The 56,956-nt window shown below is 70.7% G+C and carries 48 protein-coding genes (2 of these 48 only partly in view); 23 read left to right on the top strand and 25 right to left on the bottom strand.

The features are described 5' to 3' along the window. The 7 genes from OIC96_RS34650 to OIC96_RS34620 all read left to right on the top strand — a co-directional run. On the top strand, positions 1-321 hold the 3' portion of the coding sequence (locus OIC96_RS34650) for a S26 family signal peptidase (protein WP_330304066.1). The gene continues 138 nt to the left of window position 1, outside the view; only the last 321 of its 459 coding nucleotides appear in the window; the start codon falls outside the window, past its left edge; its stop codon occupies positions 319-321. A gap of 167 nt (positions 322-488) precedes the next feature. Next, positions 489-1,778, top strand: coding sequence for an extracellular solute-binding protein (locus OIC96_RS34645; protein WP_330304067.1), 1,290 nt, complete (start codon positions 489-491; stop codon positions 1,776-1,778). 176 nt (positions 1,779-1,954) lie between these two features. After that, positions 1,955-2,953 carry a carbohydrate ABC transporter permease gene (locus OIC96_RS34640; protein ID WP_330304068.1) on the top strand — a complete coding sequence of 333 codons (999 nt, stop codon included), beginning with the start codon at positions 1,955-1,957 and terminating at the stop codon, positions 2,951-2,953. A 12-nt stretch (positions 2,954-2,965) separates the two neighbouring features. Next, positions 2,966-3,886: a sugar ABC transporter permease gene (locus tag OIC96_RS34635; RefSeq protein WP_330304069.1), complete on the top strand. Its 921-nt coding sequence runs from the start codon at positions 2,966-2,968 to the stop codon at positions 3,884-3,886. A 78-nt stretch (positions 3,887-3,964) separates the two neighbouring features. Continuing rightward, the gene (locus OIC96_RS34630; RefSeq protein WP_330304070.1) at positions 3,965-5,614 is read left to right on the top strand and encodes a glycoside hydrolase family 13 protein; all 1,650 of its coding nucleotides are present in this window, start codon (positions 3,965-3,967) and stop codon (positions 5,612-5,614) included. A gap of 25 nt (positions 5,615-5,639) precedes the next feature. After that, positions 5,640-6,674 carry a LacI family DNA-binding transcriptional regulator gene (locus OIC96_RS34625; protein WP_330304071.1) on the top strand — a complete coding sequence of 345 codons (1,035 nt, stop codon included), beginning with the start codon at positions 5,640-5,642 and terminating at the stop codon, positions 6,672-6,674. 110 nt (positions 6,675-6,784) lie between these two features. Further along, a complete protein-coding gene (locus OIC96_RS34620) occupies positions 6,785-7,645 on the top strand; it encodes a phosphatase PAP2 family protein (protein ID WP_330304072.1) in 861 nt (286 codons plus the stop codon). 102 nt (positions 7,646-7,747) lie between these two features. Here OIC96_RS34620 and OIC96_RS34615 read toward each other — a convergent pair whose 3' ends face one another. Together OIC96_RS34615 and OIC96_RS34610 are read right to left on the bottom strand one after the other, a co-directional pair. After that, a complete protein-coding gene (locus OIC96_RS34615; RefSeq protein WP_330304073.1) occupies positions 7,748-9,328 on the bottom strand; it encodes an amidohydrolase in 1,581 nt (526 codons plus the stop codon). Positions 9,329-9,345: 17 nt separating this feature from the next. Continuing rightward, complete coding sequence (locus OIC96_RS34610; RefSeq protein ID WP_330304074.1) at positions 9,346-10,806, bottom strand: APC family permease; 1,461 nt, start codon at positions 10,804-10,806, stop codon at positions 9,346-9,348. 168 nt (positions 10,807-10,974) lie between these two features. On the opposite strand from OIC96_RS34610, the gene OIC96_RS34605 reads away from it, so the two are divergent. Beyond that, positions 10,975-11,580, top strand: coding sequence for a TetR/AcrR family transcriptional regulator C-terminal domain-containing protein (locus OIC96_RS34605; protein WP_330304075.1), 606 nt, complete (start codon positions 10,975-10,977; stop codon positions 11,578-11,580). Positions 11,581-11,998: 418 nt separating this feature from the next. On the opposite strand, the gene OIC96_RS34600 is transcribed toward OIC96_RS34605, so the two are convergent. Next, entirely contained in the window at positions 11,999-14,995 is a 2,997-nt protein-coding gene (locus OIC96_RS34600; protein ID WP_330304076.1) for a bifunctional [glutamine synthetase] adenylyltransferase/[glutamine synthetase]-adenylyl-L-tyrosine phosphorylase, read from the bottom strand. Positions 14,996-15,172: 177 nt separating this feature from the next. On the opposite strand from OIC96_RS34600, the gene OIC96_RS34595 reads away from it, so the two are divergent. From OIC96_RS34595 to OIC96_RS34580, 4 genes are all read left to right on the top strand, one after another. Next, entirely contained in the window at positions 15,173-15,613 is a 441-nt protein-coding gene (locus OIC96_RS34595; protein ID WP_330304077.1) for a VOC family protein, read from the top strand. Positions 15,614-15,721: 108 nt separating this feature from the next. Continuing rightward, the gene (locus OIC96_RS34590) at positions 15,722-16,609 is read left to right on the top strand and encodes an alkaline phosphatase family protein (RefSeq protein WP_330304078.1); all 888 of its coding nucleotides are present in this window, start codon (positions 15,722-15,724) and stop codon (positions 16,607-16,609) included. 1 nt (position 16,610) lies between these two features. Further along, positions 16,611-17,957, top strand: coding sequence for an MFS transporter (locus OIC96_RS34585; protein ID WP_330304079.1), 1,347 nt, complete (start codon positions 16,611-16,613; stop codon positions 17,955-17,957). After that, positions 17,954-18,976 (top strand): TolB family protein, encoded by a 1,023-nt coding sequence (locus OIC96_RS34580; protein WP_330304080.1) that lies wholly within the window; start codon positions 17,954-17,956, stop codon positions 18,974-18,976. The genes OIC96_RS34585 and OIC96_RS34580 overlap by 4 nt, the downstream gene beginning before the upstream one ends. 11 nt (positions 18,977-18,987) lie before the next feature. Here OIC96_RS34580 and OIC96_RS34575 read toward each other — a convergent pair whose 3' ends face one another. Continuing rightward, entirely contained in the window at positions 18,988-20,010 is a 1,023-nt protein-coding gene (locus OIC96_RS34575; protein ID WP_330304081.1) for an Lrp/AsnC family transcriptional regulator, read from the bottom strand. Positions 20,011-20,163: 153 nt separating this feature from the next. Here OIC96_RS34575 and OIC96_RS34570 point away from each other — a divergent pair, with 153 nt between their 5' ends. Both OIC96_RS34570 and OIC96_RS34565 read left to right on the top strand, forming a co-directional pair. Further along, on the top strand, positions 20,164-21,381 hold the full coding sequence (locus tag OIC96_RS34570) for a M20 metallopeptidase family protein (RefSeq protein WP_330304082.1): 1,218 nt from the start codon (positions 20,164-20,166) through the stop codon (positions 21,379-21,381). Continuing rightward, positions 21,378-22,805 carry an MFS transporter gene (locus tag OIC96_RS34565; RefSeq protein ID WP_330304083.1) on the top strand — a complete coding sequence of 476 codons (1,428 nt, stop codon included), beginning with the start codon at positions 21,378-21,380 and terminating at the stop codon, positions 22,803-22,805. Before OIC96_RS34570 ends, OIC96_RS34565 begins: the two co-directional genes overlap by 4 nt. Positions 22,806-22,954: 149 nt before the next feature. On the opposite strand, the gene glnA is transcribed toward OIC96_RS34565, so the two are convergent. Further along, positions 22,955-24,316, bottom strand: coding sequence for a type I glutamate--ammonia ligase (gene glnA, locus OIC96_RS34560; protein ID WP_327428204.1), 1,362 nt, complete (start codon positions 24,314-24,316; stop codon positions 22,955-22,957). 329 nt (positions 24,317-24,645) lie between these two features. Between glnA and OIC96_RS34555 the strand changes: the two genes are divergently transcribed. Next, a complete protein-coding gene (locus tag OIC96_RS34555) occupies positions 24,646-25,851 on the top strand; it encodes a globin domain-containing protein (protein ID WP_330304084.1) in 1,206 nt (401 codons plus the stop codon). Between the two features lie 24 nt (positions 25,852-25,875). Here the strand turns inward: OIC96_RS34555 and OIC96_RS34550 are convergent, their stop codons facing one another. Next, positions 25,876-26,310: an RrF2 family transcriptional regulator gene (locus OIC96_RS34550; RefSeq protein ID WP_330304085.1), complete on the bottom strand. Its 435-nt coding sequence runs from the start codon at positions 26,308-26,310 to the stop codon at positions 25,876-25,878. Between the two features lie 224 nt (positions 26,311-26,534). On the opposite strand from OIC96_RS34550, the gene OIC96_RS34545 reads away from it, so the two are divergent. Both OIC96_RS34545 and OIC96_RS34540 read left to right on the top strand, forming a co-directional pair. After that, positions 26,535-27,200: a DUF3105 domain-containing protein gene (locus tag OIC96_RS34545; protein WP_330304086.1), complete on the top strand. Its 666-nt coding sequence runs from the start codon at positions 26,535-26,537 to the stop codon at positions 27,198-27,200. After that, entirely contained in the window at positions 27,197-27,823 is a 627-nt protein-coding gene (locus tag OIC96_RS34540; protein ID WP_330304087.1) for a DUF305 domain-containing protein, read from the top strand. Before OIC96_RS34545 ends, OIC96_RS34540 begins: the two co-directional genes overlap by 4 nt. A 160-nt stretch (positions 27,824-27,983) precedes the next feature. Here OIC96_RS34540 and OIC96_RS34535 read toward each other — a convergent pair whose 3' ends face one another. Beyond that, positions 27,984-28,619: a hypothetical protein gene (locus tag OIC96_RS34535; RefSeq protein WP_330304088.1), complete on the bottom strand. Its 636-nt coding sequence runs from the start codon at positions 28,617-28,619 to the stop codon at positions 27,984-27,986. Continuing rightward, a complete protein-coding gene (locus OIC96_RS34530) occupies positions 28,616-29,134 on the bottom strand; it encodes a SigE family RNA polymerase sigma factor (protein WP_330304089.1) in 519 nt (172 codons plus the stop codon). The genes OIC96_RS34535 and OIC96_RS34530 overlap by 4 nt, the downstream gene beginning before the upstream one ends. A 326-nt stretch (positions 29,135-29,460) precedes the next feature. On the opposite strand from OIC96_RS34530, the gene OIC96_RS34525 reads away from it, so the two are divergent. Continuing rightward, on the top strand, positions 29,461-31,362 hold the full coding sequence (locus OIC96_RS34525) for a S53 family peptidase (RefSeq protein ID WP_330304090.1): 1,902 nt from the start codon (positions 29,461-29,463) through the stop codon (positions 31,360-31,362). Between the two features lie 301 nt (positions 31,363-31,663). Here the strand turns inward: OIC96_RS34525 and OIC96_RS34520 are convergent, their stop codons facing one another. The 7 genes from OIC96_RS34520 to OIC96_RS34490 form a co-directional block, all read right to left on the bottom strand. Next, complete coding sequence (locus OIC96_RS34520; RefSeq protein ID WP_330304091.1) at positions 31,664-33,418, bottom strand: NAD+ synthase; 1,755 nt, start codon at positions 33,416-33,418, stop codon at positions 31,664-31,666. 97 nt (positions 33,419-33,515) lie between these two features. Continuing rightward, positions 33,516-35,138, bottom strand: coding sequence for a multicopper oxidase family protein (locus OIC96_RS34515; RefSeq protein WP_330310066.1), 1,623 nt, complete (start codon positions 35,136-35,138; stop codon positions 33,516-33,518). A gap of 145 nt (positions 35,139-35,283) precedes the next feature. Further along, a complete protein-coding gene (locus OIC96_RS34510; RefSeq protein ID WP_330304092.1) occupies positions 35,284-35,682 on the bottom strand; it encodes a DUF6153 family protein in 399 nt (132 codons plus the stop codon). A gap of 350 nt (positions 35,683-36,032) precedes the next feature. Next, a complete protein-coding gene (locus tag OIC96_RS34505) occupies positions 36,033-37,256 on the bottom strand; it encodes an MFS transporter (protein WP_330304093.1) in 1,224 nt (407 codons plus the stop codon). 149 nt (positions 37,257-37,405) lie between these two features. Continuing rightward, positions 37,406-38,443 carry an endonuclease/exonuclease/phosphatase family protein gene (locus OIC96_RS34500; protein WP_330304094.1) on the bottom strand — a complete coding sequence of 346 codons (1,038 nt, stop codon included), beginning with the start codon at positions 38,441-38,443 and terminating at the stop codon, positions 37,406-37,408. A 261-nt stretch (positions 38,444-38,704) separates the two neighbouring features. After that, positions 38,705-39,346, bottom strand: a complete 642-nt coding sequence (locus tag OIC96_RS34495; protein WP_330304095.1) for a TetR/AcrR family transcriptional regulator — start codon at positions 39,344-39,346, stop codon at positions 38,705-38,707. A 127-nt stretch (positions 39,347-39,473) separates the two neighbouring features. Continuing rightward, positions 39,474-41,069 carry an MFS transporter gene (locus tag OIC96_RS34490; RefSeq protein WP_330304096.1) on the bottom strand — a complete coding sequence of 532 codons (1,596 nt, stop codon included), beginning with the start codon at positions 41,067-41,069 and terminating at the stop codon, positions 39,474-39,476. Positions 41,070-41,319: 250 nt separating this feature from the next. On the opposite strand from OIC96_RS34490, the gene panB reads away from it, so the two are divergent. Further along, entirely contained in the window at positions 41,320-42,207 is an 888-nt protein-coding gene (panB, locus tag OIC96_RS34485; RefSeq protein ID WP_330304097.1) for a 3-methyl-2-oxobutanoate hydroxymethyltransferase, read from the top strand. A 75-nt stretch (positions 42,208-42,282) separates the two neighbouring features. Here the strand turns inward: panB and OIC96_RS34480 are convergent, their stop codons facing one another. The 5 genes from OIC96_RS34480 to OIC96_RS34460 all read right to left on the bottom strand — a co-directional run bounded on the left by OIC96_RS34480 (position 42,283) and on the right by OIC96_RS34460 (position 47,004). Continuing rightward, the gene (locus OIC96_RS34480) at positions 42,283-43,356 is read right to left on the bottom strand and encodes a phosphotransferase enzyme family protein (protein ID WP_330304098.1); all 1,074 of its coding nucleotides are present in this window, start codon (positions 43,354-43,356) and stop codon (positions 42,283-42,285) included. Next, the gene (locus tag OIC96_RS34475) at positions 43,353-44,123 is read right to left on the bottom strand and encodes an ABC transporter ATP-binding protein (RefSeq protein WP_330304099.1); all 771 of its coding nucleotides are present in this window, start codon (positions 44,121-44,123) and stop codon (positions 43,353-43,355) included. Before OIC96_RS34475 ends, OIC96_RS34480 begins: the two co-directional genes overlap by 4 nt. Continuing rightward, positions 44,120-44,893 (bottom strand): ABC transporter permease, encoded by a 774-nt coding sequence (locus OIC96_RS34470; RefSeq protein ID WP_330304100.1) that lies wholly within the window; start codon positions 44,891-44,893, stop codon positions 44,120-44,122. Before OIC96_RS34470 ends, OIC96_RS34475 begins: the two co-directional genes overlap by 4 nt. Continuing rightward, a complete protein-coding gene (locus tag OIC96_RS34465) occupies positions 44,890-45,942 on the bottom strand; it encodes an ABC transporter substrate-binding protein (protein ID WP_330304101.1) in 1,053 nt (350 codons plus the stop codon). Before OIC96_RS34465 ends, OIC96_RS34470 begins: the two co-directional genes overlap by 4 nt. A gap of 126 nt (positions 45,943-46,068) precedes the next feature. After that, entirely contained in the window at positions 46,069-47,004 is a 936-nt protein-coding gene (locus tag OIC96_RS34460; RefSeq protein ID WP_330304102.1) for an ABC transporter substrate-binding protein, read from the bottom strand. A gap of 413 nt (positions 47,005-47,417) precedes the next feature. On the opposite strand from OIC96_RS34460, the gene OIC96_RS34455 reads away from it, so the two are divergent. The 3 genes from OIC96_RS34455 (at position 47,418) to OIC96_RS34445 (ending at position 50,313) form a co-directional block, all read left to right on the top strand. Beyond that, on the top strand, positions 47,418-48,326 hold the full coding sequence (locus OIC96_RS34455) for a sulfurtransferase (protein ID WP_330304103.1): 909 nt from the start codon (positions 47,418-47,420) through the stop codon (positions 48,324-48,326). A gap of 134 nt (positions 48,327-48,460) precedes the next feature. Beyond that, positions 48,461-49,492 (top strand): ATP-binding cassette domain-containing protein, encoded by a 1,032-nt coding sequence (locus OIC96_RS34450; RefSeq protein WP_330304104.1) that lies wholly within the window; start codon positions 48,461-48,463, stop codon positions 49,490-49,492. Next, on the top strand, positions 49,489-50,313 hold the full coding sequence (locus tag OIC96_RS34445; protein WP_330304105.1) for an ABC transporter permease: 825 nt from the start codon (positions 49,489-49,491) through the stop codon (positions 50,311-50,313). The genes OIC96_RS34450 and OIC96_RS34445 overlap by 4 nt, the downstream gene beginning before the upstream one ends. Before the next feature lie 61 nt (positions 50,314-50,374). On the opposite strand, the gene OIC96_RS34440 is transcribed toward OIC96_RS34445, so the two are convergent. Both OIC96_RS34440 and OIC96_RS34435 read right to left on the bottom strand, forming a co-directional pair. Further along, positions 50,375-54,019, bottom strand: coding sequence for an AfsR/SARP family transcriptional regulator (locus OIC96_RS34440; RefSeq protein ID WP_330304106.1), 3,645 nt, complete (start codon positions 54,017-54,019; stop codon positions 50,375-50,377). A gap of 14 nt (positions 54,020-54,033) precedes the next feature. Continuing rightward, positions 54,034-54,603: a DUF6578 domain-containing protein gene (locus OIC96_RS34435; protein WP_330304107.1), complete on the bottom strand. Its 570-nt coding sequence runs from the start codon at positions 54,601-54,603 to the stop codon at positions 54,034-54,036. 114 nt (positions 54,604-54,717) lie between these two features. Between OIC96_RS34435 and OIC96_RS34430 the strand changes: the two genes are divergently transcribed. Continuing rightward, the gene (locus OIC96_RS34430) at positions 54,718-55,518 is read left to right on the top strand and encodes a site-2 protease family protein (protein ID WP_330304108.1); all 801 of its coding nucleotides are present in this window, start codon (positions 54,718-54,720) and stop codon (positions 55,516-55,518) included. On the opposite strand, the gene OIC96_RS34425 is transcribed toward OIC96_RS34430, so the two are convergent. From OIC96_RS34425 to OIC96_RS34415, 3 genes are all read right to left on the bottom strand, one after another. After that, the gene (locus tag OIC96_RS34425) at positions 55,508-55,690 is read right to left on the bottom strand and encodes a hypothetical protein (protein WP_330304109.1); all 183 of its coding nucleotides are present in this window, start codon (positions 55,688-55,690) and stop codon (positions 55,508-55,510) included. The two genes, OIC96_RS34430 and OIC96_RS34425, sit on opposite strands and share 11 nt — an antisense overlap. 69 nt (positions 55,691-55,759) lie before the next feature. Next, complete coding sequence (npdG, locus tag OIC96_RS34420) at positions 55,760-56,479, bottom strand: NADPH-dependent F420 reductase (RefSeq protein ID WP_330304110.1); 720 nt, start codon at positions 56,477-56,479, stop codon at positions 55,760-55,762. 37 nt (positions 56,480-56,516) lie between these two features. Next, positions 56,517-56,956, bottom strand: the final stretch of a protein-coding gene (locus OIC96_RS34415) for a sialidase family protein (RefSeq protein ID WP_330304111.1). Its footprint extends 634 nt past the window's final position; 440 of the gene's 1,074 nt are visible here — the last part of the coding sequence; its start codon lies off the right edge, out of view; the stop codon is at positions 56,517-56,519.

Below are 56,956 nucleotides of genomic sequence, written 5' to 3'. Positions count from 1 at the left end.
CGGGTACGGCGGCTGCGCGCCGGGCAGATCGTCGTGGTCGAGAAGCCGAACCCGGACGAGGACTGGCAGAGCTGGTCGTGGCCCGAGCGCTCCCGGCATCTGATGATCAAGCGGCTCGCGGCCCTCCCCGGCGAGCCCGTCCCCGCCGCCGCGCGAGGCCGCCTCGGCACCGGCGCCGTACCGCCCGGGGCGGTGGTCGTTCTCGGCGACAACCTGGAAGAAAGTGTGGACTCACGGGAGATCGGTTACTTCCCCCTGGAACGGGTGGTGGGCGTCGCCCTGCGCACCTACCGGCGCAGTTCAGGGGACATGCGGCGGTAACGGGAACGTCACGCTTGCAAGATCTTGCGGAAATTTCCTTGCAACGTCTTTCGCAAGGACTTGCAGCGCTGTTAGTTTCTGCCCCAGCCCGGCGGCCGTCGATGGGACAGACGGCACCCGCGGTCCTCCCAAGGGAAGATCCGGGCAACCCTCTTCTAGGAGTTCATATGCGACGTGGCATATCGATCGCCGCCGCGGTGACCGTCATCGCGCTGTCCGCGACCGCTTGTGGTGGTTCCGACGACAACTCGTCGAGCAAGCCGAAGGCCGCCAAGGACATTTCCGGGACGATCACATACTGGGACACCTCGGACGCGGCGACCGAAGCCCCGACGTACAAGGCCCTCATCAAGAAGTTCGAGGCCAAGTACCCCAAGATCAAGGTGAACTACCAGAGCGTCCCGTTCACCGATGTCGAGCAGAAGTTCAAGTCGGCCGCGAAGAGCGGCAAGGGCGCGCCGGACGTCGTCCGCACCGACGTGGGCCTGATCCCCGAGTACGCCTCGCTGGGCTACATCGCCCCGCTCGACGGCACCACCGCGCTGAAGGACACCTCGGACTTCAACACGACGCCGATGAACACCACCAAGTACAACGGCAAGACGTACGGCGTCCCGTCCGTCACCGACACCCTGGGCCTGCTCTACAACAAGGAGCTGCTCAAGAAGGCCGGCATCGACACGCCGCCCACCACGTGGGACGAGTTCATCGCCGACTCCAAGACGATCAAGAAGAAGACCGGGGCGTACGGCACGTACCTCAACCCCGACTCCTACTTCCTGCTCCCGCTGCTCTACAGCAACGGCGCGGACATGGCCGACACCTCGTCGAAGAAGATCACCATCTCCGACGCCAACGCCGTCACCGCGCTGACCACGGCGAAGAAGATCCAGGACGAGGCGTCGATGAAGGTCGACTTCGCGAACGCCTACCAGAACATGCAGACGGCCTTCAAGAACGGCAAGGTCGCCATGCTGGTCCAGGGCCCCTGGTCGGTCAGTGACGACCTGACGGGCAAGGTGTTCAAGGGCAACGAGGACAACCTCGGCTACGCGGCCGTCCCGGCCGGTGCGGGCGGCAAGGCCCAGGCGCCGACCGGCGGTCACGACCTCACGGTCTACCAGGGCTCCAAGAACCTGGACGCCAGCTACCTGTTCTCGCAGTTCATGACGTCGACCGAGAGCCAGGTCACGATCGCCACGGCCACGGGCACGCTGCCGACCCGCAAGTCGGCCTACACGTCCGAGGTGACGTCGAACGCCAAGATCGCCGGCTTCAAGCCGATCCTGGAGCAGACCGCCCGCCCGCGCGTCGCGCTCCCGCAGGTCGGCTCGCTCTTCACGCCGCTCGCGCAGAACTACGTGAAGATCCTGCAGGGCAGCGAGTCGGTCAAGGACGGCCTCGACAAGACCGCCACGGAGTTCCAGAAGCTCCTGCCCGGCTACTCCATCGGCTGACCGGGCACTCAGTAGCCAACCGGTAACCGAATGACACGCAGCCCCGGGGAACGAACACCCCGCTGCCGCCCCGAAGGGGCTCCCCGGGGCTGCGGAACCACCGGATCCACCAGATCCACCGGGCCGGTCAGGCCCCCTGGATCCACCAGACTTCCGCCGCGAAAGAGCCGATGAGGATGACGACCGCAGCGAGCACCGAGAACACCGACCAGCCGGCGCCCGGCAAGAACGCCGCGCGCCCCCCACGCGTTTCGGCGCTCAGGCGGTCCTGGGACAAGTACTGGTACGCCTGGGCCATGGTGACCCCGGTCGCCATCGTCCTGGCCGTCCTCGTCCTGTATCCGCTCGGATACGGCTTCTACCAGTCCCTGACCGACGCCAACGAGTCGAACGTCTCCGCGACCATCGGCGCCTTCCACCGCCCGGCCACGTACAAGTTCGTCGGCCTGGACAACTACTGGCACGTGCTGTCCGGCGCGGACAGCGACTTCTACCCGCGCCTGTTGTGGACGGTCATCTGGACCGTGGTCGGCGTGTCACTGATGGTCGGCCTCGGCATGGGCCTCGCGGTGCTGCTCAACCGCAAGATGCGCCTGCGCGGCCTCTACCGCGCGCTGCTGATCCTGCCCTGGGCCGTCCCGTCGTTCATCAGCGTCTTCGCCTGGCGGCTGATGCTCAACTCGCAGTACGGCGTCTTCAACGAGATCATCACGGCGTTCGGCCTGCCGGCCCAGGACTGGCTCGGCACCCCGCTCGCCCAGAAGGTCGCCGTGATCATGGTGAACGTCTGGGTCGGCATCCCCTTCAACATGGTCGCGATCCTCGGCGGACTCCAGTCCATCCCCAAGGAGCTGTACGAGGCCTCCGAGATGGACGGCGCCTCCCCCTGGCAGCGGTTCGTGAACGTCACCCTGCCCGGTCTGCGTCCGGTGACCAACACCATCATCCTGCTGGGCTGCATCTGGACGTTCAACATGTTCAACATCATCTATCTGCTGCTGGGCAACAACACGAGCGGCGACGCCGACATCCTTGTCACCTTCGCCTTCCGCAAGGCGTTCACCGGTGTCTCGGACTACGCGGGCGCGGCGACGTACGGGATCATCATCCTCGCCCTCCTGCTGGCCTTCTCGACCTTCTACCGCCGCAACACCCTGAAGTCCGAGCAGGCGTAAGGAGCCATCGCCATGACCGCAGCAACCCACGAGAACTCCTCCGCCGCCGCGGCCGCTCCGACGGCCGCCCGCCGCTCGGACACCGCCGCCCCGCGCAAGGTGCGCGGCCGCGAACACCGCAGTCTGGGCTCCTCGATCGCTCTCCACGGCACCCTGATCGTGGCCACGGTGATCGCGGCCTTCCCGGTGCTGTGGATCCTCTTCATCTCGCTCGGCCCGAAGAACGCCTGGCAGGATCCGGGCCAGGTCCTGAAGAACCTCAGCTTCCACAACTACAGTGACGTGCTGAGTCATTCGGATCTGCCGAAGTGGTTCCTGAACACGGTGATCGTGGCGGGCGGCACCACCGCACTCGGCGTATTCCTGGCGGCAACCGCCGGTTACGCGGTGTCCCGGATGAGGTTCCCGGGCAGCAGGCAGCTGATGTGGACGTTCCTGGTCACTCAGATGTTCCCCAGTATCGTGCTGATCGTGCCGCTCTATCTCCTTATGTCCGAGTTGAACCTGCTGGACAACTACCTCGGTCTGATCCTGGCGTACGCGACGACGGCGGTGCCGTTCTGCGCCTGGATGATGAAGGGGTACTTCGACACGATCCCCAAGGAGATAGACGAGGCGGGCCGGGTGGACGGCCTCACGCCGTTCGGCACGTTCTGGCGGCTGATCGTGCCGCTGGCCAGGCCCGGTCTCGCCGTGACCGCGTTCTACAGCTTCCTCACCGCCTGGGGCGAGGTCGCGTACGCCACGCAGTTCATGCAGTCCGACCACTACACGCTCGCCGTCGGCATCCGCACCTTCGCGCAGGACCAGCGCCCCGACTGGGCGTGGACCTCGGCCACGGCGATCATCATCACCATTCCGGCGGCCCTCGTCTTCCTGCTGGTGCAGCGCAGCCTGGTCGCCGGGCTGACGGCCGGCGGCACCAAGTCATGACAGCGGCCTGAAGCCCCGTCGGCATCCCCGTACTTCGCAAGCGCCTCCGTCGTTCCCCCCGCACCCCTAAGGGAATCCATGACCCAGCACGTCACCGACGCACTCCCCACCGACGCCTCCTCCGCCGCCTCCGGGCGCCGGGAGTGGTGGCGCGACGCGGTCATCTACCAGGTCTACCCGCGCAGTTTCGCGGACGGCAACGGCGACGGCATGGGCGATCTGCCCGGCGTCCGGGCCCGGCTTCCCTATCTGAAGGAACTGGGCGTCGACGCGGTGTGGCTGTCCCCGTTCTACGCCTCCCCACAGGCGGACGCGGGCTACGACGTCGCCGACTACCGTGCCGTCGACCCGATGTTCGGCAATCTCACGGACGCCGACGACCTGGTCCGCGCCGCGCACGCGCTCGGGCTGCGGGTGATCGTCGACCTGGTGCCCAACCACTGCTCGGACCACCACGAGTGGTTCAAGCAGGCGCTGCGCGAGGGCCCCGGCTCGACGATCCGGGAGCGCTTCCACTTCCGGCGCGGCAAGGGCGCGAACGGTGAACTGCCGCCCAACGACTGGGAGTCCATCTTCGGCGGCCCGGCCTGGACGCGGGTCGAGGACGGCGAGTGGTACCTCCACCTGTTCGCGCCCGAGCAGCCCGACTTCAACTGGGACCACCCGGCCGTCCACGACGAGTTCCGCTCCATCCTGCGCTTCTGGCTGGACCTGGGCATCGACGGCTTCCGCATCGATGTGGCGCACGGCCTGGTGAAGGCGGCGGGTCTGCCCGACATCGGCCACGACGAGCAGGTCAAGCTCCTTGGCACCGAGGCCGTGCCGTACTTCGACCAGGACGGCGTGCACGAGATCTACCGCAGCTGGCGGCGCATCCTCGACGAGTACGCCGGTGAGCGCATCGCCGTCGCCGAGGCGTGGACGCCGACCGTCGAGCGCAGCGCCCTGTACCTGCGCCCGGACGAGCTGCACCAGGCCTTCAACTTCACCTACCTGACCACCGGTTGGAACGCGGCGGACCTGCGCGAGGTCATCGACCGCTCGCTCAGCGCCATGAACGCCGTGCACGCGCCCGCGACTTGGGTGCTCTCCAACCATGACGTGGTACGGCATTCCACGCGTCTCGCGGAAGGGGACGAGACGCGTGGTCTGCGCCGGGCCAGGGCGGCGACCCTGCTCATGCTGGCGCTGCCCGGCTCGGCGTATCTCTACCAGGGCGAGGAGCTCGGCCTGCCCGAGGTGGTCGATCTGCCCGACGAGGTCCGCCAGGACCCGGCGTTCTTCCGCAGCGCGGGCCAGGACGGCACCCGCGACGGCTGCCGGGTGCCGCTGCCGTGGTCCGGCGAGGTCGCGCCGTTCGGCTTCGGCCCGGTCGAGGGCGGCCCGAGCTGGCTGCCGCAGCCGGCCTCCTGGAAGAACCTCACGGTCGAGGCGCAGGAGGGCGACCCCACCTCGACGCTGGAGTTCTACCGCAGCGCGCTCGCGGTGCGCCGCGACCACCCGGCGCTCGGCGCGGGCCGCCAGATCGCCTGGCTGCCGGCCCCGGAGGGTGTGCTGGCCTTCCGCCGGGACACAGAGGAAGGCTCCATCGTCTGCACGGTGAACCTCACCGCGACCCCGATCCCCCTCCCCACCCCCGGCACTCTGCTGCTCGCCAGCGCGGACGTCGAGCCGGGCGCCGAAACGACCGAACTGCCCGCGGATTCAACGGTCTGGTGGGCAGTCTGAGATGCGACCGGTACAGTCCAATCCTGTGACCACACGGCTTGCCGACATCGCAGCCCAAGCGGGGGTCAGCGAGGCGACTGTCAGCCGCGTCCTGAACGGGAAGCCGGGCGTCGCCGCGACCACCCGCCAGTCCGTGCTGGCCGCGCTCGACGTGCTGGGCTACGAGCGCCCGGTGCGGCTGCGGCAGCGCAGCGAGGGCCTGGTGGGCCTGATAACGCCGGAGCTGGAGAACCCCATATTCCCGGCGCTCGCGCAGGTCATCGGCCAGGCGCTGACCCGGCAGGGCTATACGCCGGTCCTGGCGACCCAGACGCCGGGCGGCTCCACCGAGGACGAGTTGACGGAGATGCTGGTGGACCGGGGGGTCGCCGGGATCATCTTCGTGTCCGGTCTGCACGCCGACACCTCCGCGGACATGCAGCGCTACGAGCAGTTGCGCGCCCAGGGCGTCCCCTTCGTCCTGGTGGACGGCTTCTCGCCGAAGGTGCAGGCGCCGTTCATCTCGCCGGACGACCGCGCGGCGATGGCCCTGGCGGTCACGCACCTCGTCTCGCTCGGGCACACCAACATCGGTCTCGCTCTGGGCCCCAAGCGCTTCGTTCCGGTCCAGCGCAAGATCGAGGGCTTCGTCCGCACGGTGCAGGAGCAGTTGGGCCTGGCCCCCGCCGACATAGAGGAGCGCCTGGTCCAGCACTCGCTGTACACGCTGGAGGGCGGTCAGGCCGCGGCGAGCGCGCTCATGGACCGTGGCTGCACGGCGATCGTCTGCGCCAGCGACATGATGGCCCTCGGCGCGATAAGGGCGGCGCGTCAGCGTGGCCTGGAGGTCCCGAAGGACATATCGGTCGTCGGTTTCGACGACTCGCCTCTCATCGCCTTCACCGACCCACCGCTCACGACGATCCGCAAGCCGGTGCCGGCCATGGGGCAGGCGGCGGTACGGACGTTGCTGGAGGAGATCGGTGGGACGCCCGCTCCGCACAGTGAGTTCGTGTTCATGCCGGAACTGGTGGTGCGCGGTTCGACCGCTTCTGCCCCTGGGGACCGGAATCGTCCCTAGGGAGGAGGAGGTACGGCACCCGTTGGACTCCTCTCGGTGTAGAACGTGCGACCAGGACCCGACCAAGGGATGATCGGTGGGGGAAGGCTTTTCTGGCAGACTCTGTGCCTATGGGTGAGACGACCGTGACGACACTGGAAGGCCGGGAGCAGGCCGCTCCACAGCCCGTCGCGGAGGAGAATGCGGGGAAGATCTTCCTGCGTCGTTTGCGGGCCCCGCGTCGCCCCCGCTTCTGGTTCGAGATCCTGCTCATCGCGGTGAGTTACTGGACGTACTCGCTGATCCGGAACGCCGTGCCGGAGCAGAAGCACGAGGCCCTGCGCAACACGGACTGGATCTGGCAGGCGGAACACCACCTCGGGATCGCCGTCGAGGAGTCGGTCAACCACGCCGTGAACTCGGCGACATGGCTGATCATCGGGATGAACTACTACTACGCGACGCTGCACTTCGTCGTGACGCTGGGTGTCCTGGTGTGGCTCTACCGCAGCCATCCCGGCCGTTACGCGGCCACCCGGCTCACCCTCTTCGCCACCACGGCGGTGGCCCTGGTCGGCTACTACTTCTTCCCGCTGGCGCCGCCCCGTCTGATGCGCGGCGGCGACTTCGTCGACACGGTCCTGGTCCACCACACCTGGGGCTCCATGGCCTCCGGCGACCTGAAGCACATGTCCAACCAGTACGCCGCGATGCCTTCCATGCACATCGGCTGGTCCCTGTGGTGCGGCCTGACGATCTTCGCCCTGGCGTCTGCGCCGTGGGCCAGGATCCTCGGCCTGCTCTACCCGACGGCCACCCTGCTCGTCATCGTCGCCACGGCCAACCACTTCTGGCTGGACGCGGTGGGCGGCATGCTGTGCCTGGCCTTCGGCTTCTCGGTGGCCCGCGTCTGGTACGGGTCCCTGCCGTACGCGCTGCCGCGCCGGGTACCGGGGACAGGCGGGCCGGCGCTGCTGCCGGCGAAGGCCTGAGCGAGGGCCGTTCCGTTCGCGGCGCGATGGCCGGCCGACGTACGTGAGGAGGGGCCGCACCGGGCAGGTGCGGCCCCTCTCGCGCGTTCAGCAGCCAACAGTTCAGCGATCAACCGTTCCGCGATACGCGACGTACCCGCCGGTCACGGTGAGGCGTACGGGAGCCTCCGCGACCTCGTCGGCGGGGGCAGCCACCGGGTCCAGGCCGAAGGCCGTGAGGTCGGCCCGGAACCCGGGAGCGATACGCCCGGCCACCCCGGACTCCCCCGCGGCCAGCGCCGCGTGCGTGGTGCAGCCCTCCAGTGCCTGAAGCCCCGTAAGACCGTCCCTCGCGGAGGCGGCTCCCAGCGGTGCCCGCGCCGTCGCCAGCACGCCGCGCACGTCGTAGTGGGCGATCGGCCAGTCCGAGCCGAGCGCGACCACCGCCCCGGCGTCCCGCAGATCCCGCGTACGCCAGGCGCGAGCCGCCCGCTCGGGCCCCAGCCGCCGCGACCACTCGTCGCCGTGGTCGCCCCGCGTGTACGCGGTGTGCGGCGGCTGCATGGACGCGATGACCCCGAGCTCGGCGAAACGCGACAGTGTGCCGTCCGGGGCGGTCTCCACGTGCTCGATCCGGTGAGCGAACCGACCCCCCGCCCCCAGCCCCTCCACCGTGTCGAGAACGTGCCGCACGGCCGCGTCGCCGATCGCGTGCGTGGCCGTACGGACCCCGGCCGCGTGCAGCTGCCGTACGGCGGCGGTGTACGCGGCGGGGTCGGGCCAGAACGCCTCCGTGCCCTGGCCGTGGCAGTCGGCGTGCTCCAGCCAGGCCGTGCCGCCCTCCACGGTCCCGTCCATGAAGAACTTGACCCCGCCGACCTTCCAGTGCCGCCCGCGGCGCCCCTGGAGCGCCACGAGCTCGTCCAGGGCCTCCCGGTCCGCGCCCGGCATGCACCAGGGCGCGAACCGCAGCCGCAGCGGCAGCACGGTCTCCTCGGCGACGGCACCGACCAGCTCCGGATCCCCCAGGTCCATCACATGCGCACCGGTCAGCCCGGTCGCGGCCATCGCGGAGAGCAGCTCGACGAGGCGGGTCCGCCGCTCCTCGTACGAGGGCCGGGGCATGACCTCGGCGACCAGCTCCATCGCGGCATGCTCGATGAGATGCCCGGTGGGCCGCCCGTCACCGTCGCAGGCGACTTCGGACCGCTGGACGAAGGACCGCGGCCCGGTCACCCCCGCGAGAGCGAGCGCGGCCTCACTCACCAGGGCGGAGTGACCGTCGTACAGCCGCAGAAAGGCGGGCGCGCCCCCGAGTACGTCCTCGACGAGGGCCCGGTGCACGGGCCGCCCGCCGAAGACGTTGTGGTCGAGCCCGAACCCGATGACCCACCCGTCGATACGGGAGGCGTCCCGGAGCGCACCGCGCAACCCGTCCAGATCCCGCACCCCGGACAGATCGGCCCCGGTGGCCATGTCCAGCCCCCACACGGGGTGACTGTGCGCGTCCACGAGCCCCGGGACGAGGTGCGCGCCCGCCAGGGACAGGACCTCGGTCCCCGGCCCGCGCCAGTCCCGTACGTCGGTCTCGTCACCGACCGCGGCGATCGCCCCGTCGCGTACGGCGACCGCGGTGGCGTGCGGCCGGTCGGGGTCGAGGGTGCGGACCTTGGCGCCGGTGAGGATCAGCTCGGCGGTGGGCATCGATGCGACTTCCTTTGCTACTCGGTGACTTCGGCGGGCTCGGCCGCGAAGTTCTCGTACACCTGCGGCCGTTCGCGGCGCAGCCACCAGGCGAGGGCGAGGCCGATGACGAAGACGGCGGGCGACAGGACGACCAGGACGGTGTTCACCGCCGGGGACGCGCCGGTGAACAGGTCGACGTGGGTCAGGACCAGCGCTATGGCCGTCGCGAGCAGCACGGTCGCGACGACGGGCGCGACGACCGTCCGCAGCGCACCCTCCTGGTGAGGGATCCGCCGGAAGTAGCACGGCACGGCGATCGCGGCGAGGAGCTGGAGCACGAACAGGCCGATCATTCCCGGGGTGTTGACCCACAGCAGCAGCTGCCCGTAGGGGTCGGCGCCGGCCGCCCAGAAGGCGAGGACGACGACAGCACCGAGGACGGTCTGGGCGATCCCGGCGACGTACGGAGAGCGGTGCCGCGGGTGAACACGGCCCCATGCCCGCGGCAGAACGCCCTCTTCGGCGAGCGCGAGCCCGTACCGGTTGATGGCGTTGTGGAAGGCGAGCAGCGAGGCGAGGACGCTGGTGATGATGAAGACGTGCATCAGGTCGGAGGCCCAGCCGCCGACGTACGTCGTGATGGCGGAGAAGAAGAGCCCGCCGGGGTCGGTGGCCGCGGCCTTGACGACCTCCGCGTCCCCGAAGGCCTGAATGACCACCCAGACGACGAACGCGTAGAAGAGCCCGAGGAATCCGACGGCGAGGTACGTCGCGCGCGGCACCGTCCGCTCGGGATCCCGCGCCTCCCGCCGGTAGATGACGGTGGACTCGAACCCGGTGAACGCGGCGAAGGCGAAGGCGAGCACGACCGCCGTCCCGGGGACGAACACATTGCCGGGGGCGAAGGACGCGCCCGACAGCCCGTGCGCACCGCCCTTGACCAGCACTCCGCCCGCGAGCAGCACGAGTATCCCGGTCTCGGCGACGAGCAGGACGCCCAGCAGCTTCGCACCGAAGTCGATCGACCGGTAGCCGCCGTAACCGATGACGATCAGCCCGGCCAGGGACACCGGCAGCCAGGGAATGTCGGTCCCGAAGAGGGCCCGCACGGTGTCCTTGCTGGCGCTGCCCAGCAGACCGTAGACGCCGATCTCCATGCCGTTGTAGCCGATGAGGGCGAGCAGCGCGGCACCGATACCGACGGGCCGCCCGAGGCCGCGGGTGATGTACGCGTAGAAGGCGCCCCCACTGCGGACATGCCGGCTCATGGTCGTGAACCCGACGGCGAAGACGGCGAGCGTGATCCCGGCCAGCAGATAGCCGACCGGCGCGCCGATCCCGCCGAGCAGGATCGCGAGCGGGGCGACACCCGCCATGACGGTCAGCGGAGCGGCGGCCGAGACGACGAAGAAGGCGATGTCGGCGGTGCCGAGGGAACCGGAGCGGAGGGTTGCCGCGGGGGTCGGCGTTCTCTCCTCGGAGGTGGTGACGGGCATGCGAGGGAAGCCCTTCTGGCGGGGACGGGGAGAAGTCCGGGGCGTGCGGGGCACCCCGGGATTCCGGCGCCGAGAGGGCTGCCGGGCTCGTAAACCTAAAGGCTTTCGGTTTCCGCAATGTAACCTCCCGTTTGGGCATCCGGGAAGACCTCAGGGAGAGCACAGATCATGGGACGGCCGCGCACACCACTCCTCGACCGCGAGCGCATCGCCACGACGGCACTCGAACTGATCGATGAGCGGGGCGAGTTCAGCGTGCCGCAGATCGCCAAGCGGCTCGGCGCGCAGACCGGCTCGGTGTACCACCATGTGGACGGCAGGGACGGCATCGTGGAACTTCTCCGCGAACGGGTCGCCTCGGCGATCGACACGGGAACCCTCTCCCTGACCCCCTGGGACACGGCCCTGGCCGCCTGGGCGCGCTCCTACCGCGCGGCCTTCGCGGCGCACCCCAAGGTGATCCCGCTCCTCACCACATCACCCGTACGAGCGCCCCGCGTCCTGGAGCAGTACGAGCGCGCGGTCACCCTCCTCCTGGACGCCGGCTTCGCCCTGCCCGACGTGATGCCGGTGATCATCGCCCTGGAGAACCTGGTCCTCGGCTCGGCCCTGGATCTCGCGGCCCCCGAGACGATGTGGGAACTCCCCGACGACACGACGACCCCACGGCTGGCTGCCGCCCTGGACGCGGTGGGCGCGGGGCGTGCGGACCGGGCGTTCGATCTGGCCCTGGAGGGATTCCTGGCCCACGCGCGGGCCTTGCAGTCGGCGTAGGAGCACTTTCTCGCCCCCGCCGCCCCTACCCGTCCCATCCCGTTCCGGGGGGCTGCGCCCCCAGACCCCCCTCAAAGATTGCGCCGTTCCCCGCGCCCCTGAAATGACCGGGGTTGTTCGTCGTCTGCGGGGCGGTGGGGGCTGGGCGCGCAGTTCCCCGCGCCCCTAAAAGCACGCCCCCGGAACCGTTCGACGCACGGCACCGCCCACCCCCGCCCGGTACAACGACGCACCCGCAGTCGGCAACGCACCGAAGGGGCCGTGCCGGTACGTCCAGCCCGTCGCATACGGGGTTATGGCCAAGTTCATGCTGTGGCAGCAAACAGCAATGCCCACCGGCGACGGGCTGGACGTACCGGCACGGCCCCGCCCCCAACGACGAACCGCACCGCACCGAACCGCCCCACCAGCGGAGCGCCTACGCTCCGTAGAACAGCTCCTCCACCACGGCCCGAGCCCGCCGAGTAACCCGCCGATAGTCATCGAGCATGTCCCCCACATGCCCGGGCCCGTACCCCAAGTACCGCCCCACCGCGGCAAGTTCACGCCCGTCCGACGGAAACGTATCCCCCGCCCGCCCCCGCACCAGCATCACCGCGTTCCGCACCCGCGTAGCCAGCACCCATGCCTCGTCCAGCGTCGCCGCGTCCTCCCCGGACAACAGCCCCGCGGCACACGCGGCCGCCAACCCCTCCCGCGTACGCGTCGTACGCAACCCCGGCTCCGCCCAACCATGCCGCAGTTGCAGCAGCTGCACCGTCCACTCCACGTCGGACAGCCCGCCCCGCCCCAGCTTGGTGTGCAGGGTGGGATCCGCGCCGCGAGGCATCCGCTCCGACTCCATGCGGGCCTTCAGCCGGCGAATCTCCCGTACCGCGTCCTCGCCCAGCCCCTCCGCCGGATACCGCAACGGATCGACCAGCTCGATGAACCGGTCCCCCAAGTCCACGTCCCCCGCCACGACTTCGGCCCGCAACAGCGCCTGCGACTCCCACACCAACGACCAGCGCCGGTAGTACGCCTCGTACGAGTTCAACGTCCGTACGAGCGGCCCCGACTTCCCCTCGGGCCGCAGATCCGCGTCGATCAGCAGCGGCGGATCCGCGCTGGGAATCTGCAGCAGCCGCCGCATCTCGGCGACAACGGCATGCGCGGCCCGGGACGCCTCCTGCTCCGCCACGCCCTCCCGGGGCTCATGCACGAACAGCACATCGGCGTCGGACCCGTATCCGAGCTCGTGCCCCCCGAACCGCCCCATGCCGATGACGGCGAACCGCGTGGGCAGCGTGTCCCCCCACCCGTCGCGCACCACGGCCCGCAGCGTCCCCGCCAGCGTCGCCGCCGTGAGGTCGGAGACGGCTCCCCCGACCAGATCGACGAGCGCGCCCTGGTCGGCGACGGCCGGTGTCTCCTCGGTGCCGTACGAGGCGACGATGTCCGTCGCGGCCGTACGGAACAGCTCACGCCGCCGCACCCCACGTGCGGCGGTGACGGCCTGCTCACCCCCGGTGGCGCGCCCCACGGCCGCGAGGATCTCCTGCTCCAAGTGGGCGCGGGACCGCGGTTCGAGTCCGCCCCCGTCTCCGTCGCCGAGCAGCGCGACCGCTTCCGGCGCGCGCATCAGCAGGTCGGGGGCGAGCCGCCCGGCGGACAGTACCCGCGCGAGATTCTCGGCCGCGGCACCTTCGTCCCTCAACAGCCGCAGATACCAAGGGGTCTTGCCCAGCGCGTCGGAGACCTTGCGGAAGTTCAGCAGCCCGGCGTCGGGGTCTGCGGAGTCCGCGAACCACCCCAACAGCACGGGCAGCAGCGTCCGCTGGATGGCCGCCTTGCGCGTCACCCCGGACGCCAGCGCCTCCAGATGCCGCAGCGCGGCGGCCGGATCGGCGTATCCGAGCGCGACCAGCCGCTCCCGCGCCGCGTTGGGGCTCAACCGGCTCTCGCCCGGGGCGAGTTGGGCGACGGCGTCGAGCAGTGGACGGTAGAAGAGCTTTTCGTGCAGACGCCGCACCACGGACGCGTGCCGCTTCCATTCGCGGTTCAGCTCGGCGACCGGGTCGGACCGCAGCCCGAGCGACCGCCCGATGCGCCGCTGATCGGCCTCGTCCTCCGGTACGAGATGGGTGCGCCGCAGCCGGTACAGCTGGATCCGGTGCTCCATGGACCGCAGAAAGCGGTACGCGTCGTCGAGTTGCAGGGCATCGTCACGCCCCACGTACCCGCCGGCGGCCAGCGCCTTGAGCGCGTCCAGCGTCGTACCGCTCCGCAGCGAGGTGTCGGCCCGCCCGTGCACCAACTGCAGCAGCTGCACGGCGAATTCGACATCTCTCAGTCCCCCGGGACCGAGCTTCAGCTCACGCTCGATCTGGGCGGCGGGAATGTTCTCGACGACCCTGCGCCGCATCTTCTGCACATCGGCGACGAAGTTCTCCCGCTCGGCGGCATGCCACACCAGGGGCGCCAGCGTGGCCACGTACTCCTCGCCCAGTTCGAGGTCCCCGGCCACGGGCCGCGCCTTGAGCAGCGCCTGGAACTCCCAGGTCTTGGCCCACCGCTGGTAGTAGGCGAGATGGCTGCTGAGCGTGCGCACCAGCGGCCCGTTGCGCCCTTCGGGCCGCAGATTCGCGTCAACGGGCCAGATGCTGCCCTCGACGGTCGTCTCGGAGCAGATCCGCATCATGTGCGAGGCGAGCCGGGTGGCGGCCTGCAGGGCCTTGCGCTCATCGGCCCCGTCGGCGGTCTCCCCCACGAAGATGACATCGACATCGGAGACGTAATTGAGCTCGTGCCCCCCGCACTTGCCCATCGCGATGACCGCCAGCCGGCACAACGCGGCGTCGTCGGGCGCGGTGGCGCGGGCGATGGCGAGCGCGGCGCGCAGGGTCGCGGTGGCGAGGTCGGCGAGTTCGGCGGCGGTCTGCGCGAGGTCGGTGGTGCCGCACACGTCGCGCGCGGCGATGGACAGCAGGCAGCGCCGGTAGGCGACGCGCAGCGAGACCGGGTCGGTCGCCTCGGCGAGCCCCCGCTCGAACTCCTGTACCCCTGGGTGCAGGTCCTGCGGCTCGTAGGTGACGAGCGCCTGCCAGTCGCGCGGGTGCCGGACGAGATGGTCCGCGAGCGCGGCGGAGGCGCCGAGGACGCCGAGCAGCCGGTCCCGCAGCGGCTTGGCGGCGATCAGCGTGTCGAGCAGCTCCCGCTGGGCCGTGTGACCGTCCTGCACCTCGACGAGCCGGACGAGTCCGAGCAGCGCCAGATCAGGGTCGGCGGTGGCGCCCAGTGCGTCCAGGAGCACCGGATCGGACCGTATCGGCTCCAGCTCGTCGCTCTCCAGGAGCCGCTCGGCTGCCGAGGGATCGGTGAAGCCGTGCCGCAGCAGCCGCGTGAAGGTACTGCTTCTGCGCCCCGGCGCCGTCATCCCCGGCCTCCTGTCGGATCAAGGTCGTACCACCGGTCCGATGTCGCACGAGTCGCACAACCGGTCCGATCAAGGTCGTCCGAGCCTGAGCCTAACCCCGGTCCGCGTGGTGGCGCCCCGCGCCGCTGTGGGCTTCTGTGGTGGGAGCCATGAGCCGTACGACAAAGGAGTCACGCCATGGACATGACCCTCGAAGTGATTCTGCTGCCGGTCTCCGACGTGGACCGGGCGAAGGAGTTCTACCGGGACAAGGTCGGCTTTCACGTCGATCTGGACGGTGATGTGATGGAGGGGGTACGGATCGTGCAGCTGACGCCGCCCGGGTCCGGGTGTTCCATCGCGCTCGTCGACGGGCTCCAGATCCCGACGGGGACGCCGCGGCCCGGGACGTACCACGGGATGCAGCTGTGCGTCGCGGACGCCAAGGCGGCGTACGAGGAGCTCACGGCGCGCGGCCTGGAGGTCAGCGAGCCGCAGGCGTTCTCGCCGCAGGACGGGGCCACGTTCATGTACTTCAAGGACCCGGACGGGAACGGGTGGGCGATCCAGGAGTACCGACAGCGGGCGACGAAGCCGCTGCACCGGCTGCTGACCGAGCTGGCCGCCGAGCGGCAGTAGTTCACCCGCTCTTCATCCCTCCGGTTGGGGAACGTGGGCCGAGGGAATGTTGGCGTGAGCATGCTCTGTCCGCACCGCCACCGTCACTCCCCCCACCGGAGGTCTGAAGTGTCCGGCAGAAACGTGTACCGCCGCAGTCGTGCCGTCATCGCGTCGGCCCTCGCCTTCACCGCAGCCGCGGTCGGGGTGTGGACCGGGTTCGGCGGCTCGTCCCCGGCACACGCCGCGGCCGCGGTCCCCACCCCGGACCACGTCGTCGTCGTGGTCTTCGAGAACCACGCGTACAGCCAGGTGATCGGCTCCTCCAGCGCCCCGTACATCAACTCGCTCAAGACCGGCGGGGCCAACCTCTCCCAGTCGTACGCCGAGACGCACCCGAGCCAGCCCAACTACTTCGCCCTGTTCTCCGGCGCCACGCAGGGGATCACGGACGACAGCTGCTACACGCCCGGCTTCTCCTCCGCCCCGAACCTCGCCTCCGAGCTGATAGCCGCGGGCAAGACCTGGGCGAGCTACAACGAGACGCTGCCCAGCCAGGGTTCGACGACGTGCAGCAGCGGCAACTACGCGCGTAAGCACAACCCGTGGTTCGGCTTCAGCAACGTACCGACGTCGACCGCGAAGACCTTCACCCAGTTCCCGACGGACTACTCGACGCTCCCGCAGGTCTCCTTCGTGGTCCCCAACCTGTGCAGCGACATGCACGACTGCTCGGTGTCGACGGGTGACACCTGGCTGAACAACAACCTCAGCGCCTACGCGACCTGGGCCAAGACCCACAACAGCCTGCTCGTCGTCACCTTCGACGAGGACAACCGGCTCAGCGGCAACCGCATCCCGACGGTGCTGTACGGCCAGCAGGTGACGGCCGGGTCCTCGTCCACCACCACCTACAACCACTACGACCTGCTGCGCACGCTGGAGGACATGCACGGCCTCACGCACGCGGGCAACGCCGCCTCCGGCAAGGACATCACCGGCATCTGGACGTCCTGACATGTACGTAGCGGACAGCCGCGCCAGTACTCCGGATTCTCCGGCGTCGGCGGCGTCCGCGGAAGGCGCCGTCCGGCCCCGTGCCGGGCGGCGCCGTGCCGCGGTCGCGCCCACGGTGCTGGCGCTCGGCACGGTCAGTCTGATCACCGACGTCTCCTCGGAGATGGTGACGGCGGTGCTGCCCCTGTACCTGGTGACCGGCCTCGGCCTGTCCCCGCTGGGCTTCGGGCTCCTCGACGGGATCTACAACGGCTTCTCGGCGCTGGTGCGGCTGGTCGGCGGGCATCTCGCGGACCGGGGCGGCGGCCGCCACAAGTGGGTCGCCGGCTTCGGCTACGGCCTGTCGGCGGTGTGCAAGCCGTTGCTGCTGCTGGCGCACTCCCTGACTCCCATCGGGCTGATCCTGGCGGCGGACCGCACGGGCAAGGGCCTGCGCACGGCCCCGCGCGACGCGCTGATCTCGCTGTCGAGCACGCCGGAGACCCGCGGCCGCGCCTTCGGCGTGCACCGGGCCATGGACACGGCGGGCGCGCTGTTCGGCCCCCTCGTGGCCTTCCTGATCCTCCGGGCCACGGTCGACGGCTACGACGCGGTGTTCATGGTGAGCTTCTGCGTGGCCGTGGTGGGTGTGCTGGTGCTGGTGCTGTTCGTGCCGGGCAGAACAGCGGGCGCACCCGTCACCACGAACACCACGGGCACGACGGGTATCACGGACACCACGGACACCACGGATGTTCCCCGCCCCACCCTCCGCGCCGCCCTCGCCCTCCTCCGTCGCCCCGCCCTGCGCCGGCTCACCGTCTGCGCCCTCCTCCTGGGCCTGGCCACGGTCAGCGACTCCTTCGTCTATCTCCTGCTCCAGCGGCGCCTGGGCGTACCCGACCGCTGGTTCGCGCTGCTGCCGCTCGGCACGGCGGCGGCGTTCCTCCTGCTGGCCGTTCCGCTGGGCCGGCTCGCGGACCGGATCGGGAGGTGGCGGGTGTTCCTGGCCGGCCACGGCGCCCTGCTCCTCGCGTACGTCCTCCTGCTCACGTCCTGGCACGGGAGCGCACTGCCGTACGCCGTCCTGGTCCTGCACGGCGGCTTCTACGCGGCGACGGACGGTGTGCTGATGGCCGCGGCCTCGGACAGCGTGCCCGAGGAGCTGCGCTCGTCCGGGCTCGCGCTGGTCCAGACGGGTCAGGCGCTGGCCCGTTTCGTGTGCTCGCTCGGTTTCGGCGCGGCCTGGACGGCGTGGGGCGACCGTACGGCGCTCACGGCGTCGGCCGTGGCACTCGCCGTCTGCGCGGTGTTCTCGCTGTTTTCGTTCCGCCTCCGCCCCACCCCGTCAGAAGGCCTCGCAGCATGACTCTCCGTACCCGCATCCTGGTCCTGATCTCGGCGCTCGTCGTCCTGGCGGGCGTGGCCACGGCGTCGGTGCTGCATGCCTCGGCCCGCGCGGACCGCAGGAACCAGACCCAGCCGGGCGGCCCGAAGATCACCGCGGGCACCGTCGCACTGACCGGCGACCAGAGCCGCATGGTCTTCCGCAACATGGCGTGGGGCCCGCACCGCGACGAGCTGACCACGGTCCCGGCGTCCGACCCGTCGGGCCCGCGCACGGCCTCCAAGGTCAAGTGCCTGCGTTTCTACGCGGCTTCGGGCACGGGTGTGTGCCTCCAGGCGGTGCACGGCGCGGTCCAGGACACCTACCGGGCCGTCATCCTCGACGCACACCTCCACGAGACGGCCCGCTACGACGTCCCCGGCATCCCGTCCCGCGCCCGCGTCTCGCCCAGCGGCCGGTACGCCGCGTGGACGGCCTTCGTGGGCGGTGACTCGTACGCGGGGACGAACTTCTCGACCCGCGCGGCGATCGTGGACACCCGGACGGGGAAACTGACACCGTCCCTGGAGGCGTATCGCGTCGTGAAGGACGGCAGGACCTACCACGCGGCGGACGTGAACTTCTGGGGCATCACGTTCGCGAGCGACGACCGCACCTTCTACGCGACGCTGGCGACCAAGGGCGCGACGTACCTGATCCGCGGCGACCTCCGCACCCGCACGGTCACCACCCTCCATACGAACGTCGAATGCCCGTCCCTCTCCCCCGACGGCACCCGCATCGCCTTCAAGAAGCGCGTGAAGGGCCTCCCCAAGGACGCCCCCTGGCACCTGTACGTCCTCGACCTGCACACGATGCGCGAAACCCCCCTCGCCGAACCCCGCAGCGTCGACGACCAGGCGGTCTGGCGCGACGACCACACGATCGTCTACGCCCTGCCGGGCGACTACGGGGCGGACCTCTACGAGATCCCGGCCGACGGGACGGGAAAGCCCCGGCGGATCAGCACGGCGGCGGTGTCACCCGCGTACGTCGGCTGAGCCGGACGGCGTCAGTCGCGGCCCGGCACCGCTGCTTCCTTCCACAGCGCGAGCGGTGTCGCACCGACCCGGTAGCCGTCCTCGTCCAGCAGATGGCCACTGAGTTTCATGGGCCCCAGGGCGACCGCGCGGTCGGTGACGTTCAGGTCCGGGGCCTGTTCGGCAAGACGGATCTCGAAGCGTTGCGCGTCGTCGAGGGAGCGTACCCAGGCGACGAGATGCAGGTTGTGCCGGCTGATGACGCTGGCGCACAGACGTACTTCGCGCATGCCGGTGATCCGCTGGGCGACCTCCTGCAGCCGCGCGGCCGGGACACGGCCCCAGAGGGTCACCCCGACCGGCCAGTCCGACAGGGGGCGGGCCACTTCGCAGCGGGCGTGCAGCAGGTCCGCCGCGAAGAGCCGCCGCACATGACGGCGGACGGTGTCCGGGTTCGCGTCGCACCGCTCGGCCAGCGCGCGGTAGGTGGCCCGGCCGTCCACGGAGAGGGCTGTGATCAGCCGATGGTCCAGTGCGGTGAGGGGGAAGGCGGGCGCGGCCGTACGACGTGCGGGCTCGTCCGCGGTGAGCACCGCGACCTGTTCCCGGCTCAGGGCGCGCAGGCGCCAGCGGCTGGCCTCCGCGTGGACCCGCCCGGCCAGGTGGGTGCGGACGGCCCGTACCCCCTCCAGCGCGGCGAGTTCGCCGGTCGTCCACCGGGCGAGGGAGGCCAGGTCGCGGGCCATGACGTTCAGCAGCAGGTCGCGGTCCCCACTGACCTGCGAGAGCGCCGCGACATGCGGTGCGGCGGCCAGCACGCGCGCCACGTCGGACAGGCGGCCGGGAGCGCAGTCGACCTCGACGAAGGCCAGACACCCCTGCCCGGAGTCGGCCAGCGCGGGGGCGGGGTGGCAGCTGATCCAGGCGGCGCCGGCCTCGGTCAGCCGCTGCCACCGTCGGGCCACCGTCACGGCGTCCAGGTCGAGCGCGGCACCGATCCGCGCCCAGCTCACCCGCGGGGCGACCTGGAGAGCGTGCACCAGTGCCTGGTCCACATCACCCAGAGAATGACGCGAATCCTGCGCCACTTCGCACCTCCCCGCATGTTTCCTGCGCTTTCGGCCCGCCAACCGGCCAGAGCTTCAGTCTGAACCCGGTACGCCCGGACCGTACCAGCCAGTCACGAAGCACCAGGAGGTCGATCCGGCATGTCGGTCGTGGAACGCGCCAAGGAACTGCAGCCCGAACTCGTACAGCTGCGTCGCTCGCTGCACCGGGAGCCGGAGCTGGGCCTCCATCTCCCGCGCACCCAGGAGAAGGTGCTCGCGGCCCTCGACGGACTCCCGCTGGAGGTCACCCTCGGCAGGAAACTCACCTCCGTCACCGCCGTGCTGCGCGGCGGGAAGCCCGGCGGCGCGGTCCTGTTGCGCGGCGACATGGACGCCCTGCCCGTCACCGAGGAGAGCGGCTTGGCGTACGCCTCCGGGGTTCCCGGCCGGATGCACGCCTGCGGGCACGATCTGCACACGGCCGGGCTCGTCGGTGCGGCCAGACTGCTGGCCGAGCGGCGCGAGCACCTGCACGGCGACGTGGTGTTCATGTTCCAGCCCGGCGAGGAGGGCCACGACGGGGCCGGCACGATGATCGAGGAGGGCGTGCTGGAAGCGGCAGGCCGGCCGCTCGACGCGGCGTACGCGCTGCACGTGGCGGCCAACCGGGTGCCCGGCGGTGTCGTGATCACCCGTTCCGGCACCATCACCTCCGCCTCCGACCGGCTGGCCGTGACCGTGCGGGGCAAGGGCGGCCACGGCTCGGATCCGGCCACCGCCAAGGATCCGATCCCGGTCGCCTGCGAGATGGTCACGGCGCTGCAGACCTGGGTGACGCGGACCTTCAACATCTTCGACCCGGTCGTCGTCACCGTCGGCACCTTCCACGCCGGCACCAAGTCCAACGTCATCCCGGACCATGCCGAGTTCGAGGCCACCGTGCGCAGCTACTCCGAGAGCGCACAGGAGCGGCTCGCCGAAGGACTGCCCCGGCTGATGACCTCCATCGCCGCCGCCCACGGCCTGGACGCGGAGGCCGTCTACAAGTTCGACTACCCCGTCACCGTCAACGACGCCGACGAGACCGCCTTCGCCCTCGCCGCCGCCCGCGACCTGTTCGACCCGCGCGAGGTCTGGGAGTCCCCGCAGCCCAGCAACGGCTCCGAGGACTTCGCCCTCGTCCTGAAGCGTGTCCCCGGCGCGATGCTGATGGTGGGTGCCGCACCCGAGGGCGCCGACTGGCAGGACGCGCCGATGAACCACTCTCCGCGCGCGGTCTTCGACGACCGCGTGCTGTACCGGCAGGCGGCGCTGCTGTCCGAGCTCGCCGAGCGCCGTCTGGCGGACACGGGGACGTCCGCGGGGACGGCCGCGTGACGACGTCGGCGGGGGCGGGGGAACTTCCCGTCCGCGTCCGCGCCGTCGTCGGAGTCCTGGTCGTCTTCGAGCTGTTCAGCGGGTTCGTCCAGGGCGCGGACGCACCCCTGCTGCCGGCGGTGCAGGACACGTGGCACGTCGGCGCCGCCGACGCCCAGTGGTTCATGACCATGAATTACCTCGCGGCGGCGGTCACCGTGCCCGCCCTGGGACGCCTCGGCGACCTCTACGGCCACCGGCGTGTGCTGCGCATCGCGCTGCTGTGCGTCACGGCCGGCACTCTCCTGGTCGCCCTCGCCGGCAGCTATCCGACGATGCTCGCCGGCCGCGTCCTGATGGGAGCCCTCGCCTCCCTGCTGCCCCTGGAGATCGGCCTCGTGCGCGGCAGGCTGGACGCACCGGGCGCGCGCCGTGCGATCGGCCTGCTGGTCGCGGCCCTGACTCTGGGCTCCCTGCTCGGCCATGCCCTTTCGGGTGCGCTGCTGGGGATCTTCGGCGGGGTACGCGTGGCGTTCGCGGCGCTGGCAGTGCTCTCACTGCTCTGCACGGTCCTGGCCTGGTGCGCCGTACCGGAGTCCGGCCGCCGCGCCCCGGGGCGTATGGACTGGGCGGGCGCCGTCCTGCTGGGACTCACCCTCGTCGCCCTGCTCGGTGCTCTCTCCCGCGCCACGGCCTGGGGCTGGGCTTCACTCCCCATGTCCGGGGCGCTTCTGCTGACGGCCGCGCTCGGCTGGGCCTGGCTGCGCACCCAACTCGCCCGCCCGGACGCCCTCGTCGACGTCCGCGCGATGGCCCGGCGCGTACTCGCCCCGCACTACGCGGCCGGGTTCGTGCTCGGCGCGGTCCTGCTCGCCGGGCAGTCCGTCGCCGTCACCTACCTGGCCGCCGACCCGGCCGAGGGCGGCTACGGCTTCAACCTGACCACCTTGCAGATCGGCCTGTGGAGTGTGATCCCCAGCGTCCTCGGCATGGCCGCCTCCGTTCTGGTCCCGTTCATCGGCGCCCGCACCGGATACCGCCGGATGCTGGTGCTCGCCTCGATCCTGACGGCTGTCGGCAACGCGGGTCTGATCCTCACCCGCACCGATCTGCCCCTGTTCATCGCGGCCTACTCGGTGGCGGGCTTCGGCATGGGCCTGTCCCAGGGCGGCCTGCCCACGGTGATCGCCGAAGGCAGCGCCCCCGACCGCGCCGCGAGCGGCACCGCCGTCTACAACAACCTCAAGACACTGGGCGGCAGCATCGCGGGCGCGTGCTCCTCCGTCGTCCTCGGCTCGCTGGTCGTCGGTGCGTCGGACATTCCCTCCGGCACCGCCTATCTCGTGCTCTGGGGCCTCGGATGCACCGCGTGCGCCGCCGCGGCCGCGCTTCAGGCTTTCAGCGGGCGCGCGGCCCCGGACCGGGCGCGGGCCCTTGCGACCTGATTCACGACAGCGCGCCCGGTGAATTCACTGTTGTGCTGGGGACCGTCAAGACGGGATCACCCAGGGACAGTGAGACGCCGCGGGGCCGACGGTCCACGACCGTCGGCCCCGCGGCGTCATATCAGCGAGAAATTCGCTGTGACCTGCCCTTACAGCACCGGCAGGTTCTTCCGCAGCTCGAACGCCGTGACCTCGCTGCGGTACTCCTCCCACTCCTGCTTCTTGTTGCGCAGGAAGAAGTCGAAGACGTGCTCGCCGAGGGTCTCGGCCACGAGTTCGCTGCGCTGCATCAGGACCAGGGCCTCGCCGAGGTTCTGCGGGAGGGGCTCGATGCCCATGGCGCGGCGCTCGGCGTCCGAGAGGGCCCAGACGTCGTCGTCGGCGCCGGGCGGGAGCTCGTAGCCCTCTTCGATGCCCTTGAGGCCGGCGGCCAGCAGCAGCGCGTACGCCAGGTAGGGGTTCGCGCCCGAGTCGATGGAGCGGACCTCGACGCGTGCCGAGCCCGTCTTGCCGGGCTTGTACATCGGGACGCGGACGAGGGCGGAGCGGTTGTTGTGGCCCCAGCAGATGTACGAAGGGGCCTCGCCGCCGGCGCCCGCGGTGCGCTCCGAGCCGCCCCAGATGCGCTTGTAGGAGTTGACCCACTGGTTGGTGACCGCGGAGATCTCCGCGGCGTGCTTGAGCAGGCCCGCGATGAAGGAGCGGCCGACCTTGGAGAGCTGGTACTCCGAGCCGGACTCGTAGAACGCGTTGCGGTCGCCCTCGAAGAGGGAGAGGTGCGTGTGCATTCCGCTGCCCGGGTACTCCGAGAACGGCTTCGGCATGAAGGTGGCCTGCACGCCCTGCTCCAGCGCGACCTGCTTCATGATCAGCCGGAAGGTCATGATGTTGTCGGCCGTCGAGAGCGCGTCCGCGTAGCGCAGGTCGATCTCCTGCTGGCCCGGAGCACCCTCGTGGTGGCTGAACTCGACCGAGATGCCCATCGACTCCAGCATCGTGATGGCCTGGCGCCGGAAGTCCTGGCCGACGTTCTGCGGGGTGTGGTCGAAGTAGCCGGAGTTGTCGGCGGGGGTGGGCCGCGAGCCGTCCAGCGGCTTGTTCTTCAGCAGGAAGAACTCGATCTCCGGGTGGGTGTAGAAGGTGAAGCCCAGGTCGGAGGTCTTCGCCAGGGCGCGCTTGAGGACATAGCGCGGGTCCGCGAAGGACGGGGAACCGTCCGGCATGAGGATGTCGCAGAACATCCGGGCCGTGCCGGGGGCCTCCGCACGCCAGGGCAGGACCTGGAACGTCGACGGATCCGGCTTGGCGATCATGTCGGACTCGTACACACGGGCGAATCCCTCGATCGCCGAGCCGTCGAAGCCGATGCCCTCGTCGAAGGCCTGTTCCAGTTCGGCCGGGGCCACGGCCACCGACTTGAGGAAGCCGAGCACGTCCGTGAACCACAGGCGTACGAACCGGATGTCCCGCTCCTCCAGTGTCCGGAGCACGAACTCCTGCTGCTTGTCCATCTTCCGCTTCCACCCATCCTTGCTGGTCAGGCCGCCTGCTCCCACGCCTCGGGGACGATCGGGGCACCTGAGCATCCCACCACAACACCATTTCATGCGCGTTGCGGACCATGATCGCCCGGGCGACCGCGGCCTGAACGCCTCGCGTACGGCAGGTGTCCTGCTCTGTTGCCCATACTGCCTGCTCACCCGCGTCCCTGTAATGGCCGACCCCCACTCTCTTCTCCACGAGATTCTTAATTTGCATCTTAGATGCAAGTTTTATTACCGTGCTGGGCAGACACGAGAGCCGCAACCCACCGCTCCCGCCTTGGTCTTGAGGAGTCCTGATGCTGTCCGAGCAGTCCGCCGCCACCGTGCGCGCCACCCTCCCCGCCGTCGGAGCCGCCATCGGCGATATCGCCGACCTCTTCTACGAAGGGCTGTTCGCCGCCCACCCCGAGCTGCTGCGCGACCTCTTCAACCGCGGGAACCAGGCGTCCGGCACCCAGCGCCAGGCTCTGGCCGGATCCATCGCCGCCTTCGCCACCCATCTCGTCGAGCGGCCGGACGAGCGTCCCGACGTGATGCTGAGCCGCATCGCGCACAAGCACGCCTCCCTGGGCATCGCGCCCGAGCAGTACAAGACCGTGCACGAGCACCTGTTCGCCGCCATCGTCGAGGTCCTCGGCGACGCGGTCACGCCCGAGGTCGCGGCCGCCTGGGACGAGGTCTACTGGCTGATGGCGAACGCGCTCATCGCCATGGAGCGCAGGCTGTACGCGCAGAGCGGGGGCAGCGGCTGGCGGACCTGGGAGGTCGTGGAGCGCGTCGAGGAGACCGCCGACGTCGCCGCCCTCCGGCTGCGCCCGGCCGACGGCGGACCGCTGCCGGACTTCCGGGCGGGCCAGTACGTGTCGGTCCGCGTCGAGCTGCCGGACGGCGCCCGCCAGATACGCCAGTACAGCCTCGCCGGCGCCCCCGGCTCGGCCCTGCACCGGATCGCCGTCAAGCGGGTGCACGGCGACACGGGCCCCGACGGAGAGGTCTCGAACCACCTCCACGCGCGCGTGCACGAGGGCAGCACCCTGGAGATCTCCGCCCCGTACGGCGATCTCGTCCTGGAGGACCTGCCGGAGCTGCGCGAGGCGGGGACCCCCGTACTCCTCGCCTCGGCCGGCATCGGCGTGACGCCCATGGTCGCCGTGCTGGAGCAGCTCGCGGTCACCGGACACCCCGCCCCGGTCACGGTCGTGCACGCCGACCGCTCCCCCGCCGAGCACGCGCTGCGCGCCGACCACGAGGCGTACGCCGCCAAGCTCGCGGACGCGGACGTCCACTTCTGGTACGAGCACCCGGAGCCCGGCCACCCGGCCGACCGCACCGGCCTGGTCGACCTCTCCGGAGTGGCGATCGCGTCGGGCACGCACGCGTACCTGTGCGGTCCGCTGCCCTTCATGCGCGGGGTACGGGCTCAGCTCATCGGCAAGGGCGTGGCCGCCGCCGACATCCACTACGAGGTGTTCGGGCCCGACCTCTGGCTCGCGCAGGACTGAACGGCGGCGAGGCGTCCCGCGGCGTTACGGCGTCCGGGAGATGCCGAGGAGCAGCGGACCCGTCGGCGCGGCGACGACGTCCGCCACGGTCAGCGGGTCCAGCGAGGCGTAGAAGGCCTCCTGGGCCCGCCGGAGTGCGCCCCGGAGACGGCACCCGGAGCTGAGCGGACACGGCGTGGCCCCCTCGCACTCGACGACGTCGCCGTCCCCCTCGAAGGTCCGCACGATCCCGCCGACCGAGGCCATACGCCCCGCGTCGGTGAGCGCGAGGCCGCCGCCCCTGCCACGGCGGGCGACGAGCAGTCCGAGATGCTGGAGCTCGGCGACCACCTTCGCGGCATGCGTGTAGGGGACCTCCATGTCCGCCGCGACTTCGCGGGTCGTGGGGGACGACTCACCCGCGACGGAGAGCCGCATCAGGACACGCAGGGCCAGGTCGGTGGAGCGCAGCAACCTCATACCAGCAGCGTAAATAATGCGCATCTGTGATTCAAATTACCTGCACAGGATTGTCGCGCGCTTCCCAGCGGCAGCCCAGGGGCTGCCCCTGAACCGCAGGCTCCCCCGCGCCGCACCACGCGCCTCGGACATTCCGGCGCCCACCCTGCATACCCCGCCCCCGTTCACACTACGATCAGTTCACCCGTCCGTCCCGTCCGCCCCACCCCCATAAAGGACTCGCCATGGGTTCCGCGAAGAACAAGACCAGCAACGCCTCACGCAAGGCGCGCATAGAAGAGCTGCGCCGCGCCGAGCAGGCCCGTGAGCGCCGTAACCGGATTCTCGCGATCACCGCCAGTGTGGTCGTCGTCGCCGGTCTCGTCGCCGGCGGCGTCGTCCTCGTCAAGTCGCAGTCCGACAAGAACGACACGGCGAGCGACTCGAAGGCGTCGGGGCACTTCGTCACGGGCTCGGACGGCGTGAAGACCTGGAAGGGCACGCTGTCGCGCAACCACGTCACCAAGACGGTGAAGTACCCGATGGAGCCCCCGGTCGGCGGTGACCACAACCAGGTGTGGATGAACTGCAACGGCGACGTCTACGCCAAGGCGGTCAACAACATGAACGCCGTGCACTCGCTGGAGCACGGCGCGGTCTGGGTGACGTACAACAGCAAGGCCTCGGACGCCGACGTGAAGGCGCTCGCGGCGAAGGTCAAGAAGACCCCGTACACGCTGATGAGCCCCGTCGAGGACCAGAAGGACCCGATCATGCTCAGCGCCTGGGGCAAGCAGCGCACGGTGACGAGCGCGACCGACCCGAACGTGGACAAGTTCTTCGCGTCGTACGTCCAGGGCAAGCAGACGCCCGAGCCGGGCGCCGCCTGCACCAACGGTCTGTCCCAGTGAGGCATGTCGGGTGGATCGCGGGGGCCTCGGCGGCCGTGCTCGTCGCGGCCGGGGCGATCACCTACGCGGTCGCCGAGGACGGCGGCGGTTCGGACACCACGACACCGTCCGCCGACTCCGCCGACGCGGGCTTCGCACGGGACATGGCGGTCCACCACCAGCAGGCCGTGGAGATGTCGTACCTCGTGCGCGACCGCACCAAGGACGTGGAGGTACGGCGTCTCGCGTACGACATCGCGCAGACGCAGGCCAACCAGCGCGGCATGCTGCTCGGCTGGCTCGACCTGTGGGATCTGCCGAAGGTGTCCTCGGACGCGCCGATGACCTGGATGGGCATGGGCGACATGGCCTCCGGCAAGGACGGCGCGCTGATGCCGGGTATGGCGACGAACACCGAGATGAAGAAGCTCAACACGCTGAGCGGCAAGCAGGCCGAGATCTTCTACCTCCAGCTGATGACCGACCATCACAAGGGCGGCATCCACATGGCCGAGGGCTGCGTCGAGAAGTGCGAGGTCGGCGTCGAGAAGAAGCTCGCGCAGGGCATGGTCGACGCGCAGCAGTCGGAGATCAAGCTGATGGCCGACATGCTCAAGGAGCGGGGCGCGAAGGCGCGCGACTAGGGCCTGCCGCAGCGAGACGGTGGAGCGAGGCGAGGCAGTGAGTGGGACGGGTCCGGGGCGGTGCCCCGGACCCGTCCGCCCCCTCCGCCGCCTGATGGTCAATGGCGATCCAGCCGCCCGATGGTCAACCGTGATCCGGCGCGATCCGGCCGCCTGAACGTCAACTACGCCAGTCGGTACCGCACTTCAGCGCGACATCCGTCGGCACCAGGCGCTCCACCGAACCCGGGCGGCCGTGGGTGACGGCGAGCTGGGCCTTGTCCAGGTAGCCGATGAAGAGCTGGGTGTGGGCGGGCATGGCCGCGGGGTCGTAGATGAAGACGACGGTGTCGTCGTCCCGCCGCTCCCGCTTCACGACGTCGTCGACGCCGGCTCCCGAGCCGTGTTCGTCGACCTGGGTGTGGTCGTCCGGCCCCTTGCAGAACACCCCGGTCTTCACCAGGACGGGGAACCCCGCGTCGCGCAGCGCCTTCTGCAGCCCCGCCGGGTCCTTGAAGTACTGCTCCTTGGTCCAGGTCACCGCGACCGTGCCGTCCGTCCGCTTGGCGACGGTGAACGCGGCGGGCTCCGCGCCCCCGGCCGGCGGCGCGGTCGAGGGGTGGCCGATGCCCGGTACGCCGAGCGCGAGCCCCGCGATCGCGGTGACACCCACGGCCGCCACGGCCACGCGCCTGCGCCGCCGCCGGACCGCGCGCCCCCCGGCCACGATCCGCTCGACCGGCACCGCCATGGTGACGTCGTCGAGCGATCCCTTCAGTGCGTCCAGTACGTCCATGTCGTCGTCGATTCCGTTCACGATCCTGCCTCCGGGATGTTGAGGGTGACGAGGTGGCCGCGCAGTGTCGCGACGGCCCGCGCGAGGTGGGCGGTGACGGTTCCCGGGGCGATCCCGAGCGTCTTCGCCGTGGTCGCGGTGTCGAGGTCGAGGAAGACCCGCAGGGCGATCACCTCCCGCTGCCGACGCGGCAGTCGGCGCAGTACGGCCAGCAGCGCGGGGTCGAGTCCGGACCCTCCGGACTCCGCGCACTCCGCGGGGTCCGCGGACCCGGCGTCCCGGCCGTCGTGGTCGCCGAGCGCGACCTCGTACCGACGCCGACGCCACCACGAGATACGGGTGTTGAGCGCCGTCCGTACGATCCAGGCGCGCGGGGCGGGATGGCGTCGCACCCTGGGCCAGGTCGCCCAGGCCCGGGCGAACGCCTCGGCCACGAGATCCTCCGCCAGCTGCCGGTCGCCCACCGCGGCGAGGACCGCCCGCAGGCAGACGTCCCGGCCGCACCGGTAGAACTCTTCGAACTCCAGCTGCTTCACACCCCCTATACGCCGTGGGGTCGCGATGCGCTTACAGACCAGAGGCGTCCCTTGACAGGTGGATAGGGATAACCCTCGACCCGGTCCCGGGATCCCTTCCATACCACCCCAAATGACCGTCAAACACCGGCACTTGAGGTTTCCTTGACCTTTTCCATCCCCTGGCATGAACGGTTCATCGCCAGAGTGACCCCCAGCGTGATCGATCCCCTGTGTCCTCATCCGGCACACGGACCCGCAGATCACGGTCGACCACATATGCGACGAACCACATCGCAGGGGGTTTTATGAGATCCAATCGCGCCACTGCGCGCGCCGGGGTGAGCATGGCAGCGACACTGCCGCTGCTTGCCGGCGCGCTGGCGCTCGGCATACCCGCGGCCCATGCCGCGGACGGCCCGAGCCGGGACACCCTCGCGGGAACCAAGCCCGCGTGGGCGACGGCCAAGGCTGACAAGGGAGCCACGTCCGACAGCTCCCAGGTCTCCGCCCGGGTCTACCTCGCCGGCCGGAACGCCTCCGGTCTGGCCGCGTACGCCAAGGCCGTGTCCGACCCGAACTCGGCGTCGTACGGGAAGTACTTGAGCGCCAAGAAGACGCAGCAGCGCTTCGGCGCCACGAAGGCCCAGGTCGCCGCGGTGACCTCGTGGCTGAAGTCGGCGGGCCTGAAGGTCACCGGCACCACGCAGCACTACGTCTCCGTCACCGGTGACGTCGCCGCCGCCGAGAAGGCGTTCGGCACCCAGCTGCACAACTACGCCAAGGGCAACAAGACCTACCGGGCGCCGTCGAAGACGGCCTCCGCGCCGGCCGCCCTGAACGGCGCCGTCCTGACCGTCACCGGCCTGGACAGCGCCCCGCACAAGGCGACGCACAGCGACACCCTGCCGGGTCCGGACACGGTGTTCAAGAACTCCGGGCCGTTCTCGTCGTACTACGGCTCGAACACCGCGAGCACCCTGCCGGACGCGTACGGCTCGAAGATCCCGTACGCCGTCAAGGGTTACACGGGCAAGCAGCTGCGCGCCGCGTACGGTGCGGGCACGCGTACCGGCAAGAACGTCCGCGTCGCCATCACCGACGCGTACGCCTCGCCGACCATCGCCTTCGACGCGCAGACCTACGCGGGCAAGCACGGTGACGCGGCCTACAGCAGCAGCCAGCTGAGCCAGGTGCTGCCGAAGAAGTACACGAAGACCGAGGAGTGCGGAGCGGCCGGCTGGTACGGCGAGGAGACCCTCGACGTCGAGGCCGTGCACGCGGTCGCGCCGGGCGCGAGCATCACGTACGTGGGTGCCGCCTCCTGCTACGACGACGATCTGCTCGACTCGCTCAACAAGATCGTCGACGGGCACCTGGCCGACATCGTCTCCAACTCGTGGGGCGACATCGAGGCCAACCAGACCCCGGACCTCGCGGCCGCCTACGACCAGGTCTTCCAGTTCGGCGCGGTCGAGGGCATCGGCTTCTACTTCTCCTCCGGTGACAACGGCGACGAGGTCGCCAACACCGGTACGAAGCAGGTCGACACCCCGGCCAACTCGGCGTGGGTGACGGCGGTCGGCGGTACCTCGCTGGCGGTCGGCAAGGGCGACAAGTACCTGTTCGAGACGGGCTGGGGCACCGAGAAGGCTTCGCTGTCCGCCGACGGCCAGAGCTGGACCAACTTCCCCGGCGCGTACACCTCGGGTGCGGGTGGCGGCACGAGCAAGACCGTGGCGGAGCCCTTCTACCAGAAGGGTGTCGTCCCGAACGCGCTCGCCACGGCGAACAGCGCCACCGGTAACCGGGTCGTCCCGGACATCTCGGCCATCGCCGACCCCAACACCGGTTTCAAGGTCGGCCAGACGCAGACCTTCCCGGACGGGTCGGAGCAGTACAGCGAGTACCGGATCGGTGGCACCTCGCTCGCCGCGCCGGTGATCGCGGCCGTTCAGGCGCTCGCCCAGGAGGCGCGTGGCGGTAAGGCGATCGGCTTCGCCAACCCCGCCATCTACGCCAAGTACGGCTCGAAGGCGTACCACGACGTCACGGACAACCCCACGGGGTCCGGGCTCGCCGTGGCGCGTGTCGACTTCGCGAACGGTTACGACGCCACGGACGGGCTGCTCACTTCCGTCCGCAGCCTCGGCAAGGACAGCTCCCTGCAGGCCGTGAAGGGCTACGACGACGTCACCGGCGTGGGTTCCCCCGCCCCGGGCTACGTCGAATCATTCAGCCGCCGCTGACGCCCCATCACGATGGGTACGCCCGCTCCCCCTTTGCTGGTTGGGGGGGGCGGGCGTAGGTGTTTCTCGCCCCCGCCGCCCCTACCCGTCCCATCCCGTTCCTGGGGGCTGCGCCCCCAGACCCCCCTAAAAGATTGCGCAGTTCCCCGCGCCCCTTAAAGGGTGGTTCGCCGACTGCGGGCCGGTGGGGGCCGTTCGCGCAGTTCCCCGCGCCCCTTTTAGGGGCGCGGGGAACTGCGCAATCTTTTAGCCGCGCCCCCACCCACCCGCCGCCGACACACAACCCCACGGCGAGGTCCAGCTACGCGTGCTCGCGCCAGCGGTTGGTGATGGGGAGGCGGCGGTCCTTGCCGAAGCCCTTGGCGGAGATCTTGGTGCCCGGCGGGTACTGGCGCCGCTTGTACTCCGCCGTGTCGACCATGCGGAGGGTCTTCACGACCAGATCGCGGTCGAACCCGGCCGCGACGATCGCGTCGGCACCCTGATCCCGGTCGACATACAGCTCCAGAATCCCGTCCAGCACCGGATAGTCCGGCAACGAGTCCGTGTCGACCTGGTCGGGACGAAGCTCCGCACTCGGCGGCTTGACGATGGAGTTCTCAGGAATCGGCGGGGTCTGGCCACGTTCCGCCGCCGCCCGGTTCCGCCACTCCGCCAACCGGAAGATCGACGTCTTGTACACGTCCTTGATGGGCCCGTACGCCCCCACCGAGTCGCCGTACAGCGTCGAATACCCCACCGCCAGCTCCGACTTGTTGCCGGGTGCGAGGACGATATGGCCCTCCTGGTTGGAGATCGCCATCAGCATCGTGCCGCGCAGACGGGACTGGAGGTTCTCCTCGGCCAGCCCCGTCAGCCCCAGGGACGACATATACGCATCGAACATCGGCTCGATCGGCACGGTCCGGAAGTTCAGCCCGGTCCGCCGCGCCAGCTCCGCCGCGTCACCCTTCGAGTGGTCGGAGGAGTACTTCGAGGGCATCGACACGCCGTACACGTTCTGCGCGCCCAGCGCATCGCACGCGAGGGCCGCCACCAGCGCCGAGTCGATACCACCCGACAGCCCGATGAGCACGGAACGGAAACCATTCTTCGCCGCGTACGCCCGCAGCCCGACCACCAACGCGGAGTAGACCTCCTCATCGTCGTCGAGCCGCTCCGCGTACCCCCCGGCCAGCTCCGCCTCGTACGCGGGCAACGGCTCCTCGGACAGCACGAGCCGCTCGATGCGCAGCCCGTCGTCCACCACACCCGTCACCGGGTCGGCGGCCGCCGCCGGAAGGTCCAGGTCCAGTACGACGCATCCCTCCGCGAACTGCGGCGCCCGCGCGACGACTTCACCGTCCCGGTCGACGACGATCGAGTCCCCGTCGAAGACGAGCTCGTCCTGCCCGCCGATCATGGCGAGGTACGCGGTGGTGCAGCCCGCCTCCTGGGCCCGCTTGCGGACCAGCTCCAGGCGCGTGTCGTCCTTGTCGCGCTCGTACGGGGAGGCGTTGATGGAAAGCAGCAGGCCGGCCCCTGCGGAACGGGCGGCCGGTACGCGCCCGCCGTCCTGCCAGAGGTCCTCGCAGATGGCGAGAGCCACGTCGATGCCGTGCACGCGCAGGACCGGCATGGTGTCGCCGGGCACGAAGTAGCGGAACTCGTCGAACACGCCGTAGTTCGGGAGGTGGTGCTTGGCGAACGTCAGCACCACCTGGCCCCGGTGCAGCACGGCGGCGGCGTTCTGCGGGGCGCCGGCCGGCTGCCCGTACTTCGGCTGCGCCGTCTCGGACCGGTCGAGGTAGCCGACGATCACCGGCAGCTCCCCGAAACCCTCGTCGGCGAGCCTGGCCGCCAGCGAGCGCAGCCCGGCGCGGGAGGCCTCGACGAAGGACGGCCGCAGGGCGAGGTCCTCGACGGGATACCCGGTCAGCACCATCTCGGGGAACGCCACCAGATGCGCTCCCTGCTCGGCGGAGTGCCGGGTCCAACGGACGATCGCCTCGGCGTTGCCGGCGAGATCGCCGACGGTCGAGTCGATCTGATTCAGGGCGAGGCGTAGTTGAGGCACGGGCCCAGTGTAATCGTCAGAGCGACACAATGGGGTGTGGGGCGCCCCACGTGGAGACGCCCCCGCCCTCAGGGCTCAGCGGCCCGGGTTCGGCGACTCAGCTGCGATAGCCGAGCACGGTCATCATCCCCGCCTCCGAGTGGTAGACGTTGTGGCAGTGGATCATCCAGAGCCCTGGATTGTCGGCGTCGAAGTCCACCGTCAGCGTCCCGTTCGGCAGCACGATCGCGGTGTCCTTGCGGGGTCCGCCCGCCACGCTCGCCAGGCCGAAGGTGTGCCCGTGCAGGTGGACGGGATGCCACATGCTCGTGGAATTGGAGAACACGAGCCGCACCCGCTCCCCGGCCCGGACCGGATGCCGCTGGTCCGCGCTGTACGGCTTCTTGTCGAAGGCCCAGTCGTACTTCTCCATCCCACCCGTGAGCTGGAGCTTCACCGTGCGGTCCGGCTCCTTCTCCGGCAGCGCCACGGACGCGTCGGCCCGCAGCTTGTCCGCCGTCAGCAGCCTCCCGTCGAGCTCCTTCGGCCGTACGGACGCGGTGGGCGCCGAGCCGCCGCCCGTCCTCAGCAACGCCTGCGCCGACGCCTTCTTGCCCTCGGCCAGCGCGGTCAGCGGGAAGACGCCGTCCTTGACGGTGACGAGGACGTCGTACCGCTCGCCCATGCCGAGCAGCAGCGCGTCCGTCGTCGCGTGCCGCACCGGGAAGCCGTCCGTGTGCGTCACCGTCATCTCGTGGCCGCCGAGGGCCACGCGGAAGGCGGTGTCACCCCCCGCGTTGATGATCCGGATCCGGACGCGGTCACCGGGGCGCGCCCGGAAGACCGAAGGCGCCTTCGCCGTACGCCCGTTGACCAGGTAGTACGGGTACGCGACATCGCCCGCGTCGCCGCCCAGCAGATCGCTCTCGGCGCCCATCAGCATGCGGGACGGACCGGATGAGGACGGGGATGAGGACGAGGGCGAGGACGAAGGCGACTCCCCCGCCCTCATCGACATGTTGGACATGTCGTGCCCGGAGTGGCCCATGTCCATGCTCATGTCCATGCCCATGCCGCCGCTCAGTTCCTTGAGCACGGCGTCCGGCGTGGACCCGTCCACTCCGTCGACCCAGTCGTCGAGGACGACCACCCACTCCTTGTCGTACGACAGGGGTTCCTTGGGGTCCTCCACGATGAGCGGCGCATACAGACCGCGGTCCTGCTGCGTACCCGAGTGCGGATGGAACCAGTACGTCCCCGCGTGCGGCACCGTGAAGCGGTAGGTGAAGTCCGCGCCCGGCTTGACGGCCCGCTGGGTGAGGCCGGGCACGCCGTCCATGTCGTTGCGCAGGGCGATCCCGTGCCAGTGCAGGGACGTGGCCTCCGGGAGATGGTTGGCGAGCGTCAGGGCGAGGGTGTCCCCGGCGGTGACGCGGACCGCCTCGCCGGGCAGGTCGCCGCCGTACGTCCAGGACTTGACCGTACGACCGCCGAGGTCGAGGGAGGTCGCGGCCGCGGTGAGCTTCACCTTGCGTACAGGGCCGGAGCCGCGCTTCTTCTCGGCGGCGGCGACTTCCTGGCCCGCCGGGTCGACGTACCCCTTCGGAGCGGTGCCGGAGCCGCTCGCGGTTCCTCCGTGGCCCGGGTGGCCGGAGCCCGAGCCCGAGCAGGCGGACAGCATCCCCGTCCCGGCGACGGCGGCCGTGGCGGCCAGGAGGGTGCGGCGCGTGGGAGTGCGCATGGCTGTGGTGGTGCGCATGACTGAGTAACACCTCGTCGTGGTGATGTTGCGTGCGGATGGGCGCGTCCGCTGCTTCTGGTACACCGCTCGACGCCCGGAGGTTCCCACCCCCGAACGGGCAGCACGAAGCAGCCGGTGCGCCGATCTAGATGCGCAGCACCGACAGACGAGAGAGAAGGGTTCTCGGTGGGGGTGGGTTGGGCCACAGGGCGCGCAGGAGTCGCGCGAGTGGGGGGTGTGCGGTGCCGCTCGTCCAGGGGTGGCCCACTGCCAGGGCGAGGAGCAGGGCGAGGGTGAAGCCGCCGAGTACCGCGAGGCAGACGGAGAGTGGGTCCATGTCCATGTCGGTGCCGGTGCCGGTGGCTGTGGCGGTCGTCAGGAGCGGCTCGGCGGCGTGCTCATGGGGCGACATGGTGGACGAGGGGTGTCCGGGGCCGTGAAGTGAGGTGTGGGCGGACGGGTGGCCCAGTGTGTGCATGGTCACGATGCCGAGGAGCAGCGCGGCGAACAGCAGCAGCTGTGGCGTCCGGCTCCTCGTCGTCATGTTCCGCACCTTACCCCCACCCGGTATCTGGCGGGGTGTCTCGCCCCCGCCGCCCCTACCCGTCCCATCCCGTTCCTGGGGGCTGCGCCCCCAGACCCCCCTGGGTTGTATGTCGTCTGCGGGCTGGTGGGGGCTGGTCGCGCAGTTCCCCGCGCCCCTGAAGGCGCGGGGCTTCGCCCCGCGATCCCCCGCCCGCCCCGGGGTCTTTTAGGGGAGGGCGGGAACTGCGCAATCTTTTGGGCCGGCCCCCACCCACCCGCAGCCAAAGAACCGGCCCACGGGGTCTGGGGCGGAGCCCCAGAAGGATGGGACGGGTAGGGGCGGCGGGGGCGAAAACCCGTGCCGGAGGCTCAGTGGTGGGCGGGCTCCGCGTGTGGGGGAACGTGGGTGGCGACGAGGCGACCCGGAGTTCCCGCGGGAGCGACCGCGCGGCGGCGGTCGACGGTGTGGGCGAGTGCGGCCACCGCGAGGCCGAGCACGGCGAGGGCCGCTCCGGCCACCGCCGGCGACGTGGCACCGAAGCCCGCGGCCAGCGCAAGCCCCCCGATCCAGGCACCACCCGCGTTCGCGAGGTTGAACGCGGCCTGGTTGGCGGAGGAGGCGAGGGACGGTGCGGCGGAGGCCTTCTCCATGACCATGAGCTGGAGGGGCGAGCCGGTGATGAAGGCGGCCACTCCGAGGAGGGTGACCGCGACGGCCGCGCTCCACTGGGCGGTCATGAGGACCGGGAAGAGGGCGAGGACCGCGACCAGGGACACCAGCCCGCCGAAGAGGGTCCCGCGCAGGGAGTGGTCGGCGAGCCGGCCGCCCACGAGGTTGCCCGCGGTCGCGCCGACACCGAAGAGGGCCAGCAGCAGGGTCACGCTGCCCTCGGCGTACCCGGCCGAGTCCGTGAGCATCGGCGTGATGTAGCTGTACGCGGAGAAGAGCGCGCCGAAGCCCGCGACGGTGGTCCCCAGGGCCAGCCAGACGGGGAGGGAGCGCAGGGCGGCCAGTTCGCCGCGCAGACCGCCGGCCGGGGCGTGCGTGTGGTCGTGCGGGATCAGGAGCGCGAGCGAGGCTATCGCGGCCACGCCGATCACGCTCACGCCGAGGAAGGTCGCCCGCCAGCCCAGGTGCTGGCCCATGAGCGTGGCGACCGGCACACCCGCGATGTTCGCGACGGTCAGGCCGAGGAACATCAGCGAGACGGAGCGGGCCTTGCGTTCGGGGGCGACCAGGCTGGTGGCGACGACGGCGCCCACGCCGAAGAAGGCGCCGTGCGGGAGGCCGCTGAGGAAGCGTGCGGCCAGGAGCCAGTGGTAGTCGGGGGCGAAGGCGGAGAGCGCGTTGCCCGCCACGAAGAGGCCCATCAGGGCGATCAGGACCTTGCGGCGGGACATCCGGGCCGTGGCGGCGGCGAGCAGCGGGGCGCCGATCACCACGCCCAGGGCGTAGGCCGAGACCAGGTGCCCGGCGGTGGGGATCGAGACGCGCAGGTCGTCCGCGACGTCGGGCAGCAGGCCCATCATCACGAACTCGGTGGTACCGATGCCGAAGGCGCCCACGGCGAGGGCGAGCAGGGCCAGGGGCATGAGGGGCCTTTCAGGGAAGCGGAGGGGCGCGCGGAGCTATGTGTACGGGGACGTACGCGCGCGGGAGCGCGGTCCGTGCACACCGCTGTGCACGGACCGCGTAAGTTCAGCTGTGGAACAAACTCTCTCAGGCCCAGTATTCCAGGGGGTTAAGACGCGGTTGCGTCCACCTTGACGCGGGCGACGATCGGGAGGTGATCGCTGCCGGTCTCGGGCAGGGTCCAGGAGGTCACCGGCTCGATGCCCTTGACCATGATCTGGTCGATGCGGGCCATCGGGAACGACGCCGGCCAGCTGAACCCGAAGCCGCTGCCCGCCGCGCCCTGCGTGGAGCGCATCTGCGCGGTGACGGCGTTCAGCGCGCGGTCGTTCATCGTGCCGTTGAGGTCGCCGAGCAGGACGACCCGCTTGATCGACTCGTCGGCGATCGCCTCGCCCAGCGCGTCGGCGCTCTTGTCGCGCTGGCGTGCGGTGAACCCGGCCTCCAGCTTCACCCGCACCGAGGGCAGGTGGGCGACGAAGAAGGCGACCTGCCCGTTCGGCGTCGTCACCGTCGCCCGCATCGCGCGCGTCCAGCCCAGCTTGATGTCCACGGGCTGGGCACCGGTCATCGGGTACTTGCTCCACAGCCCGACGGTGCCCTGCACCGAGTGGTACTTGTACGTCGACGCGAGCGCCTTCTCGTACACCGGGACCGCCGTGGCCGTCAGCTCCTCCAGGGCCAGTACGTCGGCGCCGGACGCGGCCACGTCGCGGGCGGTGCCGGACGGGTCCGGGTTGTCGGCGTTGACGTTGTGCGTGGCGACGGTGAGGTCGCCGCCGCCGGCGGTCTTGTCGGTGAGCAGTCCGCCGAAGAGGTTCAGCCAGACGATCGCGGGCAGCAGCACGGCGATCAGGGCGGTGGCGGACTTCCGCACGAAGGCGAGGATCAGCAGGACCGGGATGATGAGGCCCAGCCACGGCAGGAACGTCTCGGTCAGGCTGCCGAGGTTGCCGATGGTGTTCGGGATCTGCGCGTGCAGCAGCATCACCAGGGCGAGGATCACCGCGAGCGCGCCGAGGATCAGACCGCGCCGCCAGATGCCGCGGTCGCCGCGCCAGCCGTCGAGCAGGCGCCGAAGCCGGGAACCTCTGCGTTCCGGCCCCTGGCCGTCGCTGCCCGTCTCCGTCATATACGCCTGCGCCATACCGTCGCCTCACAAACTGCCGTGCGCACCGTCTGCCCCTCGGCTACGACCCTAGGGGATGATCGGTGTCGTTCTCGCCGTCCCATGACGGCCGTACGGGCAAGGGGACGTCCAACTTCGCGTTCGGAGTTCCGAATACGGGGCTGGAGCGCGCCCTCTGTGACGAAACGCGCACATTCGACCCGTCAGGAACAAGGCGAACCAAGGCTTTGCCGTGTGCTGTCCATCGCATTGCCGCTGGGCCGTGCGCGGTTCCGTCCGTCACCGGCCGGACGGGCGCAATCCCTCCAGCAGCGTGTCGACGATCCGTTCCGCGAGATCCTCGGGGAGTTCGGTCTCCGGGCGCAGTACGGAGCGTACGAGTATGGGGCCGACGAACATGTCGTTGAGCAGCTCGATGTCGACGTCGTCCCGGAGTTCGCCGTTCTGCTGGCCGCGACGCAGGACTTCGTAGCCCTGAAGACGCCTCGGGGCTATGACGGTCGCGTCGTACGCGGCCCACAGCTTGGGGCTGCTCTTCATCTGGGCGTACACGTTGTGCAGGATCGCCGACGAGCGGTTGAGCAGGCCGCGTTGGCGCAGCGACTCCAGGAGGACGATCAGGTCGCCGCGCATCGAGACGCCGGGGAGTTCCGGGTCCGGGGGCTCGGCGGCGCGCAGCACGTCGACGAAGAGCTCCTCCTTGCCGCTCCAACGGCGGTAGATGGTCGCCTTGCCGACGCCCGCCGTGCGCGCGATGCGCTCGATGGAGAGCTCCCCGAGCGTCACGCCGTCCTCCAGGAGCTTCATCACGCCTTCGATGATGGCGCGCTCCACAGCCTCGCTGCGGGGGCGCCCCCTGGCGGGGCCCTCGTCCCTGGCTCGGCTGTGCGCGAGGCTCACTTCGGACTCCGTTTCCTTCATTGGCCTCCGTCGACCTGTGTTGACCGAACGGTGGACCTGGGTTGACCTGCGTTCATTCTCCCCGGTGTACGGGCGGGTGGGCACCCGGTGCCGGGTGCCCACAGCCCCGAACGCTCCGTACGACCCGTCAGTGCTCCGCCACCGGAACCAGATCGGCCTCTTCCTTGCCCTCCTGGGCGTCCGGTGTCCGGCCCGGCAGGAAGACGGCCACGACGACCGCGCCGACCAGCGCGACACCCGCACCGCACAGGGCGGTGACGTGCATGGCGTGCAGGAAGGCGTCGTTGGCGGGACCGACGAGGGCCTTGCCCTGGGGGCCGAGCTTGGCGGCGACGCCGAGGGTGGCCTCGATGGACTCGCCCGCGGTGTGGCGCAGGCCGGCCGGGACGGAGGAGAGCTTGTCCTCGATGCCGCTGCGGTAGGCCGTGGAGAGCACGGAGCCGAGGACCGCGATGCCGAGGGCGCCGCCGACCTGGCGGAAGGTGTTGCTGAGCGCGGACGCCGAACCCGCCTTCTCGCGCGGCAGGGCCTGCATTATCACGACACTGGTCGGGGTCATGATGTGCGCCATACCGGTGCCCATCAGGAAGAAGATGACTTCGAGGAGCCAGATCGGTGTGTCCGTGTCCAGCACGGCGAACGCGGCCAGCATCGCGGCGATGATCAGCAGGCCCGCCGTGCAGGTGGCCCTGTTGCCGAAGCGGTCGACGACGAGCCGGGCGCGCGGCGCGAAGATGATCTGGGCCGCGGCGAGCGGCAGCATCAACAGGCCGGTCTGCAGCGGCGAGTAGCCCCGCACGCTCTGGGTGTAGAAGACGGAGAAGAAGGTCACGCCCATCAGCGCGAAGAAGACGAGCGCGATGGCGGCGATCGCGGCCGAGAAGACCTTGTTCTTGAAGTACGTGACGTCGATGGACGGGTGGTCGCTGCGCTTCTCGAACACGACGAACCCGGCGAGGACGACAAGTCCGGCCGCGATGGTCGCGAGGACCTTCACATCGGTGAAGTCGGCCAGCTGGCCGCCCTTGATGATGCCGTAGACGAGCAGGACGAGACCGATGACCGACAGGACGACGCCGACCGCGTCGACGCGGCCCGGGTTCGGGTCACGGGAGTCGGGGACCAGCCAGAACATCAGGACGAGCGCGAGCAGCACGATCGGCACGTTGATCAGGAAGACCGAGCCCCACCAGAAGTGGTCGAGGAGGATGCCGCCGGTGATCGGGCCGATCGCGATGGCGAGGCCGACGCCGCCGGCCCAGATGCCGATGGCCTTGGGCTGCTCGTCGCGCTCGAAGACGTTCATCAGGACGGCGAGGGTGGCGGGCATCACAAAGGCGGCGCCGAGGCCCATCACCGCGCGGAACACGATGAGCTGGACCGGCGAGCCGGACTCCGCGGCCAGCGCCGACCCGATGCCGAAGACGGCGAGACCGGCGAGCAGCACCTTCTTGCGGCCGAGCCGGTCGCCGAGCAGGCCCGCGGTGAACAGCAGTCCGGCGAAGACGAGGGTGTAGGCGTTGATGGCCCACTCCAGCTCGCTCTGGGTGGCGCCCAGGCCGGTGGGTGCCGGGGTGGAAATGGTCTTGATCGCGACGTTCAGGATGGAGTTGTCGAGCACCACGATCAGCAGGCTGAGCATGAGCACGCCGAGGATCGCCCAGCGGCGCCGGTGCACCGCCTCGGGCACACGCCGATCGGCGGGAGGAACGGAAGTCGTCATGACGCACACCCTAGCGAGTTTCGATACGGCACCGTCTCGTATCGGAAATGCTTTACGGAGAACTTACAAAGAGACCTAGGCCATTCGGGAAGAGACCTAGGCCCATGGAACCGGGACTCCGGCCGGGTGGCCCGGGAGCGGGATCCGGCTCACTCGCCCCGGTCTAGCCGAGCGTGGCACGAGGTGCCACCATGGAGGTGATCCGGGGACGCCGTCAGGGCGCCTCGAGATGACAGAAGGAGCCGTTGCGATGACGCAGCTTTCGGCTGCCCAGAAGCAGCCTGCGGAAGGTGCCCTCAAGACCACCGACAGCAGCAAGGCGCTGTACGGAGGCAAGAGCACCCGCCGTATCACGGTGCGCGACCTCGCCGCCGCCAAGGAGCGCGGCGAGAAGTGGCCCATGCTCACCGCGTACGACGCCATGACCGCGTCCGTCTTCGACGAGGCCGGCATCCCGGTCATGCTCGTCGGCGACTCGGCGGGCAACTGCCACCTGGGCTACGAGACGACCGTGCCCGTCACCCTCGACGAGATGACGATGCTGTCCGCCGCGGTCGTACGGGGCACCAGCCGTGCGCTGATCGTCGGCGACCTGCCCTTCGGGTCGTACCAGGAGGGCCCGGTCCAGGCGCTGCGCTCGGCCACCCGCCTCGTCAAGGAGGCCGGCGTCGGCGCGGTGAAGCTGGAGGGCGGCGAGCGCTCGCACCGCCAGATCGAGCTGCTGGTCGAGTCCGGCATCCCGGTCATGGCGCACATCGGCCTGACCCCGCAGTCCGTGAACGCCATGGGCTACCGGGTGCAGGGCCGTGGCGACGAGGCCGCGCACAAGCTGCTGCGGGACGCCAAGGCGGTCCAGGACGCGGGCGCCTTCGCGGTCGTCCTGGAGCTGGTCCCGGCGGAGCTGGCCGCCGAGGTCACCCGCTCCCTGCACATCCCGACCGTCGGCATCGGCGCCGGTCCCGAGACCGACGCGCAGGTCCTCGTCTGGACCGACATGCTCGGGCTGACCGGCGGCAAGGTGCCGAAGTTCGTGAAGAAGTACGCCGATCTGCGTCAGGTCATGGGCGACGCGGCGAAGGCGTTCGCCGAGGACGTCGTCGGCGGAACGTTCCCCCTTGAGGAGCACTCCGTCCACTAGGGGCCTGAGGCCCACCGAGCCACTGCGGCACCGAGGCAGCCCGTCGAACTTCCCCCGTCGACGGGCTGCTGCCGTTTACGCGCGCTCCCGCACCCGCTTCAGCAGCAGCGCCCCGTCCTCCCCCGCGAACCACCGCGCGTGCTCCACGAAGTACTCGTACGCCAGTGCCGTGTTCGTGGCGGACCGCGTCACCCCGTGGAAGTAGCCCATCTCGGAGAGCGCGAACTCGGCGTGGACGAGGGGGAGCAGCTCGGGCAGGGCGGCCGACTCGGCGGAGGTCAGCGGGCGTACGGAGGTGTAGCCGTCGAGGAGCGCGTCCACGTCCTCGAAGCGGACCGGGCGGGCCGGGTCGAGCCACTGCACGGTGTTGCGCTCGATGGCGGTGGCCAGGTCGTGGACGGCGGTCGTGCGGTCGCTGAGGCCGAAGTCCAGGATCGTGGAGACCTCGCCGGACGCCGTGTCCCACAGCAGGTTCGAGGCGTGCCAGTCGTTGTGCGTCCACAGCGGGGCGAGGCGGCCGAGGTAGGGCAACAGGCGTTCGTAGAAGGGGAGATGGACCTCCCGCAGGTCCTGTCGCCAGGGTCTGCGCGCCAACGCGGCCGCGAGGGGCGGGCGCCCGGCCGCATAGGACTCCAGCGCCGCCTCCGGGTCCACCGCCGCGAACACCGTGAAGGACGACACGAGGGGCTGCGGGCGGCGGCGCGGGGCGTCGAACCCCTCGGCGGCCAGGTGCAGTTGGGCGAGGGCGGCCCCGGCGGCCCGGGCGTGCCGTGCGGAGACGAAGGGCGACCAGGACAGCGCGTCCCGGTACAGGTCCGTGCCGGTTCCGGCGGTGTGGACCTCGTACACCCACTCCCCGCGCGCCTCGGCGGACAGCACCTCGACGACCGGTGCGCCCCGCTCGCGCAGATGGCGCAGGAAGGCGTGCTCCTCGGCCAGGCCTTCCAGGGTGCGTACGGTGCTGTGGTGCCGTTTCACGAAGAGGCGCCGTCCGTCGCGGTCGACGAGGGCGGCGGCGGAGAGCGGGCGGGGGCTGCGCCAGAGCACGTGGGCGGGGCCGACGACGGCCTCGACCTCGGCCTCGGTGAGCGGCGGCCAGTCGGGGGCGACGGGGTCGGTGCCCATGCCGTGGGCGAGGAGGGTACTCATGCGGTCACCGCCTTCGCCGCCGCTGCCGTCCGGCCGCTGAGCGCGTCCAGCAGGAGCCGTTCCGTCGCCGCGAACTCGGGTGCGGCGAGGGCGTCCAGGCCGCGGGGGCCGGAGCGGGGTACCTCGACGTGTTCGACGACGGTGGCCGGGCGGGGTGAGAGGACGTGCACGGTGTCGGCGAGCAGGACGGCCTCGCGGATGTCGTGGGTGACCAGGACGACGGTCCAGCGGTAGCGCTGCCACATGTCGGCGAGCCACAGCTGCATCTCGGTGCGGGTGAGCGAGTCGAGCGCGCCGAACGGTTCGTCGAGCAGCAGCACCGGCCGCTCCAGGACGACGGTGCGCAGCAGGGCGGCGCGCTGCCGCATACCGCCGCTGAGCTGGAAGGGGTAGGAGGACTGGAAGCCGTCGAGTCCGAAGGCCTCGAAGAGTTCGCCCGCCCGGCGCCGCGCCTCCTTCTTCCGTACGCCCTGCGCCTCAAGGCCCAGCGCCGTGTTGTCGAGCACCGTGCGCCAGGGGAAGAGGAGGTCCTTCTGCGGCATGTAGGCGACCTTGCCGGAGGCCACGGATGCCGGGGCGGAGTCGACGAGGATCTCGCCCGAGGTGGGCGTGTCCAGGCCGGAGATCAGATTGAACAGGGTGCTCTTGCCGCTGCCGCTCGGGCCGATGACGGCGGCGAACTCGCCGGGTTCCACGGTGAGTTCGAGGTCGCGCAGCACTTCGAGCGATCCGAACGTCTTCCCGGCGCCCCGTACGCGCAGACTCATGACCGGCCCTCCTTCTCCAGTGCCCGCTCCCACGGCAGGACGAGCCGTTGCAGCAGACAGGTCGCCCCGAACAGGGCGATGCTCAGCAGGGCGGTCACCGCGACCGCCGCGAAGACGAGGTCCGTGCGGAACGCGCTCTTCTGCGCCTGCATATAGATGCCGAGGCCCTTCTCGGCGCCCGCGTACTCGGCGAACACGGCGCCCACGACGGCGTACGTGATACTGACGCGCAGCCCGGTGAAGAAGTGGGGCAGCGCGCTGGGCACACGGACCAGCCGGAAGGCGCGGATGCGGCCGGTGCCCAGGGAGCGCAGCAGCCGCATCGCGTCGCGGTCGGTGGCGGCGAAGCCCGCCGCGAGGTTCGCGGCGAGTGGGAAGAAGGTCGTCAGGGTCACGACCAGCATCTTCGGGAGCAGCCCGAAGCCGAACCAGATGATCAGCAGGGGGGCCACGGCCACGATCGGGATGGTCTGCGAGGCCACCAGGAGCGGGTACAGGCCCCGGCGGGCCGCGGCCGAGAAGTCCAGGACCACGGCCACCAACCAGGCGGCGGCGAAGGAGAGCGCGAAGCCGAGCAGGGTCTCCTGGAGGGTGGGCAGCGTCTGGTCCCACAGGTCGGTACGGTTCGTCCAGCCCTCGGACAGGACGCGGCCGGGGCTGGGCAGCACCGTCGGGTCGACGCCGGCGGCGGTGACGTACGCCTGCCAGCCGCCGACGAGGACGGTCAGGACGAGGAGGGGCGGCCAGACGGCCCGCAGTGCCGCTCTCACTTGGTGTCCTCGGCGTCCGGGAGATAGGCGTCGGTGAAGAACGTCGAGGTGTCGGGGGCCTTGGTGAGCTTCTTGCCGTTCTGGTCCACCAGCAGCCCGGACTTGTACTCGAAGTCGGCGAAGGCCTGCCACCGCTCGGCGCTCTGGGTGCCGATGCCGCCGTCGGCGGCGCGGTAGTACTCCTTGGCGAGCAACTGCTCGCTCTCCTTGACCAGTTCGGTGTTGGTGAGCGTGCTCTTGTTGGCCGCGATCAGCAGGCCGGCGGCCTGGTCCGGGTGGTCGGCGGCGTACTCGTACCCCTTGTCTACGACGGCGAGGAACTTCTTCGCGATCTCGGGGTTCTGCTTCAGGTACTGCCCGGAGGAGGCGATCAGCGTCGAGTAGATGGCCGGGAAGCCGTAGTCGGCGAGCGGGAAGTCCTTGAGCGGCTTGCCCGTGAGCTTGGCCTCCAGGCCCTCCCAGGTCGGCATCGGCATCGCGAAGTCGGCCTTGCCCGCGTAAAGGGCCGCGTACGCCGAGGTGTTGAGCGTGATCTGCTTGAAGTCGCCCTTGCCGCCGTCCTCCTGGATGACCTTCTGGAGCAGCGCCTTCTCGTAGGGGGCGCCGAACCCGGCGTACGTCTTGCCGTCGAGGTCCTTGGGGGAGGTGATGTCGTCGCGGTCGGCGCGCACGGAGACGGTGACGTTCGTCTTCTGCGTGACGGCGTAGACGGAGGTGATGTCCTGCCCGGCGGCGCGGGCGGTCGTCACGCCCTCCTGGTACGAGATCCCGAAGTCCGCTTTGTGGTTCGCGACCAGCGTCTCGGGGGCGGTCGAGCCGTACGGCACGATCTTCAGGTCGATACCGGCGTCCTTGAACCAGCCCTTCTGCTGGGCAACGTAGATGCCGGTGTGGTTGGTGTTGGGCGTCCAGTCCAGGGCGAGGGTGACCTGGGTGGTGCCGTTCTTCGACGCGGCAGAGGTGGAGTCCTGGGAGGCGCAGCCGGTCGCGGTCGCGGTGAGGGCGGCGGCGGTGGCTATGGAGAGCAGGGCGGTCGTACGGGTTCTCATGGGGATCCTCGGAGGGGGCGCGGCGCTTGTCAGGGCGTGATGGTTGTCCTCACGCCCGACACAGCGCGCTGCTGACCCGCATGAGGTCGACGGCCATACGCTTCGTCAGATCTATTGCCTGGCAGGTCACTTGGCGTCCACTGCCGGTGAGGCTTCGAGCAGGTCGTTCGTGTACGACGACTCCCAGTCGCGGGCGTGCGCGATGGCGCCGTGCCGGGCGAGCCAGTGGGCGTACGGGCCCGTCCGGGTCTCGTCGATCACGCCCCAGCGGCCGTCGGCGTCGGTCCAGGTCGGGGCGACCAGGGCGAGCGAGCGGGCGATCAGGGGGCGGGAGAAGTAGGGGATCACGCGCTCCAGCAGGGCGCGGGTGGAGGCCTGTTCGGCCGCGGCGGCCGTGTAGCCGCGGGCGGTGGCGGCCAGGAAGGCGCGCACCACGTCGGGCCGGGCGGCGGCGAAGGCCTCGCTCGTGCCGAGGAGGTAGCTGTGATAGCCGGGGGCGCCGATCTCGTCGACCGGCCAGGTCAGCCGCTGCTCCTCGGGGAGGTCACCCCGGAGGGCGTCCCAGGACCAGTAGTTGCCGAAGGTGGCGTCGGCCTCGCCGGCGGCGATGTCGTCGACGGTGAGTTCGCGGTAGCCCGCGTCGACGGTGATCACCGCGTCCGGGTCGCCGCCGTCCGCCGCCACGAGGTGGCGGACCATGGCGCGGCCCCGGGGGGTGGGGTTGTAGGCGAGGCGGCGGCCCGCCAGGTCGCGGGGGCGGGTGATGCCGGTGGAGCGGGCGGTCTGGATGGCCTCCAGGGCACGGTGGTTGACGGCGGCGACGGCCAGCAGCGGCTGGGCGTCGGCGGCGCGCCGGGCCAGCAGGCGGTTGGGCGGGAAGAGACCGAGGTCCACCTCGCCGCGGGCCAGGTACTCCAGGGTGTCGCCGCGTCCCGGATCCTGGACGGCCAGTTCCACGTCCAGGCCGGCCTCGCGGTACCAGCCGCGGTCCCGGGCGACGTACAGACCAGCCGAATTCGGCCATGGGTGGAAATAGTCGAGCATGACTCGGACGTGCGACATGAAGGTACTCCGCATACGGCACTCAGGCGTGCGGGCCTGGTGGGAAGAGACAGGAAGGAGAGAGAGGGGACCGTTCCGGTCAGCAACAGGAGCGGGCCGCCGCGGCGTTCGCCGGGGGACACTGCTGCTCGACTGCTGCGGACATGCGGTACTCCTACGCGGGCAGCCCACAGGGGGCTCAAGTGATGCGGTCGGCGTTCCCATGGGGACCGTTCGGCACATGCCGACGCCGGTCCCAGACGCCCTCTCAGCCCAACCGGGTAGGGGCTCCCGCGTAGATGGCCGAAACCATAACCCCAGGCAGCCGATCCTGTGCAAGCGGCGCCCGACATGTGGGACGCCTCTGACCGACAGGCGAGACGCACCAGCTCAGGCACGCCGCCCGTACAGGCCTCCGGGTTAGCATCCCCGCCATGAACGACGCCCTGCTCCCCGGTCCCCTGGTCGACGACGCGTGGCTCGCGGCCCGCCTCGACGATCCCCGGCTGGTCGTCCTCGACGCCACCGCGCTGCTTCCGTCGCCCCGCCACGACGGCGACTACCGCTCCGGCAGCGGCCACGACCGGTGGGCCGAGGGGCACATCCCGGGCTCCCGCCACGCGGACCTCACGTGCGACCTCTCGGACCACACGGCGCCGTACCACTTCGCGGTCCCGGCCCCCGAGGCGCTGGCCGCCGCGCTCGGGCGCCTCGGCGTGCACGACGGCACCGAGGTCGTCGCCTACGACAGCGGCGGCGGCATCTGGGCGGCCCGGCTGTGGTGGATGCTGCGGTCGATCTCCGTACGGGCGGCGGTACTTGACGGAGGTCTTGAGGCCTGGGAGGCAGCCGGGCGGCCGGTTGTCACCGGAGAGATGGAGCCCGCTCCAGAGGTTCCAGGGGCTCCAGGGGCTTCCACAGTGAACACCCTCACCCCGGTCCCCCTCCCCCACGCCTGGGCCACCCTTACCGAGGTGGACGCCGTCCGGCGCGGTGAGCGTCCCGGCACCCTCGTGTGCGCGCTGCCCACCCCCGGCTTCGACGGAAGCGCGCCCACCCGATACTCGCGGCGCGGGCACATCCCGGGCAGTCTCAGCCTCCCCGGGCGGGGGCTGCTCGACGACGCCGGGCGGTTCCTGCCGCGCGACGAACTGGCCGCCCGGGTGGGCGCGGTGCTCGACGAGAGCGCCTCACCGGTCGTCCTGTACTGCGGCGGCGGGATCTCCGCCGCCGGTGCCGCCCTCGCGCTCACGCTGCTGGGACGCGAGGACATCACGCTGTACGACGGCTCCCTGGAGGAGTGGTCGGCCGACCCGGAGCTGCCGCTCGTACAGCCGGGCTGACCTGCGAGAACGCCGGGCCGCCGATGACGTACGGGCGGACGCCGGCGAGCTGCCGGCGGCCCTGTCGGTGCGATGTCGGCGGCTGTAGGCGGTCTGTCGGTGGTTTGTCGGTGGCGGCTGGCACCTTGTTGGTCATGACGCGAATCGACAACAAGTCCCGACACGAGGGCGCCGGCCGCAGCGCCGTCACCGTACGGGGGCTGGTCAAGCACTACGGCGAGACCAAGGCGCTGGACGGTGTGGATCTGGACGTGCACGAAGGCACCGTCCTTGGTGTGCTGGGTCCCAACGGCGCCGGCAAGACCACCCTCGTCCGTGTCCTGTCCACCCTCATCACCCCGGACTCCGGCCACGCGACGGTCGCCGGCTACGACGTGCTGAAGCAGCCCCGGCAGCTGCGCCGGGTGATAGGGCTCACCGGCCAGTACGCCTCGGTCGACGAGAAGCTCCCGGGCTGGGAGAACCTCTACATGATCGGGCGGCTGCTCGACCTGTCCCGCAAGGACGCCCGCAGGCGTGCCGACGAGCTCCTGGAGCGTTTCTCGCTCACCGAGGCGGCCAAGCGCCCGGCGTCGACGTACTCCGGTGGTATGCGCCGCCGGCTCGACCTCGCCGCTTCGATGATCGGCAACCCGAGCGTCCTGTATCTGGACGAGCCGACGACGGGCCTCGACCCGCGCACCCGCAACGAGGTGTGGCACGAGGTCAAGCGCATGGTCGCCGACGGCGCCACCGTGCTGCTCACCACCCAGTACATGGAGGAGGCCGAGCAGCTGGCCTCCGAGCTGACGGTCATCGACCGCGGCAAGGTCATCGCGAGCGGCCGCGTCGACGAGCTGAAGGCGCGGGTCGGCGGCCGTACGCTGCGCGTGCGCCCGCTGGACCCGCTGGAGCTGCGCCCGCTGGCCAACATGCTCGACGAGCTGGGCCTCACCGGTCTCGCCACGACGGCCGTGGACACCGAGACCGGCAGCGTGCTGGTCCCGGTTCTCAGCGACGAACAGCTGACCGCCGTGGTCGGCGCGGTCACCGCGCGCGGGATCACGATCGCCTCCATCAACACCGAACTGCCCAGTCTGGACGAGGTGTTCCTGTCCCTCACCGGCCATATGGCCACCGCACCGCAGGACTCCACCGCCCGCGCCTACGAGGAGGTCTCCGCATGAGTACCGCCGTTGTCGAAGCCCCCCTCGCCGCCCAGGGCGACTCCCGTATCTCGCCCCGCGCGCACGCGCGCCACATCGGCGCGCTCGTCCGCCGCAATCTGCTGTGGATCCGTCAGGACCCGGAGTCGATGTTCGACGCCGTCCTGATGCCGGTGATCTTCACCCTGCTGTTCGTGTACGTCTTTGGCGGCTCCATCGGGCAGTCGCTGGGCGGTGGCCAGGACGCGTATGTGCAGTACGTGGTGCCCGGTCTGATGGCGATGACGACCATGAACATGGCGACAGCCGTCGGCACCGGCTTCAACGAAGACTTCCACAAGGGGGTGATGGACCGCTTCCGCACTCTGCCGATCGGCCAGGGCTCCGTGCTCTTCGCCAAGATCGTGGTGGAGCTGATGCGCATGGTCGTCGCGACGACGATCCTCCTCGTCGTCGGTGTGCTGGTCGGCTTCGACATCACCAACTGGCCGGGCCTGTTCGCCTCCGTGGGGCTCGCCACCCTCTTCGCCTCGGCCCTGATGTGGATCTTCCTGGTCCTCGGTGTGACGATGAAGAACGCCCAGTCCGTGCAGGCGATGGGCTTCCTGGTGCTGTTCCCCCTGCAGTTCGGTTCGTCGATCTTCTCGCCGACCGGGACCATGCCCGGCTGGCTGCAGACCTTCACCGACTACAACCCGCTCTCCTCGCTCGCGGACACCGCGCGTGGCCTGATGGTGGGCGGCCCGGTCGCGCACGACCTGTGGGTGACGCTCGCCTGGACGGCGGCGCTCACGGCCGTGATGGCGCCGATCGCGATCCACAAGTTCCGCACCAAGAACTGACGTTCGGCGACAAGCCCATGGTCATCCGGCCATCCGGTCATCGCCATGCCCCCGGTCCGCGTCAGATGAGGGCGGCGGCCTCCTCCTCGGAGAGCCCGTCGCCCTCGGCGTACGCGGCCTCGTACGTCGCGTCGTCGAGTACGGCCCGCACGTCCGCCTCGGCCTGCCGGCGCACCTCGGCCTCCATCGCGCCCGCGAAGTGGCCCGGCGGCAGCAAGCGGTCGGCGGCGCCGAGGAGTCGGGCCGCGTCACGGGCGCGGCGGCCGCCGTCCAGGCTGGTCAGCGCGATGGCGGCGACGGTCAGATGCGCGGAGGTCATGTGCGGCGCGATCATCCGTGCCAGCGGGTCCATGGAGCGGGCCATCGCCTTCCGCGCCTTGTCCAGGGCGCTCGCGTAGTGCCCTTCCACGGCGTCCAGCCAGCCTTCCACGCCGATCATGAAGCCGTCGAAGACCATGAAGGAGCTCGCCGCGAAGTCCTGGCGCAGCAGCCGCATCTGCTCGCGCGCCTCCGGGACCCGGTCGCTGCGGCCGAGCCACGTCGCGAGGAAGAGCCGGGCCGCGGGCATGGCCTCGTTGAGGGCTCCGTGGCCCTCCGCCAGTACCTCGCGCAGCAGCCGCTCGCCCCGCTCGGTCTCCCCCAACTCGATGTACATGCTGCCGAGCCGGCAGTTGAGCACCGCCATCTGGGAGTGGGCGCCCAGCCGCTCGGCATACGTGCCCGCCTCCGCGTAGTCCGCGGCGGCGGCCCGGTAGTCGCCCTTGCGCTCATGGGCCTCGCCGCGCGCGGAGAGCGCCTCGGCGGCGCCCCAGGCGTCGCCGAGGCGGGCGAACAACTCCAGCGCCTCGTCGGCGTCACGGGTCGCGTCGCCCGCCATGTCGGCCCGGTTGGCGCGGACGTTGGCGCGCATCTGGAGGACGACGGCCAGTTCCCAGGCGAGGCCGAGCTCGCGGCAGGCGGCGACCGTCTCGTCGATGAGGGTGCGCACCTGGTTCATGTCACCGGTGAGCATGACGGCGTAGAACCAGAGGATGCCGGGGCTGCGGCAGGTCTGCGGGAGGCCGGGCGTGTACGTCGCGCTGATGGCGCGCAGTTTCTCCTTGGCCTGTGGGGTCTGCCAGGCGTCGATGTCCATGTCCATGCAGGCCAGATGGACGAGGTGCACCCCGCGCCAGGCCTCTTCGAGGACCTCCGGGCGCATCGGCGGTGGGGCGGCCGTACAGCTCTCGTACAGCGGGGTGGCCGGGCGCAGGGGCGGTGCGAAGGGGTCGGGGCCGAGGGCCATGACCTCGCGGGACCAGTGGCGGATGTCGAGGCGCTGGTCGCGGATCTGCCAGTACCAGGACAGCGAGAGGACGAGGCAGAGCGCCTCCTGCTCGTCGCGCTCGTCGACGGCGTGCCGCAGGGCGGTGCGCAGATTCTCGTACTCGCGTTCGAGGAGCGCGATCGCGGCGCCCTGCCCGGGGCCGCGCAGGGCGGGGTCGGTGGTGCGGGCGAGTTCGCGGTAGTACGTGAGATGGGCGCGCTCGGCGGCGGCGCGGTCACCGGACTCGTCGAGGCGCTCGCCGGCGTACTCGGAGACGGTCTCCAGGAGCCGGTAGCGCATCTCGCCCTCGCCCGAAGGCGCCGCCACGACAAGGGACTTGTCGACGAGCGAGCCGAGCACTTCCAGCGCGTCGGGCCCGCAGACCTCTTCGGCAGCGGCGAGGTCACAGCCGCCCGCGAAGACGGACAGCCGCCGCAGCGCGTCCCGTTCGCCCTCGTCGAGCAGGTCCCAGGACCAGTCGACGACGGCGCGCAGCGTCTGCTGCCGCGGCAGGACGGTGCGGCTGCCGGAGGTCAGCAGACGGAACCGGTCGTCGAGCCGGTCGGCGATCTGCCGTGGGGTCAGCATCCGCAGCCGGGCCGCGGCGAGTTCGATGGCGAGCGGCAGACCGTCGAGCCGCCGGCAGATCTCGGCCGCCGCCGCGGCGGTCTCGCCGTCGGCGTCGAGCCGGAAGCCGGGCCGCGCCGCGGCCCCGCGGTCGGCGAGCAGCCGCAGCGCGACGGGTTCCGGCAGCGGCTCCACGGGACGCAGCAACTCCCCCGGTACGCCGAGGGGTTCACGACTGGTGGCCAGCACCGTCAGCCCCGGGCACCGCTCCAGCAACTCCTCGACGAGGCGGGCGGCGGCGTCCACGACATGCTCGCAGTTGTCGAGGATGATCAGCATGCGCCGCTTGGCACAGTGCTCGGCGAGCCGGGTGAGCGCGTCGTCGTGCCGGTCGGCGACGGCCCGCATCTCCTCGGCGCCGGCACCGCGCAGCACGGTCTCCCGCGCACCGACAGCGGTGAGCACCGCCTCGGGCACCGCCTTCGGATCGTCCACCGGCGCGAGCTCGGCCAGCCACACCCCGTCCCGCGCCGCATCCGCCACGGCCTCGGCCGCCTCCTGCGACAGCCGCGTCTTCCCGGCCCCACCGGGCCCGAGCAGCGTCACGAGCCGGGCCGCCGCGAGATCACCCCGGATGGCCTCGATGTCGGCTTCACGGCCGACGAAGGAGGTGAGGCGGGCGCGGAGGTTGCCTTGGGGTGCCGGTGCCGCTGCCGATGTGGGGCGGGTGCGGGTGCGGGAGAGGGCGGCGGAGCCGAGGGCGGGGACGGCGGAGACACGGGTGCCTGCGGCAGCGGTGGGGGCGCCGGGCTGCACGACGGCCTGCCCATCGACTCCGTCCCGGCCGACCGCTCCGGCCGAGGCACCGCCTGCGGGAGACGCCGCGGCTCCTCCCACGGGATACGGGTCGCCCGGCCCGGCGATGAGCGGGCCGGACCCGTCCGGTCCCCGGCCATCCTCCGCGAGCCCCACGGCGTTGGCCGCGTCGCGGGACTCGGCGGTCCCGGCGCCGGAACCGTCCGGACCCGAGCGGTGCGCGGCCGTGTTCCCGGCGCCCGTGCCGTCGTACGGCCCCCGACCGTGTCCCACGACGGGCGATCCGTCCGCCGGGGTCAGCAACTCCCTGTGCAGGGAGCGGAGTTCGGGACCGGGGTTCGAGCCCAGGCGGTCGGCCAGGAGCTCGCGTACGGACTCGTAGGCGGCGAGGGCCTCGGCGGGGCGGCCGGCGGCGCGGAGGGCGCGGAGGCGGAGGGCGTGGAGGGGCTCGTCCAGGGGGTGGAGGTCGCACAGGGCGGTGAGCTCGGGCAGGGTCTGTTCGGCGTGGCCGAGTGCCAGGGCCGCGGTGAGGCGGGCGCGGCGGACATCGAGGCGACGCGTCTCCCAGCGGGCCGACTCGGCAGTGCGGTCCGGGAGGTCGGCGAGGACCGGGCCGTGCCACAGGGTGAGGGCGTCGTCGAGGACCGCGGCCGCCTTCGCGGGGTCGCCGTCGGCGAGCGCACGGGTGCCCTCCCCCGCGAGCCGCTCGAAACGGTGCAGGTCGACGGCGTCGGCGAGCGCGGCGAGCCGGTATCCGCCGTCCACCGACTCCACCGCGTCCGGCCCGATCGCCCTGCGCAGCCGCCCGACCAGGGCCTGCAGCGCGCCGGGCGCGTCGGCGGGCGGGTCGCCGTCCCACACCTCGTCGACCAGGACGGCCGCGGGGACGGTCCGTCCGGGCCGCAGCGCGAGCACGGTCAGCAGGGCGCGCAGCCGCGCCCCGCCGATCGGGACGGGCGTGCCGTCGGGGCGGAGTGCCTGGGTGGTGCCGAGAATGCGGTAGAGCACGGGGTCCATTGTCTCTGGTGGCTTCAGGTGCGAGGGTCCGGCAGGTGGAGCTCGACCAGGACGCCGGCATGACGGCGGTGACGGCGCGCCCCCGTCTCCGTACGGATGTCGTCGTATTCGCCGCCGAACCGCGACGGGCAGCTCGTGACGGGTTCCAGGAAGCGGTCCCGCGGGTCGGGGAAGTACTCGCGCGAGTCCGGGCCCGTCTCGACGAATCCCTGGTGCACCAGGGCGATCGCGAGGACGCGGCCCGTGGTCTCGGGCCACCGGCCTCGGTGCCGCTCGACGGTGAGCAGACCGACCCGACGGACCCACCGGTCGGGAGCCGGGCCTGACTCGTCCACGGGGTCACCGTGCAACGCCGCGACGAGCCCGTCGTCCGCCCGCACCGTCTGGATCACCCCGCCCCCGTCCCCGTCACGTACCCACTCCGCCGGCGCCGAGATCCTGCCGAGTTGCTCGGACCAGCCACCGCCGAGCAGGTCCTCCGCGTAGTCCAGCACCAGAGGCCAGGTCACTTCCTCCCCCGCCGAGAACGGTGTGCCACAGCACTCCATCTGCCAGTCCTCGTAGAAGACCCACCATCGCCCCATCCCCCCACCCTCCCCGGAACCAATGCCCGATGGCGAGACGTTTTCCGCGTGAGCCCGGTACGGTCGGGCAGGCCCGAGCACATGCGTATCAGTCCAGCCAGTCCAGGGAGCCCCATGACCACCGCCGCGTCCCGTCGCAGTGACCGGAGGATCAGTCCCGTCTTCGTCGGGATCGTGGCCGTCACGGCGGTGACCGGCTGGGCGACCTGGACCGGTTTCGCCGAGCAGCCCGGCGTGGCCGTGTTCCTCTTCGTCACGGCCGCGTGGATCGTCTCCCTCTGTCTGCACGAGTACGCGCACGCGCGCACCGCCCTGCACAGCGGCGACATCTCGATCGGCGCGAAGGGCTATCTGACCCTGAACCCGCTGAAGTACACGCATGCGCTGCTGAGCATCGTGCTGCCGGTGATCTTCGTGATCATGGGCGGGATCGGTCTGCCGGGCGGCGCGGTCTTCATCGAGCGGGGCCGCATCCAGGGCCGCTGGAAGCACAGCCTGATCTCGGCGGCGGGCCCGCTGACGAACGTGCTGTTCGCGGTGGTCTGCACGGCCCCGTTCTGGCTGCACGCGCTGGACGGGGTGCCGCGGGACTTCCGGTTCGCGCTGGCGTTCCTCGCGCTGCTCCAGGTCACGGCCGCGCTCCTGAACTTCCTGCCGGTGCCGGGCCTGGACGGCTACGGCGTGATCGAGCCGTGGCTGTCGTACAACATCAAGCGTCAGGTGGAGCCGTTCGCGCCGTTCGGCCTGCTGTTCGTGTTCGCGCTGCTGTGGGTGCCGTCGGTCAACGTCCAGTTCTTCGACATGATCGACTCGATCCTGCGCAGCCTCGGCATCAGCAACCTCGACACGTACTGCGGCCAGGAGTTCTACCGCTTCTGGCAGGGCACCAACGAGTACTGCTCCGTCAGTCAGTGACGGACCTGCGGGCCGCCCGCTCGCGGCGCAGGTAGTACCAGCTCATGTTGGACGACACCCCCACGACCAGCACCCACACGATCCCGATCCAGCTGCCCTGGAGGAAGGAGATGACCGCGGCGGCCGTGGCGAGCACGCACGCGAAGAGGGCGAGAACGGAAAGGCGGGGCATGGGGTCGGCTCCTGTCGCGGGGACACTGCAGGCTTGCGCCGACCAGTGTCCCCCATCGACTCGACCGACTCACACGTCGGTGACCCGCAGCCCCGCGTGCGCCTTGTAGCGGCGGTTCACGGAGATCAGGTTCGCGACCAGCGACTCCACCTGGTGGGCGTTGCGCAGCCGGCCGGAGAAGACACCGCGCATGCCGGGGATGCGGCCGGCCAGCGCCTGCACGACCTCGACATCGGCCCGCTCCTCGCCGAGGACCATGACGTCCGTGTCGATCTCGTCGATCTCCGGGTCCTGGAGCAGAACCGCCGACAGGTGGTGGAAGGCGGCCGTGACCCGCGAGTCCGGCAGCAGGGCGGCGGCCTGTTCGGCGGCGCTGCCCTCCTCGGGCTTCAGCGCGTACGCGCCCTGCTTGTCGAAGCCGAGCGGGTTGACGCAGTCGACGACGAGCTTGCCGGCCAGTTCCTCACGCAGCGATTCGAGGGTCTTGCCGTGCCCGTCCCACGGTACGGCGACGATCACGATGTCGCTGCGCCGCGCGCACTCGGCGTTGTCGGCGCCCTCGACGCCGAGGCCGAGCTCGTCGGCCGCGCTCTGCGCGCGGTCCGCGGCGCGCGAGCCGATGATCACCTTCTGGCCGGCCTTGGCGAGCCGGTAGGCGAGGCCCTTGCCCTGGGGGCCGGTACCGCCGAGCACGCCGACGACGAGCCCGGACACGTCGGGAAGGTCCCACGGGTCCTTGGCGGGGGCCTTCTGTGCACGGTCGGTAGAGGCACTGTCAGTAGAGGTCATGGGCCGACTTTACGTGCGCCGATCGCGGCTGTGGGCCTCAGGTGAGGGCGGTCACGGGGATACGACGGAAGGTGATCGTCTCGTACGCGCCGAAGTCGCCAGTCTCGTAGAGAAGGCCGACGGTCGTGGCGTCGACGCGTACGAGATCGGAGTACGCGGCGGGCAGCCCGTCCAGCGTGTACGCGGTACGCCAGGTGGTGCCGGCGTCCGGGCTGGCGCGCACGGTCATCAGGGCGCGGAAGGCGGGATCGGCGGGGCCCGAGTACAGGAGCAGGTCGGGGTCGCGGAGCTGGAGGAGGCTGCCCTGGACGACGGGGGTGACGAGCCCGGCCTGCGGGCGGAAGGGTTTGACCAGGCTCCTGCCGCCGTCGAGGGAGTGGGCGTCGGCGCGGTTGCCGGGGGAGGCCGAATCGTTGCGGGTGCTGAAGTAGACGCGCCCGTCCGGGAGTTCGGCCGCCGTCGTCTCGTTCACGTTGA

The sequence above is a fragment of the Streptomyces sp. NBC_00775 genome (genome assembly GCF_036347135.1).
Classification (GTDB): Bacteria; Actinomycetota; Actinomycetes; order Streptomycetales; family Streptomycetaceae; genus Streptomyces; species Streptomyces lutosisoli.
Note: the sequence above shows the minus strand (reverse complement) of the source record. Positions and strands in the feature narration are given on the sequence as shown.

Excerpts from the sequence above, each read along its gene's own strand:
- OIC96_RS34595 (WP_330304077.1), top strand. The coding sequence starts at position 15,173 with ATGGACATGACCCTCGAAGTGATTCTGCTGCCGGTCTCCGACGTGGAC.
- glnA (WP_327428204.1), bottom strand. The coding sequence starts at position 24,316 with ATGGACAAGCAGCAGGAGTTCGTGCTCCGGACACTGGAGGAGCGGGAC.
- OIC96_RS34450 (WP_330304104.1), top strand. The coding sequence starts at position 48,461 with ATGACGCGAATCGACAACAAGTCCCGACACGAGGGCGCCGGCCGCAGC.
- OIC96_RS34550 (WP_330304085.1), bottom strand. The coding sequence starts at position 26,310 with ATGAGGTTGCTGCGCTCCACCGACCTGGCCCTGCGTGTCCTGATGCGG.
- OIC96_RS34600 (WP_330304076.1), bottom strand. The coding sequence starts at position 14,995 with ATGACGGCGCCGGGGCGCAGAAGCAGTACCTTCACGCGGCTGCTGCGG.
- OIC96_RS34515 (WP_330310066.1), bottom strand. The coding sequence starts at position 35,138 with ATGCGCACTCCCACGCGCCGCACCCTCCTGGCCGCCACGGCCGCCGTC.
- OIC96_RS34610 (WP_330304074.1), bottom strand. The coding sequence starts at position 10,806 with ATGCCCGTCACCACCTCCGAGGAGAGAACGCCGACCCCCGCGGCAACC.
- OIC96_RS34645 (WP_330304067.1), top strand. The coding sequence starts at position 489 with ATGCGACGTGGCATATCGATCGCCGCCGCGGTGACCGTCATCGCGCTG.
- OIC96_RS34480 (WP_330304098.1), bottom strand. The coding sequence starts at position 43,356 with ATGAGTACCCTCCTCGCCCACGGCATGGGCACCGACCCCGTCGCCCCC.
- OIC96_RS34430 (WP_330304108.1), top strand. The coding sequence starts at position 54,718 with ATGACCACCGCCGCGTCCCGTCGCAGTGACCGGAGGATCAGTCCCGTC.
- OIC96_RS34445 (WP_330304105.1), top strand. The coding sequence starts at position 49,489 with ATGAGTACCGCCGTTGTCGAAGCCCCCCTCGCCGCCCAGGGCGACTCC.
- OIC96_RS34555 (WP_330304084.1), top strand. The coding sequence starts at position 24,646 with ATGCTGTCCGAGCAGTCCGCCGCCACCGTGCGCGCCACCCTCCCCGCC.
- npdG (WP_330304110.1), bottom strand. The coding sequence starts at position 56,479 with ATGACCTCTACTGACAGTGCCTCTACCGACCGTGCACAGAAGGCCCCC.
- OIC96_RS34490 (WP_330304096.1), bottom strand. The coding sequence starts at position 41,069 with ATGACGACTTCCGTTCCTCCCGCCGATCGGCGTGTGCCCGAGGCGGTG.
- OIC96_RS34455 (WP_330304103.1), top strand. The coding sequence starts at position 47,418 with ATGAACGACGCCCTGCTCCCCGGTCCCCTGGTCGACGACGCGTGGCTC.
- OIC96_RS34495 (WP_330304095.1), bottom strand. The coding sequence starts at position 39,346 with ATGAAGGAAACGGAGTCCGAAGTGAGCCTCGCGCACAGCCGAGCCAGG.
- OIC96_RS34570 (WP_330304082.1), top strand. The coding sequence starts at position 20,164 with ATGTCGGTCGTGGAACGCGCCAAGGAACTGCAGCCCGAACTCGTACAG.
- OIC96_RS34475 (WP_330304099.1), bottom strand. The coding sequence starts at position 44,123 with ATGAGTCTGCGCGTACGGGGCGCCGGGAAGACGTTCGGATCGCTCGAA.
- OIC96_RS34545 (WP_330304086.1), top strand. The coding sequence starts at position 26,535 with ATGGGTTCCGCGAAGAACAAGACCAGCAACGCCTCACGCAAGGCGCGC.
- OIC96_RS34640 (WP_330304068.1), top strand. The coding sequence starts at position 1,955 with ATGACGACCGCAGCGAGCACCGAGAACACCGACCAGCCGGCGCCCGGC.
- OIC96_RS34630 (WP_330304070.1), top strand. The coding sequence starts at position 3,965 with ATGACCCAGCACGTCACCGACGCACTCCCCACCGACGCCTCCTCCGCC.
- OIC96_RS34440 (WP_330304106.1), bottom strand. The coding sequence starts at position 54,019 with ATGGACCCCGTGCTCTACCGCATTCTCGGCACCACCCAGGCACTCCGC.
- OIC96_RS34500 (WP_330304094.1), bottom strand. The coding sequence starts at position 38,443 with ATGGCGCAGGCGTATATGACGGAGACGGGCAGCGACGGCCAGGGGCCG.
- OIC96_RS34505 (WP_330304093.1), bottom strand. The coding sequence starts at position 37,256 with ATGCCCCTGGCCCTGCTCGCCCTCGCCGTGGGCGCCTTCGGCATCGGT.
- OIC96_RS34510 (WP_330304092.1), bottom strand. The coding sequence starts at position 35,682 with ATGACGACGAGGAGCCGGACGCCACAGCTGCTGCTGTTCGCCGCGCTG.
- OIC96_RS34635 (WP_330304069.1), top strand. The coding sequence starts at position 2,966 with ATGACCGCAGCAACCCACGAGAACTCCTCCGCCGCCGCGGCCGCTCCG.
- OIC96_RS34460 (WP_330304102.1), bottom strand. The coding sequence starts at position 47,004 with ATGTCGCACGTCCGAGTCATGCTCGACTATTTCCACCCATGGCCGAAT.
- panB (WP_330304097.1), top strand. The coding sequence starts at position 41,320 with ATGACGCAGCTTTCGGCTGCCCAGAAGCAGCCTGCGGAAGGTGCCCTC.
- OIC96_RS34435 (WP_330304107.1), bottom strand. The coding sequence starts at position 54,603 with ATGGGGCGATGGTGGGTCTTCTACGAGGACTGGCAGATGGAGTGCTGT.
- OIC96_RS34525 (WP_330304090.1), top strand. The coding sequence starts at position 29,461 with ATGGCAGCGACACTGCCGCTGCTTGCCGGCGCGCTGGCGCTCGGCATA.
- OIC96_RS34585 (WP_330304079.1), top strand. The coding sequence starts at position 16,611 with ATGTACGTAGCGGACAGCCGCGCCAGTACTCCGGATTCTCCGGCGTCG.
- OIC96_RS34425 (WP_330304109.1), bottom strand. The coding sequence starts at position 55,690 with ATGCCCCGCCTTTCCGTTCTCGCCCTCTTCGCGTGCGTGCTCGCCACG.
- OIC96_RS34615 (WP_330304073.1), bottom strand. The coding sequence starts at position 9,328 with ATGCCCACCGCCGAGCTGATCCTCACCGGCGCCAAGGTCCGCACCCTC.
- OIC96_RS34620 (WP_330304072.1), top strand. The coding sequence starts at position 6,785 with ATGGGTGAGACGACCGTGACGACACTGGAAGGCCGGGAGCAGGCCGCT.
- OIC96_RS34605 (WP_330304075.1), top strand. The coding sequence starts at position 10,975 with ATGGGACGGCCGCGCACACCACTCCTCGACCGCGAGCGCATCGCCACG.
- OIC96_RS34465 (WP_330304101.1), bottom strand. The coding sequence starts at position 45,942 with ATGAGAACCCGTACGACCGCCCTGCTCTCCATAGCCACCGCCGCCGCC.
- OIC96_RS34580 (WP_330304080.1), top strand. The coding sequence starts at position 17,954 with ATGACTCTCCGTACCCGCATCCTGGTCCTGATCTCGGCGCTCGTCGTC.